Source organism: Rhodococcus sp. Q, from assembly GCF_005503035.1.
Classification (GTDB): Bacteria; Actinomycetota; Actinomycetes; order Mycobacteriales; family Mycobacteriaceae; genus Rhodococcus_G.
Genome location: NZ_SCOY01000005.1, coordinates 113,995 through 170,007, shown reverse-complemented (window position 1 = coordinate 170,007; position 56,013 = coordinate 113,995). Strand labels below are relative to the sequence as shown.

Annotated in this window: 58 protein-coding genes (2 of these 58 cut by a window edge); 27 read left to right on the top strand and 31 right to left on the bottom strand. The window is 69.4% G+C overall.

Annotated elements, in window-relative coordinates; all coding sequences use genetic code 11:
- On the top strand, window positions 1-424 hold the 3' portion of the coding sequence (locus FFS72_RS07800) for a class I SAM-dependent methyltransferase (protein WP_137873397.1). Its footprint begins 191 nt before the window's first position; 424 of the gene's 615 nt are visible here — the last part of the coding sequence; its start codon lies off the left edge, out of view; the stop codon is at window positions 422-424.
- A 6-nt stretch (window positions 425-430) separates the two neighbouring features.
- Here the strand turns inward: FFS72_RS07800 and hisI are convergent, their stop codons facing one another.
- The 7 genes from hisI to FFS72_RS07765 are packed head-to-tail and all read right to left on the bottom strand — an operon-like array spanning window position 431 to window position 5,182.
- Window positions 431-778, bottom strand: a complete 348-nt coding sequence (gene hisI, locus FFS72_RS07795) for a phosphoribosyl-AMP cyclohydrolase (RefSeq protein WP_050065114.1) — start codon at window positions 776-778, stop codon at window positions 431-433.
- Window positions 775-1,548, bottom strand: a complete 774-nt coding sequence (hisF, locus tag FFS72_RS07790; RefSeq protein WP_137873396.1) for an imidazole glycerol phosphate synthase subunit HisF — start codon at window positions 1,546-1,548, stop codon at window positions 775-777. The genes hisI and hisF overlap by 4 nt, the downstream gene beginning before the upstream one ends.
- On the bottom strand, window positions 1,545-2,378 hold the full coding sequence (locus FFS72_RS07785; RefSeq protein ID WP_137873395.1) for an inositol monophosphatase family protein: 834 nt from the start codon (window positions 2,376-2,378) through the stop codon (window positions 1,545-1,547). The genes hisF and FFS72_RS07785 overlap by 4 nt, the downstream gene beginning before the upstream one ends.
- Before the next feature lie 9 nt (window positions 2,379-2,387).
- The gene (gene priA / locus FFS72_RS07780; RefSeq protein ID WP_137873394.1) at window positions 2,388-3,122 is read right to left on the bottom strand and encodes a bifunctional 1-(5-phosphoribosyl)-5-((5-phosphoribosylamino)methylideneamino)imidazole-4-carboxamide isomerase/phosphoribosylanthranilate isomerase PriA; all 735 of its coding nucleotides are present in this window, start codon (window positions 3,120-3,122) and stop codon (window positions 2,388-2,390) included.
- Window positions 3,123-3,141: 19 nt separating this feature from the next.
- Window positions 3,142-3,402, bottom strand: a complete 261-nt coding sequence (locus tag FFS72_RS07775) for a hypothetical protein (RefSeq protein WP_137873393.1) — start codon at window positions 3,400-3,402, stop codon at window positions 3,142-3,144.
- The gene (hisH, locus tag FFS72_RS07770) at window positions 3,399-4,028 is read right to left on the bottom strand and encodes an imidazole glycerol phosphate synthase subunit HisH (protein ID WP_137873392.1); all 630 of its coding nucleotides are present in this window, start codon (window positions 4,026-4,028) and stop codon (window positions 3,399-3,401) included. The genes FFS72_RS07775 and hisH overlap by 4 nt, the downstream gene beginning before the upstream one ends.
- Entirely contained in the window at window positions 4,025-5,182 is a 1,158-nt protein-coding gene (locus FFS72_RS07765; protein ID WP_171018597.1) for an MFS transporter, read from the bottom strand. Before FFS72_RS07765 ends, hisH begins: the two co-directional genes overlap by 4 nt.
- A 226-nt stretch (window positions 5,183-5,408) precedes the next feature.
- Between FFS72_RS07765 and helR the strand changes: the two genes are divergently transcribed.
- A complete protein-coding gene (gene helR, locus FFS72_RS07760) occupies window positions 5,409-7,586 on the top strand; it encodes an RNA polymerase recycling motor ATPase HelR (protein WP_137873391.1) in 2,178 nt (725 codons plus the stop codon).
- 19 nt (window positions 7,587-7,605) lie between these two features.
- Here the strand turns inward: helR and FFS72_RS26380 are convergent, their stop codons facing one another.
- The 5 genes from FFS72_RS26380 to FFS72_RS07740 form a co-directional block, all read right to left on the bottom strand.
- Window positions 7,606-7,761, bottom strand: coding sequence for a CG2302 family histidine operon protein (locus FFS72_RS26380; RefSeq protein WP_171018596.1), 156 nt, complete (start codon window positions 7,759-7,761; stop codon window positions 7,606-7,608).
- Window positions 7,758-8,372: an imidazoleglycerol-phosphate dehydratase HisB gene (gene hisB, locus FFS72_RS07755; protein ID WP_050065103.1), complete on the bottom strand. Its 615-nt coding sequence runs from the start codon at window positions 8,370-8,372 to the stop codon at window positions 7,758-7,760. Before hisB ends, FFS72_RS26380 begins: the two co-directional genes overlap by 4 nt.
- The gene (locus FFS72_RS07750; RefSeq protein ID WP_050065102.1) at window positions 8,369-9,502 is read right to left on the bottom strand and encodes a histidinol-phosphate transaminase; all 1,134 of its coding nucleotides are present in this window, start codon (window positions 9,500-9,502) and stop codon (window positions 8,369-8,371) included. The genes hisB and FFS72_RS07750 overlap by 4 nt, the downstream gene beginning before the upstream one ends.
- Window positions 9,499-10,836, bottom strand: coding sequence for a histidinol dehydrogenase (gene hisD / locus FFS72_RS07745; RefSeq protein WP_137873390.1), 1,338 nt, complete (start codon window positions 10,834-10,836; stop codon window positions 9,499-9,501). Before hisD ends, FFS72_RS07750 begins: the two co-directional genes overlap by 4 nt.
- A gap of 90 nt (window positions 10,837-10,926) precedes the next feature.
- Complete coding sequence (locus FFS72_RS07740) at window positions 10,927-11,859, bottom strand: alpha/beta hydrolase (protein WP_349303989.1); 933 nt, start codon at window positions 11,857-11,859, stop codon at window positions 10,927-10,929.
- Between the two features lie 375 nt (window positions 11,860-12,234).
- Between FFS72_RS07740 and FFS72_RS07735 the strand changes: the two genes are divergently transcribed.
- A complete protein-coding gene (locus FFS72_RS07735; RefSeq protein WP_137873388.1) occupies window positions 12,235-12,705 on the top strand; it encodes an NfeD family protein in 471 nt (156 codons plus the stop codon).
- Window positions 12,702-13,511 carry a slipin family protein gene (locus tag FFS72_RS07730; RefSeq protein WP_137873387.1) on the top strand — a complete coding sequence of 270 codons (810 nt, stop codon included), beginning with the start codon at window positions 12,702-12,704 and terminating at the stop codon, window positions 13,509-13,511. Before FFS72_RS07735 ends, FFS72_RS07730 begins: the two co-directional genes overlap by 4 nt.
- Here FFS72_RS07730 and FFS72_RS07725 read toward each other — a convergent pair.
- Window positions 13,478-14,314 carry a thioesterase family protein gene (locus FFS72_RS07725; RefSeq protein WP_249353179.1) on the bottom strand — a complete coding sequence of 279 codons (837 nt, stop codon included), beginning with the start codon at window positions 14,312-14,314 and terminating at the stop codon, window positions 13,478-13,480. The genes FFS72_RS07730 and FFS72_RS07725 overlap by 34 nt on opposite strands.
- Window positions 14,315-14,459: 145 nt before the next feature.
- Between FFS72_RS07725 and FFS72_RS07720 the strand changes: the two genes are divergently transcribed.
- Together FFS72_RS07720 and FFS72_RS07715 are read left to right on the top strand one after the other, a co-directional pair.
- Window positions 14,460-15,746 carry a glycoside hydrolase family 1 protein gene (locus FFS72_RS07720; protein WP_502704090.1) on the top strand — a complete coding sequence of 429 codons (1,287 nt, stop codon included), beginning with the start codon at window positions 14,460-14,462 and terminating at the stop codon, window positions 15,744-15,746.
- Window positions 15,747-15,773: 27 nt separating this feature from the next.
- Entirely contained in the window at window positions 15,774-16,406 is a 633-nt protein-coding gene (locus FFS72_RS07715) for a LysE family transporter (RefSeq protein WP_137873385.1), read from the top strand.
- Window positions 16,407-16,419: 13 nt separating this feature from the next.
- Here the strand turns inward: FFS72_RS07715 and FFS72_RS07710 are convergent, their stop codons facing one another.
- The gene (locus FFS72_RS07710) at window positions 16,420-16,833 is read right to left on the bottom strand and encodes a VOC family protein (RefSeq protein WP_137873384.1); all 414 of its coding nucleotides are present in this window, start codon (window positions 16,831-16,833) and stop codon (window positions 16,420-16,422) included.
- Window positions 16,834-16,973: 140 nt separating this feature from the next.
- Here FFS72_RS07710 and FFS72_RS07705 point away from each other — a divergent pair, with 140 nt between their 5' ends.
- Window positions 16,974-19,133 carry a phosphocholine-specific phospholipase C gene (locus FFS72_RS07705; RefSeq protein WP_137873383.1) on the top strand — a complete coding sequence of 720 codons (2,160 nt, stop codon included), beginning with the start codon at window positions 16,974-16,976 and terminating at the stop codon, window positions 19,131-19,133.
- 140 nt (window positions 19,134-19,273) lie between these two features.
- Window positions 19,274-20,704 carry a cellulase family glycosylhydrolase gene (locus FFS72_RS07700; RefSeq protein WP_249353178.1) on the top strand — a complete coding sequence of 477 codons (1,431 nt, stop codon included), beginning with the start codon at window positions 19,274-19,276 and terminating at the stop codon, window positions 20,702-20,704.
- Window positions 20,705-20,749: 45 nt separating this feature from the next.
- Here FFS72_RS07700 and nadC read toward each other — a convergent pair whose 3' ends face one another.
- Genes nadC through nadA form a run of 3 tightly spaced genes read right to left on the bottom strand, consistent with a single transcriptional unit; the run spans window position 20,750 to window position 24,230 of the window.
- Window positions 20,750-21,613 (bottom strand): carboxylating nicotinate-nucleotide diphosphorylase, encoded by an 864-nt coding sequence (gene nadC, locus FFS72_RS07695; RefSeq protein WP_137873381.1) that lies wholly within the window; start codon window positions 21,611-21,613, stop codon window positions 20,750-20,752.
- Window positions 21,610-23,199 carry an L-aspartate oxidase gene (locus FFS72_RS07690; protein ID WP_137873380.1) on the bottom strand — a complete coding sequence of 530 codons (1,590 nt, stop codon included), beginning with the start codon at window positions 23,197-23,199 and terminating at the stop codon, window positions 21,610-21,612. The genes nadC and FFS72_RS07690 overlap by 4 nt, the downstream gene beginning before the upstream one ends.
- Window positions 23,199-24,230: a quinolinate synthase NadA gene (gene nadA, locus FFS72_RS07685; RefSeq protein ID WP_137873379.1), complete on the bottom strand. Its 1,032-nt coding sequence runs from the start codon at window positions 24,228-24,230 to the stop codon at window positions 23,199-23,201. The genes FFS72_RS07690 and nadA overlap by 1 nt, the downstream gene beginning before the upstream one ends.
- Before the next feature lie 82 nt (window positions 24,231-24,312).
- Between nadA and FFS72_RS07680 the strand changes: the two genes are divergently transcribed.
- The gene (locus FFS72_RS07680; RefSeq protein ID WP_137873378.1) at window positions 24,313-25,002 is read left to right on the top strand and encodes an NUDIX hydrolase; all 690 of its coding nucleotides are present in this window, start codon (window positions 24,313-24,315) and stop codon (window positions 25,000-25,002) included.
- A 38-nt stretch (window positions 25,003-25,040) separates the two neighbouring features.
- Here the strand turns inward: FFS72_RS07680 and FFS72_RS07675 are convergent, their stop codons facing one another.
- Window positions 25,041-25,622, bottom strand: coding sequence for a DUF2567 domain-containing protein (locus tag FFS72_RS07675; RefSeq protein WP_171018595.1), 582 nt, complete (start codon window positions 25,620-25,622; stop codon window positions 25,041-25,043).
- Window positions 25,623-25,699: 77 nt separating this feature from the next.
- Between FFS72_RS07675 and FFS72_RS07670 the strand changes: the two genes are divergently transcribed.
- Window positions 25,700-26,065 carry a VOC family protein gene (locus FFS72_RS07670; protein WP_137873376.1) on the top strand — a complete coding sequence of 122 codons (366 nt, stop codon included), beginning with the start codon at window positions 25,700-25,702 and terminating at the stop codon, window positions 26,063-26,065.
- A gap of 1 nt (window position 26,066) precedes the next feature.
- Here FFS72_RS07670 and bsaP read toward each other — a convergent pair whose 3' ends face one another.
- Both bsaP and bioB read right to left on the bottom strand, forming a co-directional pair.
- A complete protein-coding gene (gene bsaP / locus FFS72_RS07665) occupies window positions 26,067-26,285 on the bottom strand; it encodes a biotin synthase auxiliary protein BsaP (RefSeq protein WP_137873509.1) in 219 nt (72 codons plus the stop codon).
- A gap of 7 nt (window positions 26,286-26,292) precedes the next feature.
- A complete protein-coding gene (bioB, locus tag FFS72_RS07660; protein ID WP_137873375.1) occupies window positions 26,293-27,306 on the bottom strand; it encodes a biotin synthase BioB in 1,014 nt (337 codons plus the stop codon).
- Window positions 27,307-27,447: 141 nt separating this feature from the next.
- Here bioB and FFS72_RS07655 point away from each other — a divergent pair, with 141 nt between their 5' ends.
- Complete coding sequence (locus FFS72_RS07655; protein WP_137873374.1) at window positions 27,448-28,035, top strand: TetR/AcrR family transcriptional regulator C-terminal domain-containing protein; 588 nt, start codon at window positions 27,448-27,450, stop codon at window positions 28,033-28,035.
- A gap of 5 nt (window positions 28,036-28,040) precedes the next feature.
- Here FFS72_RS07655 and FFS72_RS07650 read toward each other — a convergent pair whose 3' ends face one another.
- On the bottom strand, window positions 28,041-28,556 hold the full coding sequence (locus FFS72_RS07650) for a hypothetical protein (protein WP_137873373.1): 516 nt from the start codon (window positions 28,554-28,556) through the stop codon (window positions 28,041-28,043).
- A 201-nt stretch (window positions 28,557-28,757) separates the two neighbouring features.
- Here FFS72_RS07650 and FFS72_RS07645 point away from each other — a divergent pair, with 201 nt between their 5' ends.
- Complete coding sequence (locus FFS72_RS07645; RefSeq protein WP_137873372.1) at window positions 28,758-29,486, top strand: FadR/GntR family transcriptional regulator; 729 nt, start codon at window positions 28,758-28,760, stop codon at window positions 29,484-29,486.
- A complete protein-coding gene (locus FFS72_RS07640; RefSeq protein WP_137873371.1) occupies window positions 29,483-30,139 on the top strand; it encodes a sterol desaturase family protein in 657 nt (218 codons plus the stop codon). The genes FFS72_RS07645 and FFS72_RS07640 overlap by 4 nt, the downstream gene beginning before the upstream one ends.
- Before the next feature lie 3 nt (window positions 30,140-30,142).
- On the opposite strand, the gene FFS72_RS07635 is transcribed toward FFS72_RS07640, so the two are convergent.
- The gene (locus FFS72_RS07635; protein ID WP_137873370.1) at window positions 30,143-31,714 is read right to left on the bottom strand and encodes a class I adenylate-forming enzyme family protein; all 1,572 of its coding nucleotides are present in this window, start codon (window positions 31,712-31,714) and stop codon (window positions 30,143-30,145) included.
- A 148-nt stretch (window positions 31,715-31,862) separates the two neighbouring features.
- Complete coding sequence (locus FFS72_RS07630; protein ID WP_137873369.1) at window positions 31,863-32,150, bottom strand: putative quinol monooxygenase; 288 nt, start codon at window positions 32,148-32,150, stop codon at window positions 31,863-31,865.
- A gap of 130 nt (window positions 32,151-32,280) precedes the next feature.
- On the opposite strand from FFS72_RS07630, the gene FFS72_RS07625 reads away from it, so the two are divergent.
- From FFS72_RS07625 to murJ, 5 genes are all read left to right on the top strand, one after another.
- Window positions 32,281-33,390 carry a lipase family protein gene (locus FFS72_RS07625; RefSeq protein WP_137873368.1) on the top strand — a complete coding sequence of 370 codons (1,110 nt, stop codon included), beginning with the start codon at window positions 32,281-32,283 and terminating at the stop codon, window positions 33,388-33,390.
- A 259-nt stretch (window positions 33,391-33,649) separates the two neighbouring features.
- Window positions 33,650-34,051, top strand: coding sequence for a GntR family transcriptional regulator (locus FFS72_RS07620; RefSeq protein ID WP_137873367.1), 402 nt, complete (start codon window positions 33,650-33,652; stop codon window positions 34,049-34,051).
- Window positions 34,048-34,905, top strand: coding sequence for an ATP-binding cassette domain-containing protein (locus FFS72_RS07615; protein ID WP_137873366.1), 858 nt, complete (start codon window positions 34,048-34,050; stop codon window positions 34,903-34,905). The genes FFS72_RS07620 and FFS72_RS07615 overlap by 4 nt, the downstream gene beginning before the upstream one ends.
- On the top strand, window positions 34,902-35,990 hold the full coding sequence (locus tag FFS72_RS07610; protein ID WP_137873365.1) for an ABC-2 membrane transporter-related protein: 1,089 nt from the start codon (window positions 34,902-34,904) through the stop codon (window positions 35,988-35,990). Before FFS72_RS07615 ends, FFS72_RS07610 begins: the two co-directional genes overlap by 4 nt.
- Window positions 35,991-36,265: 275 nt before the next feature.
- Entirely contained in the window at window positions 36,266-37,771 is a 1,506-nt protein-coding gene (murJ, locus tag FFS72_RS07605) for a murein biosynthesis integral membrane protein MurJ (protein WP_249353177.1), read from the top strand.
- Window positions 37,772-37,850: 79 nt separating this feature from the next.
- Here the strand turns inward: murJ and FFS72_RS26375 are convergent, their stop codons facing one another.
- The 5 genes from FFS72_RS26375 to FFS72_RS07585 all read right to left on the bottom strand — a co-directional run bounded on the left by FFS72_RS26375 (window position 37,851) and on the right by FFS72_RS07585 (window position 41,949).
- Entirely contained in the window at window positions 37,851-38,006 is a 156-nt protein-coding gene (locus FFS72_RS26375; protein WP_171018594.1) for a hypothetical protein, read from the bottom strand.
- Between the two features lie 75 nt (window positions 38,007-38,081).
- Complete coding sequence (locus FFS72_RS07600) at window positions 38,082-38,843, bottom strand: succinate dehydrogenase/fumarate reductase iron-sulfur subunit (protein ID WP_137873363.1); 762 nt, start codon at window positions 38,841-38,843, stop codon at window positions 38,082-38,084.
- Window positions 38,843-40,804: a fumarate reductase/succinate dehydrogenase flavoprotein subunit gene (locus FFS72_RS07595; RefSeq protein ID WP_137873362.1), complete on the bottom strand. Its 1,962-nt coding sequence runs from the start codon at window positions 40,802-40,804 to the stop codon at window positions 38,843-38,845. The genes FFS72_RS07600 and FFS72_RS07595 overlap by 1 nt, the downstream gene beginning before the upstream one ends.
- Window positions 40,805-40,849: 45 nt before the next feature.
- A complete protein-coding gene (gene sdhC / locus FFS72_RS07590) occupies window positions 40,850-41,668 on the bottom strand; it encodes a succinate dehydrogenase subunit SdhC (protein ID WP_137873361.1) in 819 nt (272 codons plus the stop codon).
- Window positions 41,665-41,949, bottom strand: coding sequence for an Rv0250c family protein (locus tag FFS72_RS07585; protein ID WP_050065070.1), 285 nt, complete (start codon window positions 41,947-41,949; stop codon window positions 41,665-41,667). The genes sdhC and FFS72_RS07585 overlap by 4 nt, the downstream gene beginning before the upstream one ends.
- 87 nt (window positions 41,950-42,036) lie before the next feature.
- Here FFS72_RS07585 and FFS72_RS07580 point away from each other — a divergent pair, with 87 nt between their 5' ends.
- The 8 genes from FFS72_RS07580 (at window position 42,037) to FFS72_RS07545 (ending at window position 51,066) form a co-directional block, all read left to right on the top strand.
- Window positions 42,037-43,305: a cytochrome P450 gene (locus tag FFS72_RS07580; RefSeq protein WP_171018593.1), complete on the top strand. Its 1,269-nt coding sequence runs from the start codon at window positions 42,037-42,039 to the stop codon at window positions 43,303-43,305.
- 45 nt (window positions 43,306-43,350) lie between these two features.
- Window positions 43,351-44,352 carry a LysR family transcriptional regulator gene (locus FFS72_RS07575; protein WP_171018592.1) on the top strand — a complete coding sequence of 334 codons (1,002 nt, stop codon included), beginning with the start codon at window positions 43,351-43,353 and terminating at the stop codon, window positions 44,350-44,352.
- Between the two features lie 184 nt (window positions 44,353-44,536).
- Window positions 44,537-45,850, top strand: a complete 1,314-nt coding sequence (locus FFS72_RS07570; protein ID WP_137873360.1) for an MFS transporter — start codon at window positions 44,537-44,539, stop codon at window positions 45,848-45,850.
- Window positions 45,847-47,112 carry a CaiB/BaiF CoA transferase family protein gene (locus FFS72_RS07565; protein WP_249353176.1) on the top strand — a complete coding sequence of 422 codons (1,266 nt, stop codon included), beginning with the start codon at window positions 45,847-45,849 and terminating at the stop codon, window positions 47,110-47,112. The genes FFS72_RS07570 and FFS72_RS07565 overlap by 4 nt, the downstream gene beginning before the upstream one ends.
- A 35-nt stretch (window positions 47,113-47,147) precedes the next feature.
- Window positions 47,148-48,296 (top strand): acyl-CoA dehydrogenase family protein, encoded by a 1,149-nt coding sequence (locus FFS72_RS07560; RefSeq protein ID WP_137873359.1) that lies wholly within the window; start codon window positions 47,148-47,150, stop codon window positions 48,294-48,296.
- 35 nt (window positions 48,297-48,331) lie between these two features.
- Complete coding sequence (locus FFS72_RS07555; protein ID WP_137873358.1) at window positions 48,332-49,096, top strand: SDR family NAD(P)-dependent oxidoreductase; 765 nt, start codon at window positions 48,332-48,334, stop codon at window positions 49,094-49,096.
- Window positions 49,093-49,872, top strand: coding sequence for a crotonase/enoyl-CoA hydratase family protein (locus FFS72_RS07550; RefSeq protein ID WP_137873357.1), 780 nt, complete (start codon window positions 49,093-49,095; stop codon window positions 49,870-49,872). Before FFS72_RS07555 ends, FFS72_RS07550 begins: the two co-directional genes overlap by 4 nt.
- Window positions 49,873-49,902: 30 nt before the next feature.
- Window positions 49,903-51,066 (top strand): thiolase family protein, encoded by a 1,164-nt coding sequence (locus tag FFS72_RS07545; protein WP_137873356.1) that lies wholly within the window; start codon window positions 49,903-49,905, stop codon window positions 51,064-51,066.
- A 62-nt stretch (window positions 51,067-51,128) separates the two neighbouring features.
- Here FFS72_RS07545 and bioD read toward each other — a convergent pair whose 3' ends face one another.
- From bioD to FFS72_RS07530, 3 genes are all read right to left on the bottom strand, one after another.
- On the bottom strand, window positions 51,129-51,836 hold the full coding sequence (gene bioD, locus FFS72_RS07540) for a dethiobiotin synthase (protein ID WP_137873355.1): 708 nt from the start codon (window positions 51,834-51,836) through the stop codon (window positions 51,129-51,131).
- The gene (locus FFS72_RS07535) at window positions 51,833-52,966 is read right to left on the bottom strand and encodes an 8-amino-7-oxononanoate synthase (protein WP_137873354.1); all 1,134 of its coding nucleotides are present in this window, start codon (window positions 52,964-52,966) and stop codon (window positions 51,833-51,835) included. The genes bioD and FFS72_RS07535 overlap by 4 nt, the downstream gene beginning before the upstream one ends.
- 73 nt (window positions 52,967-53,039) lie before the next feature.
- On the bottom strand, window positions 53,040-54,326 hold the full coding sequence (locus tag FFS72_RS07530; RefSeq protein WP_137873353.1) for an adenosylmethionine--8-amino-7-oxononanoate transaminase: 1,287 nt from the start codon (window positions 54,324-54,326) through the stop codon (window positions 53,040-53,042).
- 95 nt (window positions 54,327-54,421) lie between these two features.
- Between FFS72_RS07530 and FFS72_RS07525 the strand changes: the two genes are divergently transcribed.
- Window positions 54,422-56,013: the 5' portion of an acyltransferase family protein gene (locus tag FFS72_RS07525; protein WP_137873352.1), read on the top strand. It continues 442 nt past the right edge of the window; the window shows 1,592 of its 2,034 coding nt (coding positions 1-1,592); it begins with the start codon at window positions 54,422-54,424; its stop codon lies off the right edge, out of view.

The window sequence follows — 56,013 nt, the reverse complement described above, 5'->3', positions numbered from 1 at the left end:
CGACCTCGGCTGGAAGCTGGCGCAATCGCGGCTCGCGACGGCGAGCGTGCCGATCGAACGGTCCGGCCTCGACGGGCAGTCGTTGCCGTTTCCCGACGACAGTTTCGACTGCGCCCTGTCCACGTGGACGATGTGCACCATCCCCGACGTCCACACCGCCCTGCTCGAGATGCGCCGCGTGCTGAAGCCGGGCGGGACGCTGCACTTCGTCGAGCACGGGCTGGCCCCGGACGAGGGCGTGCAGCGCTGGCAGCGGCGCCTCGAGCCGATCCAGAAGCGGGTCGCCGGGGGCTGCCACCTCACCCGGCAGATCCCCGACCTGGTGCGCGAGGGCGGCTTCGAGATCCAGGATCTCGACACCTTCTACGAGCACGGCGTCCCGAAGGTGCTCGGTGCGCTGTCGCTCGGCGTCACCTCGCCCTGAGCAGCGTCAGGGACGCGCGAGCAGCACGTCGGAGTCGAAGCAGGTGTGGGTGCCGGTGTGGCACGCCGCGCCCTCCTGATCGACGACGAGCAGCACGCTGTCGCCGTCGCAGTCGAGGCGCACCTCGTGCACGTACTGGGTGTGCCCGGACGTCTCGCCCTTGACCCAGTACTCCTGCCGGGACCGCGAAAAGTACGTTCCCTTACGGGTTTCCAGCGTCCGGGCGAGGGCTTCGTCGTCCATCCAGGCGACCATGAGCACGTCACCGGTGGACCGTTCCTGCGCGACGGCGCTGAACAGGCCGGCCTCGTTCCGCTTGAGGCGAGCCGCAATGGCGGGGTCGAGTGTGCTCATCGGACCGTGATCCCCTCTGCACGCATGGATGCCTTGACGTCACCGATCGTCATGTCACCGAAGTGGAAGACGCTCGCCGCGAGCACGGCGTCGGCGCCGGCCTGCACCGCGGGAGCGAAGTGCTCGACGAGGCCCGCACCGCCGCTGGCGATCACCGGAACGTGCACGGCGGCCCGGACGGCGCGGATCATCGACAGGTCGAACCCGGCCTTCGTGCCGTCGGCGTCCATCGAGTTCAGCAGGATCTCCCCCACTCCCAACTCGGCTCCGCGCTGCGCCCACTCGACGGCGTCGATACCGGTGCCGCGCTTGCCACCGTGCGTGGTGACCTCCCAGCCGGACGCGGTCGGTTCCTGACCCGCGGGGACGGTGCGCGCGTCGACGGACAGCACGATGCACTGCGCACCGAACCGCTGCGACATCTCCCGCAGCACCTCGGGCCGGGCGATCGCGGCGGTGTTGACGCCGACCTTGTCGGCGCCCGCGCGCAGCAGCCGATCGACGTCGTCGACGGTCCGCACGCCGCCGCCGACGGTGAGCGGAATGAACACCTGTTCCGCGGTGCGCGTCACGACGTCGATCATCGTCCCGCGGTCGCCGCTGGACGCGGTCACGTCGAGGAAGGTCAGCTCGTCGGCGCCCTGCGCGTCGTACGCGGCAGCCAATTCCACCGGGTCGCCCGCGTCCCGCAGGTTCTCGAAGTTGACGCCCTTGACCACACGGCCCGCGTCGACGTCCAGACACGGGATGACCCGTACCGCCACACTCATGTCGATCCTTCCCGACTTCCGCCGTCCCGATAGTCTCCCGGGTCACCCAGGGAGACGAGAATGTCCAAGATCTGTTCGTGCACACCCGGCGCGGCCGCGAGCACCGACCGCGACCCGAGGTGCCACGGCTGCCCGGACAGGTCGGTGACGACCCCGCCCGCCGCCCGCACGAGCGCGACACCCGCCGCGTTGTCCCACGGGTGGTACCCGTACACGACCGACGCACCCAGCACGCCCGCCGCGGTGAACGCCAGGTCCGCACCGGTCGACCCGTGCATCCGCAACCGCCGGCACACCCGGCTCACCTCGCCGAGCGCCCGCACCCGGAACTCGCCCGGAATCGGTCCACGCCCGTCCAGGTTGAACGCCCCGAACCCGACCATTGATTCCGCCAGGTCCCTCGGCGCCAGCCGAGGCAGTTCCTCACCGTTGCAGTACAGCGGACCGTCGACGGTCGCGGCGTACCGCCGGTTCATCATCGGCAACCACGTCAATCCGAGGATCGGATCGCCGTCCCGCAGGAGCGAGAGCAGGATTCCCGCCATCGGCAGCCCCGCCGAGTAGTTCAGGGTGCCGTCGACGGGATCGAGGACCCACACCAGGCCGCTACCGAGGTCCGGCCCACCGAACTCCTCGCCGTGCACCGGAATTCCCGTGCGGGCGACGAGCTCGGCGGAGATCCGCTCCTCGAGCTCGAGGTCGACGGCCGTCGCAAAGTCCTTCGGCCCCTTGGCAACCGCGCTCGGTGCCCCGACTCCGGCGACGAATCGATCCACGGCCCCGTCGAGCACACCCGCGGCCACCGCGAGCAACTCGTGTGGGTCCGTCATACGGCGAGACTATCCGGAGACCGCGGCGAGGGCCTCGGGCAGTGTGAAGCGGCCGGCATACAGCGCCTTGCCGATGATCGCGCCCTCGACACCGAGACCGGACAGACCGGCGATGTCGACGACGTCCTGCAGGACGGAGATGCCGCCGGACGCGACGACGGGAGCGTCGGTGGCGGCGCACACCTCGCGGAGCAGGTCGAGGTTCGGGCCGGTGAGGGTGCCGTCCTTGGAGACGTCGGTGACGACGTAGCGTGCGCACCCGTCGCGGTCGAGCCGGGCGAGCGTCTCGAACAGGTCGCCGCCCTCGGTGACCCACCCGCGGCCGCGGAGCTGGTAGCGGCCGTCGACGTTCCGGACGTCGAGTCCGACGGCGATCTTGTCGCCGAAGCGAGCGATGGCACTCGCGCACCACTCGGGGTTCTCGATGGCGGCGGTGCCGAGGTTGACGCGGGCACAGCCGGTGGCCAGTGCCGCCTCGAGGGAGGCGTCGTCGCGGATACCACCCGACAGCTCGACCTTCACGTCGAGTTCGCCGATGACACCTGCGAGCATGTCGCGGTTGGAGCCACGCCCGAATGCGGCGTCGAGGTCGACCAGATGCACCCACTCGGCGCCTGCGTTCTGCCAGGAGAGTGCGGCGTCGCGTGGCGAGCCGTAATTCGTCTCGCTGCCTGCCTCTCCCTGAACGAGGCGAACAGCTTGACCGTCGACGACATCTACCGCAGGCAAAAGGACCAGGCTCACGTGCGTGAAGATTACTGCGTCACGACGGTGCGCCGGCCTCCGGGTCCGTCTCGGTCGCCCCGTCCGTCGCACCGAAGGCGCGGCGCGTCATCCGGGTGGACACGACGCCCATCGCCGCGATCGCGCCGGCGACACCGCCGAGCCCGATGACCAACCCCACCACCGGTCCCGGTTCGAGGACGGCGATGAGGGTGGCGGCCAGGACCAGCACCGCCGTGGCGGCGCCGAGGGAGTACAGCGCGAGCTTGCCGAGCGACAGGTTCTCGCGCTGCCCGCTCACAGGCTGCGGACCCAGTTCTCCAACAGCGCCGCGCCCGCGTCCCCGGACTTCTCGGGGTGGAACTGCGTGGCCGACAGGGGTCCGTTCTCGACGGCCGCGAGGAACGGTCCGCCGTGATCGGCCCACGTGAGCTTCGCCGGCGCGATGAGGGTGTCGTCGGCCAGTTCCCACTTCTGCACGGCGTAGGAGTGCACGAAGTAGAAGCGGGTGTCGGCGTCGAGGCCGGCGAACAGGACGCTGTCCTCGGGTGCTTGCAGGGTGTTCCACCCCATGTGCGGCAGCACCTCGGCCTGCAGCAGTTCCACGGTGCCCGGCCATTCGCCGCAGCCGTCGGCTTCGACGCCGTGCTCGACGCCACGTTCGAACATGATCTGCATGCCGACGCAGATGCCCAGGACGGGTCGTCCACCCGCGAGCCGCTTGCCGATGATCCGCTCACCGCGAACCGCCGTGAGGCCCTCCATGCAGGCGGCGAACGCGCCGACGCCGGGAACGACGAGACCGTCGGCAGCGAGCGCGATCTCGGGGTCGGCGGTGACGGTGACGTCGGCGCCGACGCGCGCGAGGGCCCGCTGCGCGGAGTGCAGGTTCCCGGAACCGTAATCGAGGAGGGCGACGGAGGTCATGGTTCAACTCTATCGGCCGTGCGGGTGGTCGCCGGAACCACCAGCGCCACCGGGACCACGAGAGCGATCGCGACGGCCGAGACGGTGAACACGGCGGGGTACCCGGCCGTGTCCGCGACGACGCCGAGCGCGAGCGCTCCCACGCCCGTCCCGGCGTCGTAACTGATGTTCCAGGCCGCACTGGCACCGCCGAGCCGGGCCGGTCCCGCCGCCCGGAACAGCCGAACCAGCGACTCGTTCTGGACGGCACCGAAACCGGTTCCGAACAGTGCGGCACCCGCAACGAGCGGTCCGGCGCCACCCACGACGATGGCGACCGTGAGCAGCGCCGCCCCTGCGCTCGCGCAGACGAGCGCGGGCGCCAGGACGCGTCCGACCCCGATCCGGTCGGCGAGCACACCGGCGCCGTAGCGGCCGACGAGGATCGCGCCGCTGACGACGGCCAGCGCGACCCCGGCCGCCGCGGCACGGTCGGCGACGGCGATCGGCAGCAGGGTCGTGACACCGCCGTAGACCGACGCGACAACGATCATCGCGAGGCACGGCACGAGCAACAGCGACAGCGGGAGTCGTTTCCGCGCTCCGTCGGGCGCGGCGTGCCGGATCTCCGGCAGCGCGGCGACGGCCGCCACCGCCACGAGCGGGACGGCCGCGCCGAGCAGGTAGACCGCATCCGCGTGACCGCGCCCGTAGAGACCGAGACCCACAGGGAGAGCGATCATCTGCCCGACCGAGATCGCGATGCCCTGCGCGCCGGTGGCGCGACCGAGCAGTTCCGCCGGGACGAGTTCGGCGACGAGCGCGCTCCCGGCGACCGTGACGAGACCGAACCCGATGCCGCGCACGACGGACACCCCGAGCGCGACGGGTTCGGCGACGGACGCCAGGAACACCAGTGCGGGAACGCCCAGCAGCACGCACCCGAGGGCGAGGACGGGCCGATAGCCCCAGGTGTGCAGGAGTCGGGGCGTGACGAGCTGGGTGAGAACCGTCGCCGCCATGAACACCGCGGTCACCGCCCCGGCGATCGCATCGGAGGCACCGGCCTCGGAGACGGCGAGCGGGACGACGGGTAGCAGCAGCGACCAGCCACCGAACGCGGCGAAGCCCATCGCCATGGCGACGGGCATCCCGCGGGTACGGAGGAGGGTCATCGGACGCGAACTCGCATGCCGGGCAGGGCCGGCGTGTCCGGGCGCACGAAAGCTCACCTTCTGTTCTGAACTGGGGATCGACGCGACGCGTCTGGAGAACCGGGGGGAAACACAGTCCCTTCCACTTTCAACTTATAGCGCACCCGGGGGCTTGCGGCAAGACCCCGGGGGCGGCGCAGAATCGCTGACCTGACCACGACACCGAGGGAAAGGTGGACTCCACCGAATGCGTGAACTGGATCGAGATCGCGAACACGGGGACGGGCCCGACAGTGCGTTCGACCTTCCGGATCGTCTCGCCGCGAAGGCCGATCCGACGCTGATCGCGGACGACGAGAAGCACTTCGCCGCACTCGCGGACAGCCTCGAGAAGGCTGTCGCCGACCTGACCCGCCGCATCGACGCCGCCCGCAAGGCGCCCGGCCGCCTCGGGCAGGAGGCGATGGAGCGGGACATGGCCGTCCATCAGCTCGGCGCCGAACTGCGCGCACTGCGCCGCTACGGACTCGACCTCTGCCTCGGCCACATGGTGCCCGCCGACGGTTCCGAGCGGGTCTACGTCGGGCGGCTCGGCCTCCTCGACGGCGCGGGCGCCCAACTGCTCGTGGACTGGCGCTCCCCCGCCGCGGAGCCGTTCTTCGGCGCGACCCACGCGAACCCGATGGGCCTGACCAGTCGCCGCCGGTACCGCTGGACCCGGGGCCGGATCAGCGACTACTGGGACGAGGTCTTCACCCCCGACAGCGCCGGCTCCGTGGCCGCGCTCGACGACCAGTCCGCGTTCATCGCCAGCCTCGGCAGCGACCGGTCGCCGCGGATGCGGGATGTGCTCGGCACCATCGCGGCCGACCAGGACGCCGTCATCCGGGCGGGATCACGCGGGGCGCTCGTCGTGGACGGCGGACCCGGTACCGGGAAGACGGTCGTCGCCCTGCACCGCGCCGCCTACCTGCTCTACTCCGACCCTCGGCTTCGGCACGGTGTGCTGTTCGTCGGCCCGCACGAGCCGTACCTGGCGTACGTCGCGGACGTTCTGCCCAGCCTCGGCGAGGAGGGCGTGCAGCTGTGCACCGTGCGCGACCTCGTCACCGAGGGAGCGGGCGCGACGCCGGAAACCGATCCGGCGGTCGCGAGGCTCAAGGCGTCCGCGGACCTGGTACGAGCCGTCGACCGCGCCGTGCGGTTCTACGAGCAGCCGCCGACGGAGACGATGAATGTCGCGACCGACTGGGCCGACCTCCCGCTCAGCGCCGACGACTGGACGGAGGCGTTCGGGGCACCCGAACCCGGGACCCCGCACAACGAAGCGCGCGAGGAGATCTGGGACCTGCTGCTGACGATCCTGATGGACAAGGCCGACGCCGGCATTCCTCGCGGTCCACTGCGGCAGTCGCTGCTCCGGAACGAGGAACTGCGGGCGGCCCTCGACAACGCGTGGACGCTGATCGAGGCGGCGGACCTCGTCGCGGACCTGTGGTCGGTGCCCGCCTACCTGCGTCTGTGCGCGCCCTGGCTCGAGCCCGACGAGGTCCGGACGCTGCAACGCGCGGACCCGACGGCGTGGACCGAATCGGACCTGCCGATCCTCGACGCGGCGCGGCAGCGGCTCGGCGATCCGAATGCCTCTCGTCGCCAACGCAGGCATCGGAGCGCCGTCGCCGCCGAACGCGAACGCAGGTCCGCGGTCGTCGACGACCTGATCGCGTCCGACGCCTACGCCGACGGCGAGGGTCTGATGACGCAACTACGTCAGCAGGACCTGCAGGAGATGCTGATCGACGAGGACGCGATGCCCCGGCCCGAGCCGGACCTGCTGGCGGGCCCGTTCGCGCACATCGTCGTCGACGAGGCTCAGGAACTGACGGACGCGCAGTGGCAGATGCTGCTGCTGCGGTGCCCGTCCCGCAGCTTCACCATCGTCGGTGACCGCGCGCAGGCCAGGCACGGCTTCGCCGAGTCGTGGCGGGAACGGCTCGAGCGCGTCGGACTCGACCGCATCGACCTGGCCGCGCTGAGCGTCAACTACCGGACGCCCGAAGAGGTGATGGCGGTGGCCGAACCCGTCATCCGGGCCGCACTGCCCGACGCGAACGTCCCGACGTCGATCCGCAGCAGCGGACTCCCCGTCCGGCACGGCCGCGTCGACGAACTGGACCGGATCCTCGACACCTGGCTCGCCGAATACGACGAGGGCATCGCCTGCGTCGTCGCCACCGGGACGGCCGGGTTCACGCCGACGTCACGCGTCCGGTGGCTACCACCGGACCTGGTGAAGGGACTCGAATTCGACCTCGTCGTGGTGATCGATCCCGACGATTTCGGTACCGGCATCGAAGGCGCCGTCGACCGCTACGTCGCGATGACCCGCGCGACGCGGCAACTCGTCGTCCTCACCAGCTCCTGACACGCGGCCGGCAGGCGGCTCACACCAGACGCAGGACGCCGCCTGCCGCAGCGAGGACCGCGATCGCCAGCAGGACTCCCATGCCGAGCATGTTGTCGTTCTTCCACATCGAGTAGGCACCACCGATCGCGAACCCCGCGATCAGGAACAACCCGTAGACGAGGAGGGCACTCACAGGCTTCCCTTGGTGGACGGCACGCCCTTCACCCGCGGGTCCGGCTCGACCGCTTCGCGCAGCGCCCGGGCCACGGCCTTGAACTCGCCCTCGGTGATGTGGTGCTGGTCGCGGCCGTAGAGGACCCGCACGTGCAGCGCGATCCGGGCGTTGGACGCGATGGACTCGAACACGTGCCGGTTGATGACCGTCGCGTACGGGACGCCGGGGTAGCCGCCGATGACGGTGTGCAGCATGTGCTCCGGCTCCCCGGTGTGCACGCAGTAGGGGCGGCCCGAGACGTCGACGGCGGCGTGCACGAGGGACTCGTCCATCGGGATGAACGCGTCACCGAACCGCCGGATGCCCTTCTTGTCGCCGAGCGCCTGACCGAGCGCCTGCCCCAGCACGATCGAGGTGTCCTCGACGGTGTGGTGCGCCTCGATCTCGATGTCGCCCTCCGCCTTGACCGTCAGGTCGAAGCTGGCGTGCGCACCGAGCGCGGTGAGCATGTGGTCGAAGAACGGGACGCCCGTCGAGACGTCGACGATGCCCGTGCCGTCGAGGTTGAGTTCGACGGAGATCGACGACTCCTTCGTGGTCCGCTCGATCTTCGCGATGCGGTCGGTCATCGGTTCCCCTCCCGGGTGAGTTCGGTGGCCGCGATCGCGTCGCTCGCGGCGATGAAGGCGTCGTTCTCCGACGCGAGTCCGACGGTGGCCCGCAGGAATCCGGGGATCCCCACGTCGCGGATCAGGACGCCGCGGTCCAGGTACGCCTGCCAGGCGCGGGCACTGTCCGCGAACTCACCGAACAGGATGAAGTTCGCGTCCGAGGGAACAACGTGGAAGCCGGTGTCCGACAGCGCCTTCGACACGCGGACCCGTTCGGCCGCGAGCGCGTGCACACTGCCCAGAGTCTCGTCGGCGTGCCGCAGCGCGGCGCGGGCAGCGGCCTGCGTGACCACCGACAGGTGGTACGGAAGCCGAACCAGGAGCAGCGCCTCGACGAACGCCGGTGCGGCGGCGAGGTATCCGAGCCGGCCTCCCGCGAACGCGAACGCCTTGCTCATCGTCCGCGACACGACGAGCTTGGTCGGGTACTCGTCGATCAGGGTCAGCGCACTCGGCGCCTCCGAGAACTCCGCGTACGCCTCGTCCACGATCACGACGCCGGGCGCCGCGTCGAGGATCAGCCGCAGCGACGCGATCGGGATGCTGTGCCCGGTCGGGTTGTTCGGGCTGGTGACGAACACGACGTCGGGCCGCTGCGCGGTGATCGCGTCCAGTGCGGCGTCGACGTCGAGCGCGAAGTCGGCACCGCGCAGTACCGGCAGCCACGTGGTGTCGGTGCCGTCGGAGATGATCGGGTGCATCGAGTAGGACGGGACGAACCCCATCGCACTGCGTCCCGGTCCGGCGAACGCCTGCAGCAGCTGCTGCAGGATCTCGTTGGAACCGTTGGCTGCCCACACGTTGTCGACGGTGACCGGCACCCCGGTCTGCCGCGACAGGTACGCGGCGAGGTCGGTGCGCAGCGCGACGGCATCGCGGTCCGGGTAACGGTGCAGTTCCCGGGCCGCTTCACGAACCGACTCGGCGACGTCGTCGACGAGAGCCTGGGTCGGCGGGTGCGGATTCTCGTTGGTGTTCAGCTGCACCGGAACCGTCAGCTGCGGGGCGCCGTACGCCGACTTGCCGCGCAGGTTCTCGCGCAGCGGGAGGTCGTCGACCGTTGCCGCCGCGCCGGGAGCGGCGCTCACTGCAGGCTCTCGAAACGCAGACGCACGGCCTCACCGTGCGCGGGCAGGTCCTCGGCGTTCGCGAGGTTGATCACGTGCCGCGCAACGTCTTTCAGCGCCGATTCGGAGTAGTCGACGACGTGGATGCCACGCAGGAAGGTCTGCACGCTCAATCCGGACGAGTGCCGTGCGCATCCCGCGGTCGGGAGGACGTGGTTCGAGCCGGCGCAGTAGTCGCCGAGACTCACGGGCGCCCACGGGCCGACGAAGATCGCTCCGGCGGAGCGCACCCGACCCGCGACCTCGGAGGCGTTCTCGGTCTGGATCTCGAGGTGTTCGGCGGCGTACGCGTTGACGACCCGCAGACCGTCGTCGATGGAGTCGACGAGGATCACGCCGGACTGGCTGCCCGCCAGCGCGGTGGCCACCCGCTCGCGGTGCTTGGTCAGCTCCAACTGCGCGGTCAGGGCGGCGTCGACCGCGTCCGCGAGTTCCGTGGACGTCGTGACGAGGACGGATGCGGCCATCACGTCGTGCTCGGCCTGACTGATCAGGTCGGCGGCGACGTGGACCGGATCCGCGGTGTGGTCGGCGAGGATCGCGATCTCCGTCGGGCCCGCCTCGGCGTCGATGCCGACGAGGCCGCGGCACAACCGCTTGGCGGCGGTGACGTAGATGTTGCCGGGGCCGGTGATGAGGTCGACGGGAGCGAGTTCCGAATCGTTGGTGTCGGTGCCGCCGTAGGTGAGCAGCGCAACGGCCTGCGCGCCACCGACCGCCCACACCTCCTCCACGCCGAGCATCTCCGCCGCGGCGAGGATCGTCGGATGCGGCAACCCGCCGAACGCGGCCTGCGGGGGCGACGCGACGACGAGGGACTCGACACCCGCAGCCTGGGCGGGAACCACGTTCATGACCACGGATGACGGGTAGACGGCGTTGCCACCCGGCACGTACAGCCCGACCCGCTCGACCGGAATCCACCGCTCTGTGACCGTGCCACCCGGCACGACCTCGGTGGTGGTGTCGGTACGGCGCTGATCGGCGTGGACCTTGCGGGTGCGCTCGATTGCGACCTCGAGCGCGGCGCGCACGTCGGCGTCCAGCTCGGCGAGCGCACGGGTCAGTTCCGCGCGCGGAACCCGGACGGCCGCCGGCCGGACACCGTCGAAGGTCTCGCCGTATTCGAGTGCGGCCTCGGCGCCGCGGTCCCGGATCGCCTCGACTACGGGACGCACCTGATGCAGCACCGCGTCGACGTCCACTCCGCCACGGGGCAGTGCCGACCGGAGTTCGGCGACGGACGGTGTTCGACCGCGCAAATCGACGCGGGCGAGCTCGGTGCGGGCAGACATGGGTGTCCCTTCGCGAGAGGAAGCGTGTTATCGACTGCCCAGTTTAGGCGCTACCCCTGCGCACACCCCGAATCGCGCCCACCGAGAGAGTCAGCCCTCGACGCGGTCGCGGACGAACTCGCCGATCCGAGCGACCGCGCGGGCCGCCTCGGGAAGGATGTCGGCGGCCGCCTGGAACACGTGGACCTGCCGATCCCACACCTCGAGGACCACCGGCACGCCTGCCGCGCCGAGCCGCTGCGCCATGAGCTCGGCGTCCACGTAGAGCATCTCGGTGGACCCGACCTGGATCAACACCGGCGGCAGCCCGGTGAGCACACCGTCCACCGGCGACACGGTCGGGGTTTCACCGTCGGCCCGTCCCGCGATCTCCGCGAGTGTCAGCAGCACCGAACTCGGAATCAGCGGACACTCCCGCCCCTCCGCGCGGGCGAGCTTCATCGTGGGGTCGAGGTCCGTCAACGGGGACAACGCCACCAGCCCCGCAGGCTGAGGAAGACCGAGGCCGGCCAGCGCGAGAGCGGTCGAGAAGGTGAGGAACCCACCCGCGGAATCGCCCGCGACGACGATGCGGTCGGGCGTGAAGCCGCGGTCGAGCAGCCAGCGGTAGCCGCTGATGCAGTCGGCGACGGAGTCGGCGATCGAGTACCGCGGCAGCATCCGGTAGTCGACCGTGAGTACCGACGCCTGGGAAGCGGCACCGATTCGCAGGGCCAGGACTCGGTGCGTGTTCAGCCCACAGGTCATGAACCCGCCGCCGTGGAGGTAGAGGATCGCGGTCCCGGACCCCTCGGTTCCCTCCCCCGTCGAAGCCTCGCCGCGGGAAACGCCGTGTTCCCACCACTCCGCGGCACAGTTGTCGAGACGGACCCGGTGCCTGCCGATCCCACGCGTCGGCTGCAGGTACCGCGCCCCGTAGTCGAGCAGTCCCGCAGGCCACACCAGTCCCGGATACCGTCCCCACACGTCGAGGAAGGGTTTGACGGTCAGTCTCACCGTGTGGGCGAAGACGCGTGACCGCACGCCCGCTCCTGCGACGAATGTCGGCTCCACGGCGATGGCGACCGATGAACCGGCCGCTCGACCACGACGGGAACGCCTCTGCGGCGCCGCGGACGACGTTCGCCGCGGCGACTGCGGTGATGACGGTTGCGTTGTTGTCATCGCGAGCTCCTGGCAAGCACGAAGGGGCTTCGAGCACCTGTTTCCCTGCATCCCGACCGCGCTGCCGAAGTTCGTGGGCAGCTGAACCATGGTACGTGACATGCGACACATTTACGAGCCCGTAACACGTCGTTTGTCCCGTTCCGGTGTGGTGGCACCCCACGCGCACCGCGATTACCGTGGAAGTCGATAGCGTCGATCGGCCCGCCACCGGGCGGGCGTGGGAGCCGTGTGATGGCCACGTTGGGTGTGGTTGCCGTGGTGCTGGGGTTGGTGATGATCCTGGTCGAGGCCCACGCGCCCACCGCCGGAGTGCTCACCGGCCTGGCCGCGCTCCTCATCGGCGCGGGCGTCGCGATGCTCTTCGTCGCGGGCGGAGTCGGTGATGTCGTCGCCATCCCGGTCGCAGTCGGAATCGCGGGGGTCGGACTCGCGGGGGCCGCCGTCCTCGGGCGGACGATGCTCACCGCCCGCCGGATGCCGGTGCGGGGCGGCACGCGGGGGCTGGTCGGCCATGAGGCGACGGTACGAAGCTGGGCCGGCGACCGCGGTCAGGTCCACGCCGACGGCGGACTCTGGCACGCACGCATCGAATTCGGCTATCCGCAGTCCCCCGCCCCCTCCGCCGGCGAGTCGGTGGTCGTGGAATCCGTGCGGGGCCTGACTCTCGGCGTGCGGCGCCGCGAACAGTGGGAGCTGCCATGACCGTCCTTCTGACCCTCCTGGTCGTGCTGGCGCTCCTGGCACTGATCATCCCGGGCACGGCGATCCGGGTGCTGCGCGAGTACGAGCGCGCAGTCGTCTTCCGGCTCGGCCGGGCACAGGACGTCAAGGGCCCGGGGCTGGTGTTGCTCATCCCCGTCGTCGACCGGATGGTCCGTGTCGGCCTGCGCACCGTGACGTTGAAGATCCCGGTGCAGGAGATCATCACCCGCGACAACGTGCCCGCGAAGGTGACGGCCGTGGCCTACTTCCGCGTCCTGGACGCGGACCGCGCCGTCATCGAGGTCGAGGACTTCCTCGCCGCGACCACCCAGATCGCGCAGACGACGCTGCGGTCGGTGCTCGGCAAGGCCGAACTCGACACCCTTCTCGCCGACCGCGACCGACTCAACGAGGACCTGCAGAAGGTGATCGACCAGCAGACCGAACCGTGGGGTGTGAAGGTCACCACGGTCGAGATCAAGGACGTCGAGATCCCCGAACGCATGCAACGCGCGATCGCCCGGCAGGCCGAAGCCGAACGGGAGCGTCGCGCGAAGATCATCAACGCCGAGGCCGAGTACCAGGCGTCGGCGAAGCTGGCGGATGCGGCGGAGATCATCTCCCGGAACCCGACGACGCTGCAGCTGCGCTACCTGCAGACGCTGCGGGAGGTCGGCGGCGACGCCAACTCGACGGTCGTCGTGCCGCTGCCGCTTGACCTGATCCGCCCGCTCCTGGGCGCCCAGCCGACCGCCGCGGATGTCGTGGACGGTCAGGCGTTCTCGGGGAGCTCGAACACACCCTGACCGGAGAAGTCGACCTGTCGGCGGGCGTTGGCGAGCGCGCTGACGACGCACGTTCCGATGGGTCCGCGGCGGTCGTACATGGTGGTGGTCCCGACGGCGAGACCGTCGGAGCTGATGTGATCGTCGGCCTCGATCCCGACCTCGACACCCTCGGGCAGCCGCGCGAGGACGAGCGTCATGTCGACGTTGATGAAGCCGACACCCGCGGTGCCCCAGTTCGTCATGAGGCTCGTCGGCTCCCCCGCCATCGCGGCCCGCGCGAACGGTGACGGCTCCTCCCCCGCCACCACGGGCAGGTGCTGTGCCCACATCCGCTTCCGGCTCGAGCCCTGGTGCTCGAGCATCGACTGGGACCAGCCCTCGGGATGGTCGTCGCTGCCGAAGTAGGGATGCGTCACGTCGCCGGCCTGCATCGGGATGTGGACGGGCGGCGGCGACGGCCGGTAGTCCCGCGTCCACACCTCCCCCGGCGGCTGTTCCGACGGACGCAGGAACACGGCACCGGCCCGAACCACGACCTCGCCGTCCTGCAGCAGTTCCGCGTCGGCGACGCGGATCCGGTTGCCGTCCCGGACGAGGGTGGTGCGAGTGGTGATCGGCGCGGTCCGGGCGGGCTTGAACAGGTCGACCGTCAGTCGGGCGGGAACGAAGCCGTCACCACTGTGGTCGTTCTCCAGTGCTCGCGCGACGAGACCGCACAGCGCGGCGCCGTTGATCATGTCCGGCGACCAGCGACTTATGGCGAATCGCTCGGCGACGAAGCCGTCGGCGGTCGAACTGAAGAACGCGAGCGGGTCGGTCACGGGTGAGCCTTTCGACGGGTGGCTGCTCATGATCGCCGCCCGGCGGCGAACGCGTTGTGAAAAACGTTAAAGCACTGCACGGAATTGTCTGTGAGATTCCCCATACCGACGCGGCACACTCGCCTAACCTGCTGGGGTGAGCCGAATCGCACGTGCCCTGACCGTGGTCGTGGTCGCCGTGGCCGGTGCGCTTGCCGCGGCACCTGCCGGCGCCGCCCCAGTCGCGCCGCTGGGACCCGACTTCGAGTGGGGCGTCGCCACCTCCGGCTTCCAGTCCGAGGGTCCACCGCCGGACAGCAACTGGTCCCGGTACGTCGCGGGCGGCGGCACCCACGACCCGTACGGCAGCGGCCCCGACTTCCGGCACCGCTACGCCGAGGACATCGCCAATGCCGCGGCGATGGGCGTCGACACTTTCCGGTTCTCCGTCGAGTGGGCCCGGATCCAACCGGCACCCGACATGTGGGACGAGACCGAGCTCGCCTACTACGACGACGTGGTGCGCGAGATCCGCTCGCACGGTATGCGGCCGATGATCACCCTCGACCACTTCGTGTTCCCCGGCTGGGTCGTCGACCTCGGCGGCTGGACCCGCGACGAGACGATCGACCTGTGGCTCACCCATGCGGAAAAGGTGGTCTCGCGGTATCCGGGCGACGACGTCACCTGGATCACGTTCAACGAGCCGACCGTCTTCGTGCAGAAGGAACTCACACAGGGCGGCATCGGCCCACTCGACGCACCCGGCGTCCTGGACCGGCTGGTCCGCGCGCACCGCGCGGCCTACGACACGATCCACCGCCTCGACCCCGACGCCCGGGTCTCGAGCAACGTCTCGTACATCCCCGCCGCGATGGGTGTGATCGATGCACTGTTCACCGACCGGGTCCGCGACAAGCTGGACTTCGTCGGCCTCGACTACTACTACGGCGTCTCGCTCGACAACCTCACCGCGGCCGCGGCCCTGACCGACGCGTTCTACGACGTGAAGCCACAGCCGGACGGGATCTACCATGCCGCACTGCATTTCGCGCGCAAGTACCCGGAGTTGCCGATCCTGGTCGTCGAGAACGGGATGCCGTCCGACGACGGCAAACCTCGGCCCGACGGTTACACCCGCGCCGACCACCTCCGCGACCACGTCTACTGGCTGCAGCGCGCGAATCAGGACGGCGCGAACGTCATCGGATACAACTACTGGTCGATCACCGACAACTACGAATGGGGCAACTACCGGAACCGCTTCGGCCTCTACACCGTGGACGTCCTCACGGACCCGACGTTGACCCGCCGCCCGACGGACGCCGTCGCCGCCTACCGGGAACTGACGGCGGCGGGCGGTGTCGCCGGCGACTACGTGCCGGTCATGCCCGACTCGGTGTGTTCGCTGGTGAGCCCGCCGGACAGCTGCGTGGCGACGCCCGGAAGCTGACGGGGCGGCGCCGACTATCCTGGTCGGGTGTCGTGGCAGATCTGGTTGGGTTTTCTGGGTGCAGCGTGGGTGATCAGCCTGTCGCCGGGTGCCGGTGCGATCGCGTCGATGTCGTCGGGACTGAGCCACGGACTCCGGCGCGGATACTGGAACATCCTCGGACTCCAGCTGGGACTGCTGCTGCAGATCGCGATCGTCGCCGCGGGAGTGGGCGCCCTGCTCGCGTCGTCGGCCGTGGCGTTCACCGTCATCAAATGGTTCGGTGTCGCATACCTCGTGTACCTGGGCGTGCGACAGTGGCGCTCCGCTCCGACCGATGTCGACCCAGCCGACACGGACGCGAGCGGATCGGCGACCGGCATGGTGATCCGGGGCTTCCTCGTGAACGCGAGCAATCCGAAAGCAGTCGTGTTCATGCTCGCGGTACTGCCCCAGTTCCTCGACCCCACTGCGCCATTGGTGCCGCAGTACGCGATCATCGCCGCAACCATGGTCGCCGTCGACGTGATCGTGATGACCGGATACACGGGCCTCGCCTCCCGCGTGCTGACGTACATGCGGTCACCCCGACAGCAGCGGGTCACCGGCCGCGTGTTCTCGTGCCTGTTCTTCGCTGCCGCCGGGTTCCTCTCGCTGGTGCGCCGAGCAGTACCGGCGTAGACCACGCTGCTGCTCAGGCGGGCGCGCCCGCGATGTTCACCATCCAGCCGATGCCGAACCTGTCCGTGCACATGCCGAATTCGTCGCCCCACATCTGCTTCTCCAGCGGCACCGCGATCTGCCCACCCTCCGCGAGCTTCGCGAACCAGCCGCGCAGTTCGTCCCCGTCGTCGCCGCTGAGGCTGACCGAGAAATTGGTGCCGGGGTTGTGTTCCATCCCGGGTGGCGTGTCGGCACCCATCAGGGTGAAACCCTGTGGGGTCTCGAGCATGGCGTGCATGACGCCGTCGGCGCCGGGCGCGTCCTTGTCGCCGAACTCACCGAACGTGCTGACGTTCAGGTTGCCGCCGAACACGTCCCGGTAGAACTCCATCGCCGCGCGGGCGTTGTCCTTGAAGCTGATGTAGGGGTTCAAGCGAGTGCTCATCGGTTCTCCTCGGGTCGACCGAAAAGTGACACGCACCACAGTAGGGCATCCGCCGGGAAGTCCAGGTTTCCTGAACTAACTGGACGTTTGGTCTAGAGTGCCGTGGCGTATTCGTCCAGCCCTTCCACACTGGAGCCGAAGTGACCCGACCTGCACTCTCCCGGCGCGGCTTCCTCACCGCAGGCGCCGGCGCGGTGGCCGCCGCTGCCGCGTCGTCCCTCCTCCCGCCGTCCCTCCAGCGCGCGCTGGCGGCACCGGCACCGCCCGGCGGGTTGGACTCGGTCGAGCACGTGGTCCTGCTCATGCAGGAGAACCGGTCGTTCGACCACTACTACGGCGCCCTGCGCGGCGTGCGTGGCTTCGCTGATCCCAACGCGCTTCGACTTCGGGACGGGAAGTCGGTGTTCGACCAGCCCGGCCCCACCGGGCGGACCCTCCCCTTCCCGATCCGGGACTCCGCTGCGGCACAACGCATGGACACGCAGAACGTCACCGGGCTCGACCACAGCTGGGACGGCGGCCACCAAGCCCTCGCGGACGGCTGGCACGACGGCTGGGTCGCGGCGAAGACGGCCACCACGATGGCCTACTACGACCGCCAGGACCTTCCGTTCCACTACGAGATCGCGGACGCGTTCACCATCTGCGACGCGTACCACTGCTCGGTCCCGACCTCCACGAGTCCCAATCGGAACTACTGGGTGTCCGGATATACAGGATTCGAGCCCGCCTCCCCGATCCCACTGGACACGGTGGGATCGTCGGACGGCGTGACGTCGTCGGACGTGACGCTGTTGTCGAACCCCGGTCCGGAGGGTCGCGCAGTCACCAACGCCGCCTACGACCCGTGGCACGCCGGCTACGGCTGGACCACCGTTCCCGAGCGCCTCCAGGCGGCAGGCGTCACCTGGAAGACGTACCAGGAGTGGGACAACTTCGGGGACAACAACCTCGAGTACTTCACGACCTTCAAGAAGGTGGGAGCCGCGCTGCTCGGAAATCCGGGCCTGCTCCCCTACCAAGTGCAGACACTTCAAGGCTTCTACCTGGCGCTGCCCGCACTCCCCCCGCCGGTCCAGGACGCGGCCGTCCGGGCACTCGAACTCGCCGCCGACCAGCTGTCGCCCGCCGACCGTCAGCTCTACGATCGCGCGCTGTACCGCTCACGGCCGGGCACCCTCGCCGCCGAGTTCCGTGCCGACGTCGAAGCGGGCCGACTGCCGCAGGTGAGCTATCTGGTTCCCTCCGAGGTCGATTCGGAGCACCCGTCCGGGTCGTCACCCGCCGCGAGCGCGACCCTGCTGTACCAGGTGCTCGACGCCATCGCGTCCGATCCGGACCTGTGGGCGAAAACGGCCGTGATCGTGAACTTCGACGAGAACGACGGCTACTTCGACCACGTGCCTCCGCCCCGACCCCCGGCCTCGGCGACGTCGGAGTGGGTGGCCGGCCAGCCGCTCGGTCTCGGGCCCCGGGTGCCGATGACCATCATCTCGCCCTGGACCGTCGGCGGATTCGTGTGTTCGCAGGTGTTCGACCACACGGCGGTGACCCAGTTCCTGGAGCGACGCTTCGGGATCTCGCAGCCGGAGATCGACCCGTGGCGCCGCACCGTCAGCGGCGATCTGACCGCGGCCTTCGACTTCGCGAACCCGCGCAGCAGGCCGACCGTAACCCGACCACAGCCGACCCCTCCACTCGAACCGCGGTGGACCCCGACCCCTCCAGCCGAGCAGCGGATGCCCTTGCAGGAGAAGGGCTCCCGCCCTGCACGGGCCCTGCCGTACCAACCCGACGCACACGCGAGCCTCGATCCCGCCGGCCGCGTCCTCACGGTGCACATCAGCAACACCGGCGCGGAATCGGCACACCTGGCGCTGTACCCGTACGCGGCCGAGTTCGACGTGCCGCGCCACGTCGACGTCCTCGGCGACCTCGAGGACACCGTCCAGCTGCCCGGCCCGCGGTACGAGCTACACCTGCTGGGCCCCAACGGCTTTCGCCGCGAGTTCGCCGGTTCGGCGGATGGGCCGGCGTCGGCGCTCACGGTGTCGACCTCGATCGACCCCGGCCGCCGAACCGTCGGCCTGTCCGTGACGAACAGTGGATCGCGTGACCTGACGGTCGTCGTCGACGGCGATCGGCGCCGCCTCGCCTCAGGAGACCGCGATTCGTGGACGGTGCAGTCGACGGACGGCTGGTACCGGTGCATCGTGACGGTCGACGAGGACCCCGAGTTCCGGCGCGCACTGGTCGGGCACATCGAGAACGGCGGCGACAGCGTCAGCCAGTCGATGTGACCGTTCTGTCCCGTTTCGCGGATTCGGCCACGAACCTGTCACCAGCGGTGCAGCATGAAGAAATCACTCTTAAAACAAGCGTCCAGTAGGTGGACCATAGGAGGACTCAGGTGCGTCGACTACGGCTCACATCCCTGATCGTGACGGGTTCACTGCTCCTCGGCGGGGGTATCGCCGCCGCCCAGAGCAGTCTGCCGTCGTCCGGAAGCAACACAGCAGCGACTCGGTCGTACCTGACCGACGACGCCGGTCGGTCCCTGATCCTGCGCGGGTTCAACACCGCGTCCAGCGCCAAGAGCGCTCCCGACGGCATGCCCGACTTCACCGAGGCCGACCTCGTGCGCGAACACGCCGAGATGGGGACCAACTTCGTGCGCTTCCTGATCTCGTGGCGTTCGGTGGAACCCGAACCGGGCAGGTACGACCAGGCGTACCTCGACCGCGTCGAGGAGCGGGTCGGCTGGTATGCCGAACGTGGCTACAAGGTGATGCTCGACATGCACCAGGACGTGTACTCCGGCGCGATCATGGCCGACGATACCGCCGGTACCGGCGCCGGGCCGATCGGGAACGGCGCGCCTGCATGGGCGACTTACACCGACGGGCTCCCGGTCGAGAAGCAGGACCGATGGGAGCTGTACTACATCCAGCCAGGTGTGATGCGGGCCTTCGACAACTTCTGGAACACCACCGGCAAGCACCCGGAACTCATGGAGCATTACGCGAACGCCTGGCGGGCGGTCGCGGAGCGTTTCGCCGACAACGACACTGTCGTGGCATACGACCTGATGAACGAGCCGTGGGGCGGCTCGCTGCAGTTCGAGGAGTTCGAGGCTGGACCGCTCACCGACCTCTACCAGCGCAGCACCAACGCGATTCGATCGGTCGACCAGGACAGCTGGGTGTGCGTGGCGCCACAGGCCGTCGGCGTCAACCAGGGCATCCCCAGCCGGCTCGGCAAGGTATCCGATCCACGCGCGGGTGAACAGCGGATCGCCTACTGTCCCCACCTGTACCCGCTCCCCCTCGACCTGGGCGACGGATACTCCGGCGTGTCGAAGACCCTCACCGACGTGACCATGCGGACGTGGCGCGCGAGCATCGAGCAGGTCGCAAACGACGTGCTCGGCGGGGCACCCATCATCATCGGGGAGTTCGGGCTCGACACCACACTGCCCGGCGCCCGCGACTTCCTCGATCGTGTCTACACCGAGGCGCGGGAGATGGGTGCAGGCGTCTCGTACTGGTCCAGCGATCCCGGCACCTGGGGGCCGTACATGCCGGACGGCACGCCGACGATCCTCGTCGAGACCCTGAACAAGGCATATCCCCGCGCGGTCGCGGGCGATCCGGTCAGCTGGTCGGCGGCCGCCGACCGCCTCGAACTGACGTTCCGGCCGGACTCCGCAATCACCGCTCCCACCGAGATCTACCTTCCGCAGAGCGGATTCCCCGGCGATGTCGACGTCGAGGGCGCGGACGTCGTGGAGTGGGACCGCCAGAGCCGACTGCTGACCGTCCGTAGCGCGGCGACCGGTGACGTGACCGTCACGGTGACGCCCGCGGCATGACCTGTACCTGCGGCCGGCAGTTTCTGCTGCCGGCCGCAGGTGGGATCACATGTCCAGGCCGAGGTCGAGCACCGTCACCGAGTGGGTGAGGGCGCCGACCGCGAGGTAGTCGACCCCGGTCGACGCGTAGTCGGCCGCGACGTCGACAGTCAGCCCACCCGAGGACTCGAGCTTCGTCCGCGGAGAGCGGGTGTTGCGGCGCTGCACCGCGGCCTGCGTCTCCCAGAGTGCGAAGTTGTCGAGCAGCACGAGTTCGACGTCCTCGGCGAGCACCTCGTCCAACTGGGCGAGGCTGTCGACCTCGACCTCGCACTCGATGTCGGGTGCGACCTCGCGGACCGCGCGCAGCGCGGCGACCACGGATCCCGCGGCGGCGACGTGGTTGTCCTTGATGAGGGCGGCGTCACCGAGACCCATGCGGTGGTTGACGCCGCCGCCCATCCGGACCGCGTACTTCTGCAATCCACGCAGGCCCGGCAGCGTCTTGCGGCTGTCGCGGATCTTGCAGTCGGTGCCCGCGACCTCGCCGACCCACAGTGCGGTCGCGGTTGCGATGCCCGACAGGTGACACATCAGGTTGAGCATGGTGCGTTCGGCGGTGAGCAGGTCGCGGGTGGGCGCGGACACCGTGAGCACGACGGTTCCCGGTTCCACCGGCGCGCCGTCGTCGAGGCGAGCGAGCACTTCGTAATTGCCCGCACCGACGACCTCGTCGAGGACGAGCAGTCCGACGTCGACACCGGCGACGACACCCGCCGACCGTGAGACGACGGACGCCTTCGCGACGGCACCGTCGGGGACGGTGGCCGCCGAGGTGACGTCGGGTCCGTAACGCAGGTCCTCGTCGAGTGCGACGCGCACCAGGGTGCGGATCTCGTCGGCGTCGAGGCCGTCGGCCAGGGGTGTCATCGTGCTCCTGTCGGGACGAGGTCGAGGTCGGTACTTGTGGACGGCACCGCGGTCATGACGGCCAGGGTGCCGTCGGGGGTGCGGCGCACGTGGAGCGGGCGCCGCCAGTGGTCGTCGGCGTCCGGGTGGTCGAGGCGGGTGTGGCAGCCGCGACTCTCGGTGCGCGCGGCCGCGGCGAGAACCAGGGCCGTCGCGGTCGTGGTGAGCGCAGCGTCCTCGAGGTCGGTGACGGTGCGCGGGATTCCCGACGTCGCGGCCGCGAGCGCCGCAGACGCCGCGGCAAGTCCATCACCGTCCCGCACCACCGACGCGTGTGCCGTCATCGTCGCCTGCACCGATGCCCGCGAAACCTGTTCGTGCACAGAAAGATCCGCGGAACCGACCTCGGCGGACAGTCCGGCGCGTTCGGTGGCGGCGAGTCCCGCACGCTCCCCGACCACGAGTCCTTCGAGGAGGCTGTTCGAGGCCAGGCGGTTGGCGCCGTGCAGACCCGTCCGCGCGACCTCGCCGGCCGCGAGCAGCCCGGGGACCACGGTGCGACCGTGGACGTCGGTGACGACGCCCCCGCAGGAGTAGTGGGCTGCGGGCGCGACCGGAATCAGATCGGCCGCGGGGTCGATGCCCACCGCCAGGCACGACGCCGTGATGGTCGGGAACCGGGCCGAGAATCCGTCGATGCGCCTGGCGTCGAGGTACACGTGGTTCTCGCCGAGCGCCCGCAGTCGCGCCGCGATCGCCTTCGACACCACGTCCCTCGGCGCCAGGTCCCCCATCGGATGGACGCCCGCGGTCACCGAATCGCCGTGGGAATCCACGAGAACAGCGCCCTCACCGCGCACCGCCTCGGAGATGAGGGGCCGACGGCCGACCCCGTCCGCGGCGAACAGCACGGTCGGATGGAACTGGACGAACTCGAGGTCCGCGACGCTCGCGCCTGCAGCGAGCGCGAGCGCGATGCCGTCGGCGGTTGCTCCAGGCGGATTGGTGCTGCACGAGTAGAGCTGCCCGATCCCTCCGGTGGCGAGAAGGACGGTCGGTGCGTGGATGACACCGAAGCCCTTGTCGGACAGCACGACCAGACCCTGAACCCCCGTGCCGTCGACCACGACGCGGGACGCGGCGGCACCGAAGAGCACCGGCATCCCCGCCGCGTTCAGCGCGCGCTGGACCTCGGCGCCCGTCGCGTCGCCGCCCGCATGAATGATGCGGCGGGCGCTGTGACCGCCCTCGCGGGTGCGCGAAACCTGTCCGTCACGGCCCCGGTCGAACACGGCACCCAGGTCCGCGAGCGCCGCCACCGCGTCCGCGCCCGCAGCGACGATCGACCGCACCGCGGCGTCGTCGCACAGGCCGCCGCCTGCCGCGAGGGTGTCGGCGACGTGCGCGTCCACGTCGTACCCGGAGCTCACCGCGATACCGCCCTGGGCGTACACGGTCGCGGTGTCCGTCGGACCACCCTTGCTGACGGTGAGCACGCGCAGTCCGGCGCGGGTCGCGGTGCGGGCCGCGGTGAGTCCCGCGACCCCGCCGCCGACCACCACCAGGTCGGCGTGCGCCTCCCAGGTGGAGGCCGGGTGTGCCGTCACTACTCGCCGCCGCCCGGGTTGCCGATCTCGATCATCCGCTGCACGGACTTGCGGGCGCGTTCGCCGACGGCGGCGTCGACGTGCACCTCGTCCTTGCCTTCCAGCAGGCAGCGCAGCAGGGCGGCGGGGGTGATCATCTTCATGTACGGGCAGGAGGCGCGGTCGTTGACGGCCTGGAAGTCGACCTCGGGCGCAGCCTTGCGCAGCTGGTGCAGCATGCCGATCTCGGTGGCGACCAGGACCTGCTTCGCGCCGGTCGCGCGGGCGGCGTCGAGCATGCCGCCGGTCGAGAGGATCTTCACCTTGTCCTCGGGAACGAAGCCCTCGCCCGCCAGGTACAGCGCGGACGTCGCGCAACCACACTCGGGGTGCACGAACAGCTCGGCGTCCGGGTGGGCCTTGGCCTGCGCGGTGAGCTCGTCGCCGTTGATGCCGGCGTGGACGTGGCATTCGCCTGCCCAGATGTGCATGTTCTCGCGGCCGGTGACGCGCTTGACGTGGGCTCCGAGGAACTGGTCCGGAAGGAAGAGCACCTCACGGTTCGGGTCGATCGACGCGACGACGTCGACGGCGTTCGAGGACGTGCAGCAGATGTCGGTCAGGCCCTTGACCTCGGCCGTCGTGTTGACGTACGAGACGACGAGGGCGTCGGGGTACTCGGCCTTCCACTCGCGCAGCTGGTCGGCGGTGATGGAGTCGGCGAGCGAGCAGCCGGCGCGCTCGTCGGGGATCAGCACCTTCTTCTCCGGGCTGAGGATCTTCGCCGTCTCGGCCATGAAGTGCACACCGCAGAAGATGATCGTCTCCTCCTGCGCCTCGGCCGCGATGCGCGAGAGGGCAAGGGAGTCGCCGACGTGGTCTGCCACGTCCTGGATCGCCGGGAGCTGGTAGTTGTGCGCGAGGATCGTCGCGTTCTGGGCGCGTGCGAGCCTGCGGACCTCCTCCGCCCACTCGGGCGTCCCCTCGACACCGGTGTAGCCACCCGGGCCGTCGACGATTGCGGCGGCTCCCGTCCACTCTGTCGTGGTCATGGCCTTGCTCCTTACTGGCTGCAATCCGGGCGGGCTGTGCCCGGATTTCCTGTTCGGGGGTTTTCGACTTAGGATCGAAAACGTGCCCAATGGTAACACTCTCCACGAAGTGCTCACCGCGGTGTTCCAGGTTCGCAAGATCGGCGACTGCCCGGAGCTGTGCGTCCTGCTCTGGCAGCGCGCCCTCGAACCCGAACTCGGCGCCTGGTCGCTACCGGGCGGCATCCTGCGCGAGGACGAGGACATGACGACGTCCGCGCGCAGGCAGCTCGCAGAGAAGGTCGACGTCCGCGAGGTCGCCCATCTCGAACAGCTGTCGGTGTTCTCCGACCCGCACCGCGTCCCGGACGTCCGGCTGATCGCGTCGACATTCCTCGGTCTGGTCCCCCTCGGCGCCGACCCCGTACTGCCGCCGGACACCGCCTGGCATCCCGTGTCCGCACTCCCCCGCACGGCGTTCGATCACGGCGTCGTCGTCGAGCACGCGCGCACGCGTCTGGCCGCCAAGCTGTCGTACACCAACATCGCGTTCGCCCTCGCACCCGCCGAGTTCGCCATGTCGACGCTGCGTGAAATCTACTGTGCCGCTCTGGGTTACCAGGTCGACGCGACGAACCTGCAGCGCGTCCTCGGACGTCGAGGGGTACTCGTCGCGACCGGCGCCACCGCACCCCCCGGACGCTTCGGCGGAAGGCCGCCCGCGCTCTACCGGTTCGCCGAGTCCCGACTGCGCGTCACCGACGAGTTCGCCGCGCTGCGTCCACCGTCTTGAGCGCACGGCATCACCGCGGCGCAGCGCCGAAAGCGCAGTCAGCGGAGCGGTTCGCGAGAGTCCGCGTCGGCAGGTGCACCCTCGGGTGGACGCCCGAGGTGCGGATCCGGGCTGAACGCCACCAGCCCGGCGTACACGACCGACGCCGCGAGCGGCTGCGCGATCAGCGCCAAGGCCGTGCCGAGACTCGGTGTCGCCGCGACGATCTGCCCGATCTCGAGATCGGTGAGACTCGGGAAACGCAACCCCACCACACCGAGGCCGACGACCGCGGTCGTGGCCGCACCAACCAGGGACCCGACGAGCAGGCCGAGGAACGGGACCACGCCGCGCAGTGCGCGACGCGTCCACACCGCGACCGCGGACAACACCCCGACGATCAGGCCGAGGCACAGAAACAGTGCGACGGCGTCGAACTGATGGACGCTCTCCCCGGTCAGCGACACCGCACCGCCGCCGGAGACGACGAGGAAATGCTGCGCCGGCGCGAGCAGACCCCACACGACCCCCGCGACCGCACCGAGGGTGGTGACGCCGACGACGGTCCGCGCCGCGAAGCGGACCTCCGCACGGTCGGCCTTCGGCCTCGTCTGCGTCGGCTGCGCGATGTCGGCGGTCATGGGAGACAACCTTAGGCGTGCCGGCCACATCACATTCGTCCAAGACCCGGGCCGGTCGACGGGCGTAGGTTCGGACCATGAAGATCACGCCTGGAGCAGTGACGTTCTTCGAACTCGGCGTCGCGGACGCCCAGCAGGGCCGGGCCTTCTACGAGGCGTTGTTCGGCTGGGAGTTCGAGTCCGGTCCGTCGGGTGAGGGCTGGGCGATCAATGCGCCCGGCGTGCCCGGCGGGATGCACCCGGGCGACGCGGGCGCCAGCCCCTACCTGTTCTTCGCCGTCGAGGACCTGGACGCCGCGCTCGAACAGGTCGTCGCGTTGGGCGGTGAGATCGTTCCCCTCGACGCCGGCGGCGACGCCGACACGGAGAAGCGGTTCGGCCGCTTCGCGTTCTGCAAGGACGACCAGGGCTCACCGTTCGGACTGCACCAGCCTCCGAAGTAGCTCAGCGCCGTTCGAGTGCTGTCGAGTCGCTCACGCCGTGCCGCGAACACTTCGCCCACCAGCCGTCCGGGCTGACCTGCACGATCATCCGGCGGCCGCAGTGTTCGCAGAACCGCGGCGGCTCCAGGCCGAGCGCGGCGGCCGCCGGGACCGGATCGTCGACACCGTCGACGATCCGTCGGCCCGTGTACGGGTTGTAGCGCTCGGCCTCGTCGATCATCGACACGTCAGATCGTCTGGTTGAGGGCCTTGATCGGCATCTGCAGCTCGCCGAGCAGGTCCAGGTCCGATTCGGCGGGACGGCCGAGGGTCGTCAGGTAGTTGCCGACGATGACGGCGTTGATGCCACCGAGGATGCCCTGCTTCGCACCGAGATCGCCGAGGGTGATCTCGCGTCCACCGGCGAAACGCAGGATCGTGCGGGGCAGCGCGAGCCGGAACGCGGCGACGGCACGCAGTGCGTCGGCGGCGGGCAGGACGTCGAGGTCGCCGAACGGCGTGCCCGGACGCGGGTTCAGGAAGTTCAGCGGAACCTCGTCGGGCTCCAGTTCGGCGAGGTTCGCGGCGAATTCGGCCCGCTGCTCGAGGGTTTCGCCCATGCCGAGGATGCCGCCGCAGCAGACCTCCATGCCGGCCTCGCGGACCATCCGCAGCGTGTCCCAGCGCTCCTCCCAGGAGTGCGTGGTGACGACGTTCGGGAAGTACGACTTCGACGTCTCGAGGTTGTGGTTGTAGCGGTGCACGCCCATCGCGGCGAGCTGGTCGACCTGCTCCTGGTTCAGCATGCCCAGCGAGCAGGCGACCTGGATGTCGACCTCGTTGCGGATGGCTTCGACGCCCGCCGCGACCTGCGCCATCAGACGCTCGTCGGGGCCGCGGACGGCCGCGACGATGCAGAACTCGGTGGCCCCCGTCTTCGCGGTCTGCTTGGCGGCCTCGACCAGGCTCGGGATGTCGAGCCACGCCGCGCGGACCGGGGACTGGAACAGGCCGGACTGGGAGCAGAAGTGGCAGTCCTCGGGGCAGCCGCCGGTCTTGAGCGAGATGATGCCCTCGACCTCGACCTCCGGGCCGCACCACGTCATGCGGACGTCGTGGGCGAGTGCGAGCAACTCCTCGAGCCGGTCGTCGGGCAGTTGCAGGATCTCGAGGGTCTGGTCCTGCGTCAGGCCCTCACCCCGTTCGAGGACCTGCTCCCTCGCGACGGCGAGGATGTCGGTGCGGGCGGGTGCCTGGGTCACGGGTAGCTCCTGGATGCTCTCGGGTGTCCGGGCTGAGATGGTTCGCCTCGCGAACTTGAACACCGTACAAGTTGAACGGCGTTCAGGTTAGGGTCGTGGTGAAATGGTGTCAACCGACCACCGAGGAAAGCGGGCCTGAGAGTGCAGCTGCGACGAGCCGACGTCCTGGCAGGGGCGATCGCGATCCTCGACGAGTACGGTCTCGGCGACCTGACGATGCGCAGGCTCGCCACGTCACTCGGGGTGCAACCGGGCGCGCTCTACTGGCACTTCCCCAACAAGCAGACGCTGCTGGCCGCGATCACCGACGACATGCTCGCCGGAGTGGCGGCGCCGACGGACACGTCCGCCTGGGACGCGCGGCTCGACGTGCTGGCGCACCGCTTCCGTGACGCGCTGCTCGCCCACCGCGACGGCGCGGAACTGGCGTCGGCGTCCTATGCCGCGCGGCTCGCCACCAACGGCGCCCGCGACACCCTCGCGGGCGCGTGCACCGATGCGGGCCTGCCCGCGGACGAAGCCGAATTCGCCGCCGACACACTGCTTTTCTACATTCTCGGCCAGACGATGGACGAACAGTCGCGGATGCAGATGGACAGCCACGGCGCGCTGACCGAGGACGCGTCACCCCTGTACGACGTCACCAGCGGGACGGCGCGGTTCGAGTACGGCCTCGCCCTGTTCGTCGACGGCGTCCGCAGCCGCCTGTCGGAGCACGCTCGGCACTGAGGGCGTCAGAGCGTTCCGGACCCGCCGAGTTCCGGCTCGACGACACAGGTGTTCCGCTCGTCCCACAGGCCGATTCGGATCCACCCGGAGTCGAAGAGAATCCGATCGAAACTGCTCGGTGACCAGCCCGTCACCGTGCCGTACGGCAACACCGCCACCTCGGCACCGGTCCCGTCCGACACGACGATCCTGCCCGCGGTGCGAGCACGCTCGAGCGGGTTCGGCGAGTCGACCCACTCGGTGACTCCCGCCGGGTCGACCCGCGCTGTGTACATCTCCGCGGGAATCGTGCCTGCCTCCCGAGCCGCGTCGACGACGCGGACCACCATGCGATCAACTCCGGCGAGCGTCATGTCGGCGTCGGCGAGGACAGCGACGAGATCGCCCAGCCGCGCACCGATCTCCTCGCCGCCCGTCAGTTCGGCTGCGGCATGGACGAGCCCTTCGAGCAATGCCGACACCTCACGCAGGGTCTCCGCCGATTCCGCGACGCCGAGCCGAACCATCCGCGGATCGATCACAGTGCGTCCACCCGCATCCGGCCCGAGGAACCCTGATCCGCTGCGGTGGAGAAGTGCACGTTCACCCTTTCGACGGTCGCCCACGGCAGTCGCCGCGTCGATCCAGCAAAACACGCCCCGCCCACTGCCGGGCGACGAAAAGTCCGAATCCAACTGGTCTGACCACTTGACCTCATACCGTGAGGAGCCTACCGTCGACCCATGTTCGAACCGATCGCCCGCACGACCACCTCCGCCGCCGTCTTCGACCAGATCAGCGCGCGGGTACTCGGCGGCGATCTCCTCGCGGGCGAGTCGCTACCGAGCGAGCGCCACCTCGCCGAGGCGTTCGGAGTGTCACGGCCCGCAGTGCGGGAGGCCATCCAGAAGCTGACGCAGGCCGGACTCGTCGAGGTTCGACAGGGCGAGTCGACCTCCGTGCGTGACTTCCGGCGCCACGCAGGCCCGGAACTACTGCCGCACCTCCTGATCACCGCCGGCACGCCGGACTGGGCAGTCGCTCGCAGCGTCCTCGAGGCGCGGCGACTGATCGGCGTGCAGGTCGCGGGACTGGCAGCGGCGCGCGCTACCACGGAAACCGATGAGCTGCTGCGGGATTCACTGGCCCTGCTGGAGTCCGTGCGCGACCCCGTCGAACTCCAACGGTGCGCGCTCGTCTTCTGGGAGCACGTCGTCGACGCGGCCGAGTCGATCGCGTTCCGGCTGATCTTCAACAGCCTGCGAAACGCCTACGAACCGACGATGGCGGCACTGTCGACGGTGATGGCCGCGGAGGTCGGGCGCACCGACCTGTACCGGGGACTCGCCACGGCCATCGCCGACCGCGACGCGGACGCCGCCGCGACCTCGGCCGCCACCCTCCTCGACCTCGGAACAGCGGCACTGACCGGCCTCATCGAGCAGCTCGACCAGACACAGGAGGAGCAATGACCAGCACACGAGTACGCCGAGACGTCACCCTCCGCGACGCGGCAGACGAGTTCCGGCGGCATCCGACGCCGTGGATGATCGGCGGGGTCCTGGTTGCGGCGACCGCTGCGCGCATCGCCGTCGGCGACTGGCAGTGGACCGACGCGCTGGTCCCCGTCGTCGCGCTGGTGGCGTTCCCGTTCGTCGAGTGGGTCATCCACGTGAGCATCCTGCACTGGCGGCCCCGCCGCGTTCTCGGTGTCACCGCCGACTCCCTACTGGCACGCAAACACCGTGAGCACCATGCGGATCCGCGTGACGTGCCACTGGTGTTCATTCCGTGGCAGACGCTCGTCTGGCTGCTACCGACATTGGTGGCGATCGCAGTGTTCGCGTTCGGTCGACTCGGACTCGGACTGACGTTCCTGGTCACCGTCGCCACGCTGGGCATGGTGTACGAGTGGACGCACTTCCTCGTCCACAGCGACTACAAGCCGCGGTCCCGGTCGTATCGGGCGGTGTGGCGAAACCATCGTCACCACCACTTCAAGAACGAGCACTACTGGTTCACGGTCACCACGAGCGGCACCGCGGACCGAGTGCTCGGCACCTGCCCCGATCCGGCCGACGTCCCGACATCCCCGACCGCGCGCAGCCTCCACGCGACCAGCTGACGGTCAGATCCGCGGCGCCAGTGCGACCTTGCGGATCTTGCCCGCCGGCGTCATCGGCAGGCTGTCCACCACCTCGACGTGGTCGGGCACCTTGTACTTCGCCAGTGCGCCCCGGCACCGTTCGAGAAGCGCATCCTCGTCGACGACGGCACCGGGCGCGGGTACGACGAAGGCGTATCCGGTCTCACCGAAGGTCTCGTCGGGCACGCCGATGACCGCGCACATCGCCACGGCGGGGTCCGTCACCAGCACGTTCTCGACCTCGGCCGGGTACACGTTGTACCCGCCGCGGACGTACATCTCCTTCCGGCGCCCGAGCAGGGTGACGTGGCCGTCCGCGGAGATCGATGCGATGTCCCCTGTCGCGACCCAACCGTCGGAGAGGAACGTGGCAGCTGTTTCCTCGGGAAGTTCCCAGTAGCCCGCGGCCGCGCACGTACCTCGGACCTGAAGTTCGCCCGGTTCACCCGGTCCGAGCGGGATGTTCCGGTCGTCGACGACACGGCCTTCGAAGTCGCCGGTCATTGTTCCGATGGTGCGGCCGACGATCTCGAGGGAGTCGCCCGGCGACGAGATCACGCAGGCGCCGGACGTCTCGGACATGCCGTAGAGATTCGCGATACGGATTCCGTCGAATCTGGCCGCCACCTGCTCGGCCAGGGCCGACTCGAGATTGGCCCCACCGACGACGCACAACCGCACACTCGACATGTCCACGCCCGCAGCAGATCCCGAGCCGAACACCATCTTGTACATGGTCGGGACGCCGACGAACATCGTGACCCGCGCGCCGGCCATCGTCTCGGCGACGAGGTCCGGGTGGAACCTGGGCAACAGCGCGATCGCTCCGCCTGTGACGAGGGTCGATCCCAGCGTGCACGTGAGCCCACCAACGTGGTTGAACGGCATGACACCGAGAACCACGTCTGCGGCCGACTGCTCGAACCGATCCACCTGCGCGACCGCCGAGGCGATGAGCCCGGCGTGGGTCAGGGTGGCACCCTTGGGTGTTCCGGTGGTCCCTGAGGTGTAGAGGATCACCGCCGGATCGTCAGGCCGTACGGTGCCTGCGGCATTCGCCAACAGCGCCGGATCGGATTCGGTGGCCGCGAGGTCCGCCCACCGCCGTCCGCCGGTGGCGTTCCCTTCACCGAGGAAGATCACCTGCTCGACGGTCGCAATGTCGGGGCGCAGGACGCCGAGGAACGGTGCGAACTCGAATCCGTTCGACTCGGTGTCGCACAGCAGGACCCGCGCTCCCGACTGCGTGAGCATGTGGGTGAACTCGCGCTCGCGGTACGCGACGTTCAGCGTGACAAGGATTGCCCCGATCTTCGCCGCCGCGAGGTAGGTGACGATCCAATCCGGCGAGTTCGCCGCCGCGATCGCGATGCGGTCGCCGTGACCGATGCCCATGCGCAACCAGGCGGTGGCCACCCGGTCCGACCGTGTATCGAACTCGACGTAGCTGAGCGCCTCGCCGCCGAAGTGGACGAAGGTCGCGTCGGGTGCGGTCACCACACGTTCGGCGAGCAGGGCGGGAATCGTCGGCGGGTGGCCAGTTCCGTTGTCCATCAATTGATTCCGTTCGTCGCGAGGAGAGCGCGGCACTGCCCACCAACCACGAGGGGGGCGTGATGACGGTCACAGTGCCGCGTGAACGCCACTGTAAACGGACACACCGAATCAAGCAAGCATGACTGCTTTTTTTGGTCGCCCTGGGTCACACCAGCGGCCGCTCCGCCGCGACGTCGTACTCCGCAACCGATGCGGCGACGATCATCGCGGCCTGCCCGTCATCGGGGCCCGAACCGCGGAACGCCTCGACCGCAGCCCGCGACTCCCACCGTTCGTAGATGTCGATCCGCATGGGATCGACGAGGTCGGCGGCGATGACGAAGTCGAGGCATCCCGGCGCGGACCGCGCCTGCTCGACCACCCCGACGCATCCCGCGAGGTAGACCTCCCGGTCCCGCGGGGCGACGTCGATGTATCCGGCGACGATGATCATGCGTTCCTCCAGTGCTCCCAGATCGTCTGCGTACCTGGATACAGACCATCGTCGTCGCCCAAAGTCACCGATGTGCACCAATGCATCGTTGTGGCGGCACATCACGCGAGCGCCGCGCACACTGAAACGCATGTATCTGCGGATGCTCGCCGCTGTCGTCGCGATCGCCGTCTGCGCCATGACCGCCGCTACGCCGCTCGCAACGGCAGCAGAGGCGCCGGGCACGGTCACGGAGGCTCGGCCACTGCCCCCGGAGACATGGATTCCGGGCGCTGCCAGCGGTGTCGCTGTGACCTACCGAACCCTCGGCCCTCAGAATCGACCGGCTACCAGCACGGGCGCGCTGTTCACGCCGCCCGGCACTCCCCCGCCCGGCGGCTGGCCAGTGGTGTCGTGGGCCCACGGCGCGGTCGGGATCTCCGACACGTGCGCACCGACGGTGACAGGCAAGATCGGTGGGCCGTACCTCGGGCGATGGCTCGCGCAGGGCTATGCGATCGTCGCGACGGACTACGTCGGGCTCGGCACCGACGGTGTGCATCCGTACCTCGACGGCCGGTCCGAGGCCCACTCCGTCGTCGACATGGTGCGGGCGGGGGTGGCGACCGAACCGACGTTGTCGCGAAAGTGGGTGACGCTCGGGCAGTCCCAGGGTGGGCAGGCGGCGATGGTCACGGCGACGATCGCCACCTCCTACGCGCCGGAACTCGACTACCGGGGAACCGTCGCACTCGGTGTGCCGTCAAACATCGAGAATCTCGCCGTTCTCGGTGGTCCCGGATTCCCACAGCTGCCCCTGACCGGGACCACCACCTTCATCGCGTACGCGCTCGCGGGCTTGCGCGCCGCGCGACCCGACGTGGGCGTCGACGCCTACCTGAGCGCACGAGGACGGGAGGTGCTGACGCTGGCCGAGGAACTCTGCTACGAGGAGGCGAACGCGGCGATCGGCGCCACCTCAATCGGAGACCTCTTCGCCCGCAGACTCGACGCCCCGATCCTGGCGGCGTTGCGAGAGATGCTGGCGATTCCGGTGCGCGGGTACGACCGGCCACTGTTCCTGGGACAGGGCCTGTTCGACACCGTGGTTCCCTCTCCGCTGACCTTCAAGCTGGCCGCCGACCTCGCCCTGGCAGGGCAGCGATTCACGTTCCGGGTCTATCCGAAGGGGCATCTCGAGACGATGCTCGCGTCCGAGCCCGAAGCGAACGCGTTCGTCCGCGCCCTGTTCACGCAGTGACCGACCAGTTTCACCTGCCTCCCGCGGGCGTCGATGCCGGTGACGTCATCAGCTCGCCGACCTACGCGCGCTGAAGCCTCGGTTGTGGCGACGCGATGGGCACGCAGTCGCACGGGCTCTCCGCCGCCGCGCCAGGTGTCCCCGACTGCACCCCGACATCCCCTGACGACCTGAACCTGGGCGGCGCGTGTCGTGTTGACGACCGCCCGCTTCATCGACATTATCTATTCCACTAATGCAGTAGTGAAATGGAGATTCGATGGTGGAGTTCCACATCAACCGTCGGTCCGGCATCCCCGCATACGTCCAGCTGGTCCTGCAGGTCAAGCAGGCGTTGCGGCTCGGCGACCTGAATCCGGGCGACCGGCTGCCCACCGCGAAGGAAGTCGTCGAGGCAGTCACCGTCAACCCGAACACGGTCCTCAAGGCGTACCGGGAGCTGGAGAACGACGGGCTGGTTCAGGCTCGACCGGGCCTCGGCACCTTCGTGACCCGATCGCTCAGCAAGCCCGGCATGGCGGAACGACGCGCCCTGCAGGCCGAGGTGACCGAATGGGCCAGGGCGGCCGCCGCCGCGGGGCTGGACCGGTCTGATCTCGAGGCACTGGTCGCGGCAGCATTGGATTCCGAATTCGGTGAGGACACAGGAGATTTCGCGTGAGTGAAACCGTCAGCGCACTGACCGTGCGCGACCTGCACAAAAAGTTCCGACGTACCCAGGCACTGCGGGGCTGCTCGTTCGACGTCCAGCGCGGCAGCATCACCGCCCTCGTCGGCGCCAACGGGGCGGGCAAGTCCACCCTCATGTCGATCGTCGTCGGACTGCTCGAGCCCGACGCCGGCGAGGTGACAGTGCTCGGACACCAACCCGGCCGGAACGGCATCGTGCCCGGCCTGTCCTACGTCGCCCAACACAAACCGCTCTATCGCGGATTCTCCGTCGCTGACACCCTGGAGTTCGGCCGGAAGACGAACACCCGCTGGGACGACGACTATGCGACCGCATTGGTGACCGACGCCCAGATCTCGCCGTCCGCCCGGGTGAAGACGCTGTCTCCCGGCCACCGCACGCGAGTCGCACTCGCGCTGGCGCTGGGCCGCCGCCCCGACCTGCTGCTGCTCGACGAACCGTTGGCCGAACTCGACCCGCTCGCACGACGATCCGTCGTCCGCACCCTGCTGGCGGACGTCGCCGAACACGGCACCACCATCGTGCTGTCCTCGCACGTGCTCTCGGAGGTGTCCGAGATCGCGGACCAGTTGGTGATCCTGGGCTCCGGCCGCACCCGCCTGACCGGATCACTCGACGACCTGCTCGGTGAGCACTATCTGCTGACCGGGTCGTCCGATCCGGCGACGGCGATCGGAGACGGCACGATCGTCGACACCCACCGGCACACCCACCTGGTGCGCGGCCCGCACCCGACACCGAGCGACGGCTGGCGGGTGGAGCCGCCGAACCTGGACGACATCGTGCTCGCCTACCTGGCCGGCACGGACGAGGAGGCAGCGTGATCTGGGCAACCTGGCGCCAGCACCGGGCGACGATCCTCGTCGCGCTCGGCTCCGTTGCACTGCTCACTGTGACAGCCTTCCTCGCCGGACTGGTCGTGCGGAGATCCGACAGTCCGGCGCCGTACGGCACCTTCTTCGGATGCGTTCCCGGCGGCGGCTCGGCGCAGTGCTGGGCAGAGTCGACCCTGACCCTCGTCACGCTGGTCACGGTACTGCTGCCGGTCCTACTCGGACTACTCGTCGGCGTCACGGTGTTCTCCCGCGACATCGAACGCGGCACCCACGTGCTGGGGCTGTCCCAGTCCGTGAGCCGAGCCCGCTGGTACTGGACGCGGGTGCTGGTGGTGTTCGTTCCCGTCACCGTCGCCGTGGTGCTTTTCGGGTGCGTCCTCGACTGGACGCGGTCGACCGTCGCCGGGCCACGCCACGCGTACATTGCGGGCGGCAGCTACTCCTTCTACTCACCGCTGAGCTTTCCGCTGTTCCAGTCCACCGGCATGGTTGCGGGCGCCTACACGCTTCTCGCCCTGATCCTCGGCAGCGGTGTGGCACTGCTGCTGCGCAACACGATCGGCGCGATGGTGGTGACACTGATCGCGATGTCGGTGCTCCTCGTCGGGTTCCAGTTCGGCGCCCGACCGCACTACACCGCCGCCACCGTCCATGCGCAGCCGCTCGGCTGGTCGAGCGGGGCCGCCGCGTACTCCGACGGACAGCTACTCAGGTCGTACGACGCGGCTGACGATCCGAGGTCCTGGCAGCTCGACTCGAACTACGTCGACACCGACGGCAACGCGGTACCGATCGACTACAACCGCTGCGAGACCGTCTACGAGGAGGACTGGCAGCAGCAGCCCGACGAGACGTTCGCCGAGTACGAGACTCGTCGCAACTCCCTCGAGACCCAGCAGGAGGCCAGGTACACCGCGTGCCTGCGCGCACAGGGCGCCGACCACTTCGAGATCAGGTACCACCCGGTGAGCCTGCTGCGCCGCTTCCAGGTAACCGAAGCCGCACTGGCCCTGGCGCTGTCGGCCCTGCTGTTCGTGCCGTCGTTGTGGGCGCTGCGCAGGTTGCGTCCGTGACGAGCGCTGCCACACCTACGACACCGGACACGTCGTCGCGGCGGGTGCGGCCACCTGCGCGAGCACCGGATAGAGCAACGCCCGCGAGTCCGGATCCGGACAAACCCGAGATCGGCGCCACGAGGTTCGGCATGTAGGCCGCTGGGCAGGCGGCGGCAGCGCTCTGCTCCCCGGTGATGGGGCACCATGGTCGAGTGGGGGATTCTCGGAGCACATTTGCGCGCGCTACCGGTGCCGTCGCCGTGGCGACCGCGGCCAGTCGTGCGACAGGACTCGTGCGCACACTCGCCCTGGCGGCGGTGCTGGGCACAGCGGCGGTCGGCGACGCCTACAACGGCGCGAACAGCATGCCGAACATGGTGTACGAACTGCTCCTCGGTGGCGTGATGAGCAGCGTCTTCGTTCCAGCACTGGCACGCGCTCGGCTCCGCGGGCGAACCTATTCGCGGGTTTTCACGCAGCGCCTGCTGCTCGCGACGGTTCTCGCGGCAGCGGCAGTCACGGCGCTGGCGGTGGCGTGTGCCCCGATCCTCGTCTCGGCGCTGGTGTCGGATGCGGAGCAGTCACAACTGGCGACCGTCCTGGCATACCTGCTGTTGCCGGAGATCTTCTTCTACGCGATCGCCGCGACGGTGACCGCCGTGCTCAACGTACGTGACAGCTATGCGCCCGCGGCCTGGGCGCCGGTGGTCAACAACCTGGTCGTGCTCGCGACGGTCGGGATCTTCGCGGCAGTGCCGGGGTCGGTGACGTTGCTGCCGTCGACGATGACCACCGCCCAGGTCCTCGTCCTGGGCGTCGGGACCACGACCGGGATCGTGATCCAGGCCATCTGGACGGTGGCGGCGTTGCGGCGTACCGGCTTTCGGTGGAGTTGGCGGGTGAGGCCGGTGCCGTACACGTGGCGGCCGGTCCGCGTCGGCGCGACACTGCTCGGCTGGGTGCTGCTGTACGTCGCGATCAGCCAGGTGGGCGTCGCGGTCGTGCTCAAGGTGGTGTTCAGCCACGGCGGGGTCTCGACCTACACGTATGCCGACCTGCTGTTCCAGGTGCCGTACGGGATCCTCGGGGTATCCCTGCTGACCGTGCTCATGCCCCGCATCTCCCATGCGGTCGCTGTCGGAAACCGTGACGGGCTGGTCGCCGACATGGGCCGCGCAGCCCGGTACTCGGTGGTCGCTCTCGTCCCTGCCGCGGTCGCGATGGCCCTTCTCGGACCGATGCTGACCACGGTGCTGTTCGTGGGTCGCATCGATGTGGACGCCGCCCGCCTCATCGGTGTCGCGTTGGCGCTGTCGGCGTTCGGATTGCCGCCGTTCGCGTTGGTGATGCTTCAGATGCGGGTCTTCTACGCAGGCGGTGACATGCGCACACCGACACTGATCAACGCCGGCATGGTGGCCACGAAGATCGCAGTCGTCGCCCTCGCCGTCGCTACGCTTCCGGGCAGTTCCATCGTGGTGATGCTGCCGGTCGCGAGTTCACTGTCCTACATCGTGGGTGCCCTCACTGGCCATCTGGCCCTGCGTCGCCGTTACGGACTGCTCGGCTTCCACAACGTACTGGGAACCTTCTCGAGGGTGCTGTGGGCGTCGATCGTCACCGGAGCGATCTGCGTCATCGCGGTCGGGCTGTCGCACCATCTTCTCGCCAACCCACGACAGGCGGCGGCGGCAACTCTTGCGGCAGTGGCCGTCCTCGGAGTCCCGATCTTCCTCCTCGCATCGCAGAAGATCGGCATCCCCGAGATACGCAACGCCAGGGCTCTGCTGGTTGGTTGACCGGCGCGCATCTGCTGGACACCCGCTCGACCCGCCCGCGTGGAGACGAACCGGTCACCGGCTCATCGCGGATGCCCTGTCAGCGAGTTGCGGCGAAGGCCGCTGGCGCCGAGACGGGTGCGGGCGCACCGGGGCCGGCCGTCATGCCCGCGTTGACGACAGCGGATGCACCCCACACGCTCGCCGCGAGAAATCCGGCACTGACAACTCCCGCGACCAGCGACTTCGTGCGCATCCCAACCTCCAGTGTGTGACTGCGCTCACAGTACGGCCGCCTGCCGCTGTGTGTACCGCTTTTCGGAGGGAGATTTCAGGTCGACGAGCCGCCGCGCCGGAACAGCTTGTTGCCCAGCCAGACCACGGGGTCGTAGCGCCGATCCACGACCCGTTCCTTTATCGGAATCAGGGCGTTGTCGGTGATGTGAATCCCCTCGGGACACACCTCCGTGCAGCACTTGGTGATGTTGCAGAAGCCGAGGCCGTGCTCGGTCTGCGCGACGTCGCGGCGGTCCGCGACGTCGAGCGGGTGCATCTCGAGTTCCGCGATCCGCATCAGGAATCGCGGACCTGCGAATGCCGCCTTGTTCTCGTCGTGGTCGCGCACGACATGGCAGGTGTTCTGGCAGAGGAAGCACTCGATGCACTTGCGGAATTCCTGCGACCGCTCGACGTCGACCTGCGCCATGCGGTACTCGCCCGGCGCGAGATCGGCCGGCGGCGTGAAGGACTGGATCTCGCGGGCCTTGGCGTAGTTGTAGGACACGTCGGTCACGAGGTCGCGGATCACCGGGAACGCACGCATCGGGGTGATCGTGACGACCTCGTCGGCAGCGAAGGTCGACATCCTCGTCATGCACATCAGGCGGGGCCTGCCGTTGACCTCCGCCGAGCAGGACCCGCACTTGCCCGCCTTGCAGTTCCAGCGCACCGCGAGGTCCGGGGCCTGGGTCGCCTGCAGTCGGTGCACGATGTCGAGCACGACCTCACCCTCGTTGACCTCGACCGTGTAGTCCTGCAGATCGCCGGCGTCGGCGTCGCCGCGCCACACCCGGAAGGCCGCCTGATAGCCCATCACTCCGCCTTTCCCGGATGTCCCGCAATTTCGTCGTCGGCTCTGCCTGGATGCTCTGCAAGCTCCGCATCTGTGTAGTACTTGGCCACCTCGGCGAAGTCGAAGAGCGCGAACAGGTCCGGACGCATCGGCTGCTGCGGCTCCGACGTGACCTCGACGTCGGGGACAACCCGGCCGCCCGCGTCGGCGCCGCCGACGAGACCGCAGACGAGCAGTGTGCCCCGCCAGCTCGACTCCATACCCGGATGGTCGTCCCGGGTGTGCCCTCCGCGGCTCTCGGTGCGCATCAGGGCCGCCCTGGCGACGCATTCGCTGACGAGCACCATGTTGCGGAGGTCGATCGCGAGGTGCCAGCCGGGGTTGAACTGCCGGTGCCCCTCGACGGTGACGTGTTCGATGCGGGCTCGGATCTGTTCGAGTTCGTCCAGGGCGGAGCGGATCTCGGATTCGGTCCGGATGATGCCGACCAGGTCGTGCATCACCTGCTGCAACCGCATGTGCAGGGTGTACGGATTCTCGGGCGACTCCCCCGCCGTCGGTGGGTCGAAGGGCGCGAGTGCCATCGCCGCGGCGGCGTCCACCGCGTCCGGTGTGACCTCGGGCCGCTCGGTGAGCGATTCGACGTAGGTCGCCGCGCCCAATCCAGCTCTCCTCCCGAACACCAGCAGATCCGACAGCGAGTTGCCACCGAGCCGGTTGGAGCCGTGCATGCCTCCGGAGCATTCCCCTGCCGCGAAAAGTCCCAACACACTGGATGATCCGGTGTCGGGGTCCACTTCGATGCCGCCCATCACGTAGTGACAGGTCGGCCCGACCTCCATCTGCTCCTTCGTGATGTCGACATCCGCGAGTTCGAGGAACTGATGGTGCATCGACGGCAGTCGCCGCACGATCTCGTCGGCAGGCATCCGGGAGGCGATGTCGAGGTACACGCCACCGTGTTCGGTGCCGCGACCGCCCTTGACCTCGGAGTTGATCGCGCGCGCCACCTCGTCACGCGGCAGCAGGTCCGGGGTGCGTCGGGCGCTGTCGTTGTCCTTGAGCCACTGGTCCGCCTCGTCCTCGGTTTCGGCGTACTGACCCTTGAACACGGTGGGGATGTAGTCGAACATGAATCGGGTGCCGTCGGAGTTCTTGAGGACGCCGCCGTCGCCGCGGACACCCTCGGTGACGAGGATTCCCTTCACGCTCGGCGGCCACACCATTCCGGTGGGGTGGAACTGGATGAACTCCATGTTGATGAGCTTCGCTCCGGCCCGCAGCGCGAGGGCGTGACCGTCGCCCGTGTACTCCCAGGAGTTCGACGTCACCTTGTAGGACTTGCCGATTCCGCCGGTCGCGAGCACTACGGCGGGTGCCGTGAACAGGACGAACCGGCCGGACTCGCGCCAGTACCCGAACGCCCCCGCGATCGCGCCGTCACGCACCACGAGTTCGGTGATCGTGCACTCGGCGAACACCCTGATCCGCGATTCGTGGTCGCCGGTGGCGGCGAAGTCCTCCTGCTGCAGCGAGACGATCTTCTGCTGCATCGTTCGGATCAGTTCGAGTCCGGTGCGGTCGCCGACATGCGCGAGTCGCGGGTACGTGTGGCCGCCGAAGTTTCGTTGCGCGATCCGCCCGTCCGCGGTGCGATCGAACAGGGCGCCATAGGTTTCCAATTCCCACACCCGGTCCGGAGCCTCCCGGGCGTGCAGTTCGGCCATCCGCCAGCTGTTCAGGAACTTCCCACCGCGCATGGTGTCCTGGAAGTGCACCTGCCAGGAGTCCTTCGAGTTGGCGTTGCCCATCGCGGCGGCGCATCCGCCCTCGGCCATCACCGTGTGTGCCTTGCCGAACAGCGACTTGCACACCACCGCGACCCGCAGCCCCCGCTCCCTGGCTTCGATGACGGCCCGCAGGCCCGCGCCTCCGGCGCCGATGACGACCACGTCGTAGTCGTGCCGCTCCACTCCCGCCACCGACAACCTCCCTCGTGCCACCAAGAACTTCTCTGTCCAGGAAACTCAGTTCACGAAGCGCAGGTCGGAGATGGTGCCGCTCGCGACGAGCATGATGTAGAAGTCCGTCAGCATCAGCGTCGCGAGGGTCACCCACGCCAACTGCATGTGCCGGGTGTTGAGGCGGCTCACCCACGTCCACAGTCGGTACCGGACGGGATGCGCGGAGAAGTGCTTCAGCCGACCACCGACGGCATGCCTGCACGAGTGGCACGACACCGTGTACGCCCACAGCAGGATCACGTTGACGGTGATGATCACGTTGCCGAGCCCGAATCCGAATCCGCCTGTGGATCCGTGGAATGCGAGCACCGCGTCGTAGGTGTTGATGGTGGAGACGACCAGCGCGACGTAGAAGAAGTAGCGGTGCGCGTTCTGCACGATCAGCGGCAACCGCGTCTCACCGGTGTAGCTGCTGTGTGGTTCCGCGACCGCACAGGCGGGCGGCGCCATCCAGATCGACCGGTAGTAGGCCTTGCGGTAGTAGTAGCAGGTGAGCCGGAATCCGAGCAGGAACGGCAGCGACAGGAACGCGAGCGGAATCCACATCGGCAGCTGGCCGATCCAGACTCCGAAGTGGGTGGATCCGGGCGCGCAGGACGCGCTGACACAGGGCGAGTAGAACGGCGTCAGATAGTGGTACTCGTCGACCCAGTAGGCGGTCCGGACGAAGGAGCGGACGGTCGCGTAGCCGACGAACACCGCGAGGCCGAGCGCGGTCAGGAGCGGCGGACGCCACCACAGGTCCGTGCGCAGGGTGCGCGCCGCGAGGGACGCGCGTCCGGGCGTCCGGACGCCGGTGGCGGTTCTCGCCGGCGCGCTCACCGCTCGTGCGGGTGACCGCCGACGCCTTCGTCGTCGGCCCCCTGCCACAGCGTGTGGTCGTACGGAGCCTCCGGAACGCGGACCCGTTCGGCCTCCGTGACGGGGTGCGCCAGGCGGGGCGGTGACGCGTCGAGGTCGCCCGCGTCGATCCCGAGGCGTTCGACGTCGTTCGCGAGCCGCTGCACCGCCGCCGCGTCACCGTAGGTGTTGCGGAGCGAGCCGACGCATTGGCGAAGATGCCCGATCGTGCGCTGCAGCTCCATCATTTCGCTGGTGGACATGGCAACCTCCAACCACAGATGATGTGATGACCCTCACAGTACGGCAGAAGCTTTGCACTCGCGTGCGATCCGAAGGGACAGCAGTCCATGTCGAACGAAACCGTGCCACCGCCCGTCAACCTCCCGCCGGGCTACGACTTCACCGATCCCGACGCCTACACCGACGGCGTCCCCCACGCCGCGCTCGCCGCACTGCGCCGGACCTGCCCGGTGTGGTGGAACCCGCAGCCGCCGACCGTCGGCGGGTTCCACGACGAGGGATTCTGGGTCGTCACGCGACACGAGGACGTGCGGGCGATCTCGCGCGACAGCGGACTGTTCTCGAGTTGGCGCAACGGCGCGCTGGTGCGACTCGACGACGACATCGACGAGCAGTCGTTCGAGATGCAGCGGCTGATCATGCTCAACAAGGACGCGCCCGAACACACGAAGCTGCGCAAACTGGTGGCGCGCGGGTTCACCCCGCGGGCGATCGAGAATCTTCGCGCGGCACTGTCCGACCGTGCCGAACGCATCGTCGCGACTGCGGCGGCGGCAGGAGACGGCGGCGATTTCGTCACCGAGATCGCCGCCGAACTGCCCCTCCAGGCGATCGCGGAGCTGATCGGAGTTCCGCAGGAGGATCGCCGCAAGCTGTTCGACTGGTCCAACGAGATGATCGGCGGCGACGACCCGGAGTACGACGCCGACCCGATGGAGTCGGTGTCGCAGCTGATCGGCTACGCCTACGGCATGGCGGACGAGCGGCGCCGCTGCCCCGCCGACGACATCGTCACCACGCTCGTCCAGGCCGACGTCGACGGCGACTCGCTGACCCCCGAGGAGTTCGGCTTCTTCGTGCTGCTCCTCGCCGTCGCGGGCAACGAGACCACCCGCAACGCGATCACCCACGGCATGCTCGCCTTCCTCGACCACCCCGATCAGTGGGAGCTGTTCAAGCGGGAGCGCCCCGCCACGACCGCCGACGAGATCGTACGGTGGGCGACTCCCGTGACGTCGTTCCAGCGCACCGCGACCGCCGACACCATTCTCGGGGGACAGCAGATCCGGGCGGGCGACCGTCTCGCGATGTTCTACGCGTCGGCGAACTTCGACGAGGAGGTGTTCGAGAATCCGACGGTCTTCGACATCACCCGGGATCCGAATCCGCACCTCGGCTTCGGCGGTTCGGGGGCGCATTTCTGCCTGGGCGCGAACCTCGCGCGGATGGAGATCGACCTGATCTTCGGCGCGATCGCCGACCGCCTGCCGGACATCGCCAAGCTCGGAGACCCGCAACGACTGCGGTCGGGCTGGTTGAACGGGATCAAACACTTCCCGGTCGGATACGGCGGCGAATGCCCGGTGCCGCACTGAGGCGGCTCGCGACCGCGCGACGGTGGTGCAACTAGATTCGGGACCATGGACCTGCGCCAGATGGAGTACTTCCTCGCCGTGGTCGATCACGGCGGGGTCACCCGCGCAGCGGCGCAGCTGCGGGTGGCGCAGCCGTCACTGTCCCAGGCGGTGCGCAAGCTCGAGAAGGACCTCGGCACCGAGCTGTTCCATCGCGTCGGTCGCGGACTGGTGCTCTCCCCCGCGGGCGAGGCCCTCGTCGGGCCGGCGCGGTCGATCCTGCGGGAGGTGCACGCGGCCGAGAACGCGGTCCGCGACGTCGGCGCGATGCGGCGCGGCCGAATCGACATCGCCTCGCTCTCGGACCTGTCGTCGGATCCACTGTCGGTGTGGGTCGCCAAGTTCCGGCGGCTGTACCCGGACATCCGCTTCCACATCGAGGAACGCGACGAGACCGCGGACGTCGTGACTCTGGTGCGCTCGGGCGCCTGCGAACTCGGCATCCTGTCGCTCCCGCTCCCGACCGAGGACCTGGTGGGCGAGGAACTGATCGACCAGCAGCTGGTGTTGGTGTGCCCGCCGGGCACCGAGGCCCGCTGGCCGGACCCCGTGCCGATCGGGATGCTGTCCGGGGCACCGTTCGTGATGGGCGAGCGCGGCACCGCGACCCGCGACTACATCGAGCGCTCGTTGCGCACCCACGGAATCGAGCCCGAGGTCGCGGTGGAGGTGCGTCAGCGCGGTGCGGTCCTGCCGATCGTGCTGGCCGGCGGCGGCGTGTCGATCGTCGCGCTGCGCAGTGGACTGGACGCGATGCTGCGTGGCGGTGTGGTGCGCGAGCTCTCGCCGCGGCTGACCCGCCGCATGGGCGTCATCCGACGGCCGGGACGGATCACCGAGGCGTCGACGGAGTTCCTGAGCTGCGCGCGTGAGTCCTTCGAGGAGTTCGCGCGGTCCATCGCCGAGCGCATGGCGGGCGGTGCGACCTTGGTCGACGCCGCGAAAGTGACCCGCGACGAGACCGACCGGCGCATGCGACAGGACAACGCCGGGACCACGAACTCATAGGCAATTGCAGTATTTTCGCTACTTTTTTCGTCTTTGACCCAATCTATCCCTGCGCCCTTGAATGGTGTGTACCCGATCACACCGCCGCGCTGGCCGGATCAACCGCAGCTCCCGCTTCCGGATCCGCCCGCTCCGGGCCTCCCTAGCAGCTCGCCGGTGTCCCGTCGCCACCGAAGGGATCCCCATGACACAAACAGCCGCACCGACCGCCGCGCCGGTCCGTGCGTCGCACCCGACACGGTCGCGACGCGCATGGATCATCGTCGGACTACTCGTCGCCTTCATGCTCATCAATCACGCGGACAAGTCCGTCATCGCGTTCGCAGGCGTCCAGATCCAGAAGGACCTCGGTCTGTCCTCCGAGCAGTTCGGCCTCCTGCAGAGCAGCTTCTTCTGGCTGTTCGCGGCAGGCGCACTGTTCTTCGGCTGGCTCTCCTCGCGGGTGAGCCTGCGCTGGCTGCTCGCCGGACTGATGCTCACCTGGGTCGCGACGATGATCCCGCTGCTCGGCACCGTCAGCTTCGGCGCCCTCATCGCCTGCCGCGTGGTTCTCGGATTCGCGGAGGGCCCCGCTTTCGCCCTCGCCAATCACGCCGCGCACTCCTGGTTCCCACCCGAGAAGCGGGCAATGGCAGGAGGATTCGTCTCCGCGGGCGCCTCGATCGGCACCCTGCTCGCCGCACCCGCGCTCACCTGGATCATCTTCCGGTGGGACTGGCACGCCGCGTTCTACGTCCTCATCGCGATGGGTGTCCTGTGGGCGGTGGCCTGGCTGATCCTCGGCCGCAACTCCGGCGACGGTGATGCGGCGCCCGCCTCCACCGTCGTCGTCGAGACCGTCGACGCGCCGTACAGGACGATCCTGCGCACCGGCACCGTCATCGGCATCGCGGTCCTGATGTTCAGCTCGTACTGGTCGACCACACTCAAGATCGCCTGGCTGCCCGTCTACCTCCAGGAAGGCCTCGGCTACGACACCGCCACCGCCGGTCAGCTGATGATGCTGCCGTACGGACTCGCCGCTGTCGGCGCCATCGGCGCAGGCTGGATCTCCGGCAGGCTGGTCTCCCGGGGCGTCTCCCGCAAGGTCGCCCGCGGCTGGTTCAGCGCGGCACTCGTCGCCGGTGGCGGGCTTTCGATGGCCGGGTTCACCCTGCTCGACCAAGGCACACCGCAGCTGATCCTGATCGCCCTCGCGTTCTCGATGAACACCGCGGCATTCGGTGTCGCGCTGTCCGCGATCGCCGACGTCGTCCAGGCGAAGAAGCGCGGCATGGTCCTCGGCATGCTCTCGGCCATCGCGAGCATCTCCGGCATGGTGGCTCCGCTCGTCCTCGGATTCACCGTCGGATCGTCGGTCGACAAGATCACCGGCTACGCGATCGGCTTCCAGTCCAGCGGTGTCCTGATGATCGTCGGCGCGATCGTCGCGGTCTTCCTGGTCAACCCGGAGCGCGACATCGCCCTCATCCGCCGCCGGGTCGAGGCCACCGCATGAACACCGCGCCCGCGAACCCGACACCCACGCACTCCATGACCGTGAACGGCACGGCCAAGAACGGGACAGCCATGATCGACAAGCCCCTGGACGGCGTCCGCGTCGTCGACTTCGGACAGTTCATCGCGGCTCCCGCCGCCACGCAGATCCTCGTCGACCTCGGTGCCGACGTGGTCAAGGTCGAGCCGGTGCACGGCGAATCCGCCCGCGGCATCGGCCCGCACGGCGAGGCGATGGTGCAGAACTACAACCGAGGCAAGCGCGACATCGCGATCGACCTCAAAGACCCTCGCGGCCAGGAGATCGCCCGCCGGCTGATCGCCGACTCCGACATCGTCGTGCAGAACCTGCGCCCCGGCGTCATGGACTCGATGGGCCTGGGCGCGGAGGCCATGCGCGCCGCACACCCGCACCTCGTGTACGCCACCGTCAGCGGATTCGGACTGCACGGCCCCTCCCGCAACCGCCCCGGCCTCGACATCGCCGCCCAGGCCGAGAGCGGGCTGATGTGGGTGACCGGAGAGAAGGATCGGGAACCGCAGAAGATCGGCGCCCAGATCGTCGACGCCGCAACGGGATACGTGTGTGCTCAGGCCATCCTCGCCGCGTACATCCGGCGACTGCGCTCGGGCGAGGGCGACACCGTCGAGGTCTCGCTGCTCGAGGTCGCGCTGCACCTGCAGACCCCGAACTGGGGCGCGTACCTCACGACCGGAGTGGAGCCGACCCGCATGGGTAACGGCCAGCCCACGGTGGCGCCCGCGGCGGACATCATGCCGACCAGCGACGGCAGCGTCGTGGTCTCCGCGTACTCGGAGGTCCACTTCCGGCGACTGTGCCGACTGCTGGGCAAGCCCGAACTGGCCGACGACCCGCGCTTCGCCGACAACCCGTCGCGGGTCGCCAACCGGCCCGCGCTGCTCGCCGAACTGCACGCGGTGTTCGCGACGATGACCAGCGACGAAGCGATGGACATGCTCACCACGAACGGTGTCGTCGCCGGCCGGATCAACACCTACCCCGAGGCACTGCGCAGCCCCGACACCGAAGCGTCCGGACTGTTCATCGAGGTCAGCCGCCCCGACGGGGAGTCCGCGACCGCGCTCGGCGCGCCCTGGCACCTCGAGAGCGTCCCGAAGCTGTCGACGGCAGGCGCACCCGACCTCGGCCAGCACACCACCGAACTGCTCGGCGAGCTCGGCTACCCGAACGACGCCATCGACACCCTGGCCGCCGACGGCGTCGTCGCGGTCGGCCACTGACCGCCACACGACCTCCCCATTTCGAAGGAATCATCATGCAGCGCACCATCTTCACCGAGGACCACGACGCGTTCCGCGATTCGGTCCGCCAGTTCATCGCCAAGGAGATCACTCCGAAGATGCCCGAGTGGGAGGAGGCCGGCTGCATCCCCCGCGACTTCTATTACAAGACCGCGGAGATCGGCATCAACGGCCTTCAGGTGCCCGAGCAGTACGGCGGCGGCGGCATCGACAGCTTCCTGTTCAACACCGTCGTGTACGAGGAGATCGGTTACGCCGCGGCATCTCTCGGCGGCTTCCAGGTCCACCTGAACACCGTGCTGCCGTACTTCCTCGAGTACTCCAACGAGGAGCAGCGCCAGCGTTGGTTCCCCGGCTTCGCCGACGGCAGCCTGGTGAGCTCGATCGCGATGACCGAGCCCGGAATCGGCTCCGACCTCGCGGGCGTCGCCACCACCGCGGTCCGCGACGGCGACCACTACATCCTCAACGGCAACAAGACGTTCATCACCGGCGGTATCGGCGCCGACCTGGTGATCGTGGTGGCACGCACCTCCAAGGACGAGACGAACCGGCGCAACGGACTGTCGCTGCTGGTCGTCGAGGGCGACATGCCCGGCTTCATCCGCGGCCGCAACCTGCACAAGATCGGGATCAAGTCGTCCGACACCGCGGAGCTGACCTTCGACAACGTCCGCGTGCCCGTCGCCAACCTGCTCGGCGAGGAGGGTGGCGCGTTCGCGATGCTCGGCCACAACCTGCCGCAGGAGCGACTCTCGATCGCGATCACCGCGCAGGCGACCGCCACCGCCGCGGTGAACCTGGCCATCGAGTACGCCCAGGAACGCATGGTGTTCGGCAAGCCGCTGGCCAGCTTCCAGAACACCAAGTTCGTGCTCGCCGAGTGCGCGACCGAGCTGCAGGCCGGGCAGTCGATGATCGATCAGGCGCTTGTCGCCCTCGACGGGCGCACCCTCACCCCGGCCGATGCCGCGAAGGTGAAGTTGTTCTGCACCGAGATGCAGGCCCGGGTCATCGACAAGTGCCTGCAGCTGCACGGCGGTTACGGCTACATGACCGAGTACCCGATCGCCCGCCTGTACACCGACGCCCGCGTCACCCGGATCTACGGCGGCACCAGCGAGGTCATGAAGAGCGTCATCTCCAAGTCGCTCGGAATCTAGACCGGTACCCGAGACACACCGAAGGACGAATCACCATGCAGATCAAAGACATCAACGCCGTTGTCACCGGTGGCGCCTCCGGCCTCGGCCTGGCCAGCGCCACCCGGCTGATCGAGTCCGGCGCCACCGTCACCCTGCTCGACCTGCCCGGCTCCCCCGGCGCCGAGCAGGCCGCGGCGCTGGGCCCGGCGGCCACGTTCGTACCCACCGACGTCACCGACTCCGGGGCCGTCGAGGCCGCGTTCGCCGCCGCCGCCGAGCGCGGCCCGGTGCGGGCGGTCGTGCACTGCGCCGGCCGCGGCAAGCCCATGCGCATCCTCGACAAGGCGGGCAAGGCCACCGACCTCGAGCCGTTCGAGTCGGTGATCCGGCTCAACGTGATCGGCACGTTCAACGTGCTGCGCTACGCGGCTCAGACGATGGCCGCCAACGAGCTGCTGGACGGCGACCGCGGCGCGATCGTGCTGACCGCGTCCGTCGCCGCCTACGAGGGTCAGATCGGTCAGATCAACTACGCGACCTCCAAGGCAGGCGTTGTCGGCATGACGCTGCCCGCCGCCCGCGATCTCGCCAGCGTCGGGGTCCGCGTGAACACGATCGCGCCGGGCGTGTTCGCCACTCCGCTGCTGCTTAACGCCCGTGACGACATCCGCGACGCGCTCGCTGCCGCCGTCCCGCACCCGCAGCGGCTCGGTGACCCGTCCGAGTTCGCGGCGCTGGCCGAGCACATCATCTCCAACGGCATGCTCAACGGTGAGACGATCCGCCTCGACGGCGCGATCCGGATGGCGCCCCGATGACCGACGAGGTCACCGCGCCGGTGGTCCTGACCGAACGCCGCGGCCGGGTCCTGGTGATCACCCTCAACCGCCCGCAGGCCCGTAATGCCGTCGACGGCGCGGTTGCCGCCGCGATCGCCGCCGCGATGGACCTGCTCGACAACGATCCCGAGCTCAGCGTGGGCGTGCTCACCGGCGCCGGCGGATTCTTCTGCGCCGGAATGGATCTCAAGGCATTCCTGCGGGGCGAGAGCCCCCGCGTCGAGGGGCGCGGGTTCGCCGGACTCGTCGAGTCGACACCGGCGAAACCGCTGATCGCCGCTGTCGACGGTCCTGCTCTCGCCGGCGGATTCGAGATCGCCCTGGCCGCCGACCTCGTCGTCGCAGCACCCGACGCGACCTTCGGCCTGCCCGAGGTGCGGCGCGGCCTGGTCGCCGCGGCAGGCGGACTGCACCGGCTTCCGGCGCGGCTGCCGCGCGCGATCGCGCTGGAGATGGTGCTCACGGGACGGTCGATGACCGGCGCGCAGTTGCACCCGCTCGGACTGATCAACCGGCTGGCACCGGAGGGCGAGGTGCTCGCGGCGGCACTCGAACTCGCCGAGGAGATCGCCGCGAACGGCCCGCTCGCGGTGCGGGCAAGCAAGAAGGTGGTCGACGAGGCCCCCGGCTGGTCTCCGGCCGAGACCTTCGAGCGGACCCGGCAGATCGTGATGCCGGTGTTCGGATCGAACGACGCACGCGAAGGCGCTGCGGCCTTCACCGAACGACGCACCCCGGTCTGGAGCGCGACGTGAGCACCAAGAACGACAGAACAGGAACACACCATGCGTGATGCAGTCATCGTCGAGGCGGTGCGGACCCCGATCGGCCGCCGCAAGGGCAGCCTCGCCGAGGTCCACCCCGTCGACCTGTCGGCAGGGGTCCTCACCGCACTGCTCGACCGGACCGGGATCGACGCGGCGGCCGTGGACGACGTCGTGTGGGGCTGCGTCGGCCAGGTCGGCGAGCAGGCGGGCAACATCGCCCGCAACGCCGTCCTCGCGGCCGGGTGGCCGGAGTCCGTGCCCGGCACCACGATCGAGCGGCAGTGCGGGTCCAGCCAGCAGGCACTGCACTTCGCCGCCGCAGGCGTGATCGCAGGCCAGTACGACGTCGTCGTCGCGGGCGGGGTCGAGTCGATGACCCGGATCCCGATGGGGTCGGCGCGCCGCGTCGGCCTCGGCGACCCGAACAGCGACGCGATCAAGCGCCGCTACGAGGGCATCGAGTTCAACCAGGGTCGCGGCGCCGAGATCCTCGCCGCCCGCTACGACCTCGGCCGCGGCTGGCTCGACGAGTACAGCATGCGGTCGCACCAGCGGGCGGCGCGCGCGGTCGACGAGGGCCGCTTCGCGGGTGAGATCGATCCGGTGACTCTGCCTGACGGGACCAAGTTCGACACCGACGAGGGAATCCGCCGTGGCACGACGCTCGACAAGCTGGCTCAGCTCGAGACGGTGTTCGACGCGAACGGACGGGTCACCGCGGGCAACGCGTCACAGATCTCGGACGGCGCCGCGGCGCTTCTGATGATGTCCGGGGAGCGTGCCCGGCAACTGGGGTTGACCCCGCTTGCCCGGGTGCACACCGCAACGGTGGTCGGTTCCGATCCGGTCGCGATGCTCGGCGGCCCGATCCCGGCGACGGAACGGGTCCTGCAGCGCGCGGGCCTGACCCTCGACGACATCGGCGCGTTCGAGGTGAACGAGGCATTCGCCAGCGTCGTCGGGGCGTGGCTTCGCGAGACCGGCGCCGACGAGGACAGAGTGAACCCGCTGGGCGGGGCGATCGCACTCGGCCATCCGCTCGGCGGTTCGGGCGCGCGCCTGGCCACCACCCTCGTCCACCACATGCGCGGCAACGGTCTTCGGTACGGGCTGCAAACCATGTGCGAGGGCGGCGGCATGGCCAACGCCACCGTGTTCGAGAACCTGTCCGCCAAGGCCTGACAGCCGAACCCGATGCACCGGACCCGCACGAGACGCGTCCGGTGCATCGGGCTGTCCGGACCTCACGGCCTGATAGCCGGCCTCTCGTCCGCCCGAAACGGAAGTACGCCGTTGAACCAGCCCGGAGCCAGGGAGGTGAACGCATCCCGGTCGAGCCGTCCGGCGCCGTCCGGGATGCGGCCGAGCAACGGCACACCCGTCACATCGGGTAGGTCGGCGAGGTTGCAGCGCATCGCGAGATCGGGTTCGGACGGCCACGACCCGACCACCGTGCCGACACAGTCGACGCCTGCGTTCCGGGCGGCGGAGACGGTCAACGCGCTGTGGTTGAGGGTGCCGAGCCCGGCCGCGGCGACCAGCAGCAGCGGTGCGCCCAGTTCCGCCGCGACGTCGAGCAACGTGAACCCGCCCGCCCCGAGCCGCACCAGCACGCCCCCGGCGCCTTCGACGATCGTCAGGTCGTGGTCGGCGTCCAGGGCGCGGACGGCCGCGACGACCTCGCGCAGGTCGAGGAGCGGCGCACCCGCCCGTCGCGCCGCCGTATCGGGGGCGAGCGGCTCCGGATAGCGCGCCAGTTCGACGACGTCACGAACCCCCGTCAGCCGGTGCACCTCGGCCAGGTCGCCGGGTTCGTCCGCGGTGACACCGGTCTGTGCCGGCTTGACGACGCCGACCGACAAACCGTCGCCCTGCGCGCACGCCGCGAGCGCCGCGGTCACGACCGTTTTTCCGACGTCGGTGGACGTCCCGGTCACGCACAGGATGGTCATGCGTGTGCCGTCGCCAGGACGTCGGTGAGCACGCCCTCGATGAGGGTCATGTCCACCTCGGTGAGGTTCGCGCGGGCGGTGAGCCGCAGTCGCGACGTGCCTTCGGGGACGGACGGCGGCCGGAAGCAGCCGACGTGCAGCCCGCGTTCGCGGCAGGCGACGGACGCGTCGTACGCGACCTGCGGGTCGCCGAGGACGACGGACACGACCGCGGATTCGGGGTGCTGCGCTCCGGTGATCCGGGCGAGGTCGCGGGCGCGTTCCAGGACCGCTGCGGCCCGTTCGGGTTCGCGGCGCAGCACCGCGAGGGCGCCCCGAGCCGCGCCCACGGCCGCGGGCGCGAGGCCGGTGTCGAAGATGAACGTGCGGGCCGTGTCGATCAGGTGCACTCGGACACGTTCGTCGGCGAGCACCACGCCGCCCTGCGCCGCGAGGGATTTCGACAGCGTCGCCGTCACCACGACGTCGGGCTCACCGGCGAGGCCGACCTCGTGGACGAGTCCGCGGCCGCCGTCGCCGCGCACACCGATGCCGTGCGCCTCGTCTACGAGCAGCAGTGCGCCGTGTTCGCGGCACACCCGGTGCATCTCGCGCAGCGGCGCGAGGTCGCCGTCGGCGCTGAACACCGAGTCGGTGAGCACGAGCGCCCGCGGTTCGGTGCGGGTAGCGAGTGCGGCCGCGATCGCGTCGACGTCGGCGTGCGGGGTGACGACCACCCGGGACCGCGACAGGCGGCAGGCGTCGACGAGGGAGGCGTGGCAGCCGGCGTCGGAGACGACGAGGGCGTCGCGTCCGGCGAGTGCGGTGACCGCGCCCAGGTTCGCGGCGTAGCCGCTGGCGAAGACGAGTCCCGATGCGGCACCGACGAATTCGGCGAGTTCACTTTCGAGGAGTTCGTGTTCGGCCGTGGTGCCGGTGACCAGCCGCGAGCCCGTGGCGCCGCCACCCCAGCGACGCAGCGCGGTCGCGGCGGCGTCCAGGACCTCGGGGTGCCGGGTGAGACCGAGGTAGTCATTCGAGGCGAGGTCGACGAATGCGGATCCCGCGGTGCGCGGTCGCAGCACGCGGTGCAGGCCGGCGGCCCGGCGCGCGTCGGCGATGTCGTCGAGCCAACTCAGTGCATCGGTCATGACAACCGACCATACCTGAACACCGTTCAAGTACAGCGTTCAAGTGTGCCGAAGACCTGCACCGAACCGCCGATCAGACCTGACTGCGCGCCGCCGCGACGATGCCCGAGGTGATCATCCGGACGTCCTCCGAGGTGCAGATGTACGGCGGCATCGTGTAGATCAGCTTCCCGAACGGCCGCAGCCACACCCCGGCGTCCACGGCAGCCGCGGTCGCCGTGCGCATGTCCACGGGTCGCTCCATCTCAACCACTCCGATACCCGCGAGCACCCGAACATCCGCGACTCCGGACAGCCCCCGGAGCGGCGCCAGACCGGCGTCCAGTCCGGATTCGAGCGCCGCGACCTCGGACCGCCAGTCCCTCGAGAGCAGCAGTTCCACGGCGGCGACGGCGACCGCGCAGGCGAGCGGATTACCCATGAACGTCGGTCCGTGCATGACGCCGCCACCCTCGCCGCGGCTGATCGCCTCCGCGATCGCCGACGTGCACAGCACCGCCGCCAACGTCATGTATCCGCCTGTCAACGCCTTGCCGACGCACATCAGGTCGGGCGAGACCCCGGCGTGGTCCGCGGCGAACAGCTCGCCGGTGCGCCCGAAACCGGTCGCGATCTCGTCGAAGATCAGCAGCAGCCCGTGCTCGTCGCACATACGACGCAACTCGGTCAGGTAGCGCGGGTCGTGGAATCGCATGCCACCCGCACCCTGCACGACCGGCTCGACGATCACCGCGGCCAACTCGTCACGGTGTGCGGCGAGGACAGCCTCGAACTCCGCGACGTAGGCGGGATCGAAGTCGCGCGGCGGAGCGGGCGCGAACACCTGCCGCGCCAGCACATCGGTCCACATCGAGTGCATGCCGCCGGTGGGGTCGCACACGCTCATCGGCGCGAACGTGTCGCCGTGGTAGCCGCCGCGCCACGTCAGCAGCCGATGCCGCTCGGGACGCCCCACCGCCCGCTGGTACTGCAACGCCAGCTTGATCGCGACCTCCACCGACACCGACCCGGAGTCCGCGAGGAAGACCTTGTCGAGACCGTCGGGCGTGATCGCGACCAGGAGCTCCGCGAGGCGCGCCGCCGGCTCGTGGGTGAGGCCACCGAACATGACGTGGCTCATCCGCCCGAGCTGCTCGGTGGCGGCCGCGTCCAGGACGGGATGCCGGTAGCCGTGCACCGCCGCCCACCACGAACTCATCCCGTCGACGAGCTCGCGCCCGTCGGCGAGTGTCAGCCGGGTGCCACGCGCACTCTCGACCACGAGCGGTTCGGTGCTCGCCGGGAACGCGCCGTACGGGTGCCACAGGTGGGCGGCGTCGAGGGCGGTGATGCGGTCACGCGTATAACTGTCGGTGCTCACGTCGCCCGACGATAGCGTCCTGCCGGATCGGCGATCACGGTCCGCCCTGGACCACGCCACCGAGCACGACCGGCCACGCCACCGAGGGAGAGTTCTTGCCCGTCCGCACGAAGACGACCGACGTCTCCCTCCTCCCGGACACGTCACCGAACCGCGCAGTGCACCGCGCGGACCTCGACGGCCTGCGCGGACTGGCCATCGCGCTGGTCGTCGTCTTCCACGTCTGGTTCGGCAAGGTGTCCGGTGGCGTCGACGTCTTCCTCGCCCTGGCCGGGTTCTTCTTCGTCGGATCACTGGTGCGCACGGCCGAGTCGGCCGCACCGCTCGATCCACGGCCGGTGCTGCTGCGGACCGCACGCCGCCTGCTGGCACCGCTCGTCCTCGTGCTGGCCGCAACCACGATCGCCGCGGTGGTGCTGATCGCCCCCACGTCGTGGTCGGCACTCGCCGAGCAGGCTCGGTCCGCGCTGTTGTTCCAGGAGAACTGGCACCTGGCGGACACGGCGAGCGACTATCTGGCCGCCGACCCGTCCGTGAGCCCGTTCCAACACCTGTGGTCCATCTCGGTGCAGGCACAGTTCTACCTGTCCGCCCTGGTAGTGGTGTTCTGCTTCGCGTGGCTGCTCCGCCGCCGAGGGTTCGCCGTCCGAGGCCCGGTGGCCGCGCTCCTCGCCACCGCGACAGCCGTCTCGCTCTGGTACGCCTCGAATGCCGACCACCCGCAGACCTGGCTGTACTACGACACCGGAGCGCGGCTGTGGGAGCTGCTGGCCGGCGGCCTGCTCGCCTGCGCCATGCCGTGGATTCGGGTGCCCCACGTGGTGCGCGCACTGCTCGGCGTCACCGGACTCGCCGCGATCGTCGGCACGGGCATGTTCCTCGACGGCAGGCACGAGTTTCCGGGCCCGTGGGCGCTGGTTCCCGTGGGCGGTGCGATCGCCGTGATCCTCGCGACCGGTCCGGCCACTCGGCTGCTGACAACCAGACCACTGCAGCAGCTCGGCGACATCGCCTACTCGCTGTACCTGTGGCACTGGCCGGTGCTCATCTTCACGCTGATCGCACTCGACCAACCACGCGCGGGGCTCGTCGATGGCCTCGCCGTCGTCGCGGTCTCGCTGGTGCTCGCACAGCTCACCACCCGACTGGTCGAGACGCCGATCCGGCGCCGCACGCCCTCACCCCGCCGCCGCGTACTCGTGACCGCGATCGCAGCCACCGCCGTCGCGGTGCTGGCCGCGACCAGCGGCTGGATCACCTACGTCGCAGGCAAGTCCGACGAGATCGCCCAGCCCGCCGACCTCGACCCCGCGGAGTACCCGGGCGCCGCGGCACTCCTGGACGGTGTCGTCGCGCCGCCGCGGCCCGAACAACCGTCACGCTTCGTCGCCCATCTCGACCTGCCGGTCACCACCGCGGACGAGTGCCTCGCCGGAAGCGGCATCGTCGACGCCGTCCGCTGCGAGTACGGCGACGCAGCCGCACCGACCGTCGCGGTGATCGGAGGCTCACACGCCGAACACTGGTTCCCGGCACTGGAAACCATCGCCCGCGACCGCGGCCTGCGCCTGGTGACGTACATGAAGGTCGGTTGCCCGGTCACGCTCGCGGCACCCGAGGACGACGCGGACGAATGTTCGGTGTGGTCCGGTGCGGTGATCGACGCGCTCACCGCGGACCCACCCGA

Excerpts from the sequence above, each read along its gene's own strand:
- FFS72_RS07730 (WP_137873387.1), top strand. The coding sequence starts at position 12,702 with ATGACCGTCCTTCTGACCCTCCTGGTCGTGCTGGCGCTCCTGGCACTG.
- FFS72_RS07625 (WP_137873368.1), top strand. The coding sequence starts at position 32,281 with ATGTATCTGCGGATGCTCGCCGCTGTCGTCGCGATCGCCGTCTGCGCC.
- FFS72_RS07555 (WP_137873358.1), top strand. The coding sequence starts at position 48,332 with ATGCAGATCAAAGACATCAACGCCGTTGTCACCGGTGGCGCCTCCGGC.
- FFS72_RS07535 (WP_137873354.1), bottom strand. The coding sequence starts at position 52,966 with ATGACCGATGCACTGAGTTGGCTCGACGACATCGCCGACGCGCGCCGG.
- FFS72_RS07550 (WP_137873357.1), top strand. The coding sequence starts at position 49,093 with ATGACCGACGAGGTCACCGCGCCGGTGGTCCTGACCGAACGCCGCGGC.
- FFS72_RS07565 (WP_249353176.1), top strand. The coding sequence starts at position 45,847 with ATGAACACCGCGCCCGCGAACCCGACACCCACGCACTCCATGACCGTG.
- FFS72_RS07735 (WP_137873388.1), top strand. The coding sequence starts at position 12,235 with ATGGCCACGTTGGGTGTGGTTGCCGTGGTGCTGGGGTTGGTGATGATC.
- FFS72_RS07675 (WP_171018595.1), bottom strand. The coding sequence starts at position 25,622 with ATGACCGCCGACATCGCGCAGCCGACGCAGACGAGGCCGAAGGCCGAC.
- FFS72_RS07670 (WP_137873376.1), top strand. The coding sequence starts at position 25,700 with ATGAAGATCACGCCTGGAGCAGTGACGTTCTTCGAACTCGGCGTCGCG.
- helR (WP_137873391.1), top strand. The coding sequence starts at position 5,409 with ATGCGTGAACTGGATCGAGATCGCGAACACGGGGACGGGCCCGACAGT.
- FFS72_RS07600 (WP_137873363.1), bottom strand. The coding sequence starts at position 38,843 with ATGGGCTATCAGGCGGCCTTCCGGGTGTGGCGCGGCGACGCCGACGCC.
- FFS72_RS07785 (WP_137873395.1), bottom strand. The coding sequence starts at position 2,378 with ATGACGGACCCACACGAGTTGCTCGCGGTGGCCGCGGGTGTGCTCGAC.
- FFS72_RS07575 (WP_171018592.1), top strand. The coding sequence starts at position 43,351 with ATGGACCTGCGCCAGATGGAGTACTTCCTCGCCGTGGTCGATCACGGC.
- hisD (WP_137873390.1), bottom strand. The coding sequence starts at position 10,836 with ATGTCTGCCCGCACCGAGCTCGCCCGCGTCGATTTGCGCGGTCGAACA.
- FFS72_RS07580 (WP_171018593.1), top strand. The coding sequence starts at position 42,037 with ATGTCGAACGAAACCGTGCCACCGCCCGTCAACCTCCCGCCGGGCTAC.
- hisB (WP_050065103.1), bottom strand. The coding sequence starts at position 8,372 with ATGACCGACCGCATCGCGAAGATCGAGCGGACCACGAAGGAGTCGTCG.
- FFS72_RS26375 (WP_171018594.1), bottom strand. The coding sequence starts at position 38,006 with ATGCGCACGAAGTCGCTGGTCGCGGGAGTTGTCAGTGCCGGATTTCTC.
- hisH (WP_137873392.1), bottom strand. The coding sequence starts at position 4,028 with ATGACCTCCGTCGCCCTCCTCGATTACGGTTCCGGGAACCTGCACTCC.
- FFS72_RS07635 (WP_137873370.1), bottom strand. The coding sequence starts at position 31,714 with ATGGACAACGGAACTGGCCACCCGCCGACGATTCCCGCCCTGCTCGCC.
- FFS72_RS07630 (WP_137873369.1), bottom strand. The coding sequence starts at position 32,150 with ATGATCATCGTCGCCGGATACATCGACGTCGCCCCGCGGGACCGGGAG.
- FFS72_RS07570 (WP_137873360.1), top strand. The coding sequence starts at position 44,537 with ATGACACAAACAGCCGCACCGACCGCCGCGCCGGTCCGTGCGTCGCAC.
- FFS72_RS07640 (WP_137873371.1), top strand. The coding sequence starts at position 29,483 with ATGACCAGCACACGAGTACGCCGAGACGTCACCCTCCGCGACGCGGCA.
- nadA (WP_137873379.1), bottom strand. The coding sequence starts at position 24,230 with ATGACCACGACAGAGTGGACGGGAGCCGCCGCAATCGTCGACGGCCCG.
- FFS72_RS07620 (WP_137873367.1), top strand. The coding sequence starts at position 33,650 with ATGGTGGAGTTCCACATCAACCGTCGGTCCGGCATCCCCGCATACGTC.
- FFS72_RS07545 (WP_137873356.1), top strand. The coding sequence starts at position 49,903 with ATGCGTGATGCAGTCATCGTCGAGGCGGTGCGGACCCCGATCGGCCGC.
- bioD (WP_137873355.1), bottom strand. The coding sequence starts at position 51,836 with ATGACCATCCTGTGCGTGACCGGGACGTCCACCGACGTCGGAAAAACG.
- FFS72_RS07560 (WP_137873359.1), top strand. The coding sequence starts at position 47,148 with ATGCAGCGCACCATCTTCACCGAGGACCACGACGCGTTCCGCGATTCG.
- FFS72_RS07585 (WP_050065070.1), bottom strand. The coding sequence starts at position 41,949 with ATGTCCACCAGCGAAATGATGGAGCTGCAGCGCACGATCGGGCATCTT.
- FFS72_RS07765 (WP_171018597.1), bottom strand. The coding sequence starts at position 5,182 with ATGACCCTCCTCCGTACCCGCGGGATGCCCGTCGCCATGGCGATGGGC.
- FFS72_RS07710 (WP_137873384.1), bottom strand. The coding sequence starts at position 16,833 with ATGAGCACTCGCTTGAACCCCTACATCAGCTTCAAGGACAACGCCCGC.
- FFS72_RS07645 (WP_137873372.1), top strand. The coding sequence starts at position 28,758 with ATGTTCGAACCGATCGCCCGCACGACCACCTCCGCCGCCGTCTTCGAC.
- hisF (WP_137873396.1), bottom strand. The coding sequence starts at position 1,548 with ATGAGTGTGGCGGTACGGGTCATCCCGTGTCTGGACGTCGACGCGGGC.
- nadC (WP_137873381.1), bottom strand. The coding sequence starts at position 21,613 with ATGACACCCCTGGCCGACGGCCTCGACGCCGACGAGATCCGCACCCTG.
- bsaP (WP_137873509.1), bottom strand. The coding sequence starts at position 26,285 with ATGATCGACGAGGCCGAGCGCTACAACCCGTACACGGGCCGACGGATC.
- hisI (WP_050065114.1), bottom strand. The coding sequence starts at position 778 with ATGAGCACACTCGACCCCGCCATTGCGGCTCGCCTCAAGCGGAACGAG.